General features: G+C 72.6%; 49 protein-coding genes, 3 tRNA genes and 2 pseudogenes (2 of these 54 cut by a window edge). 17 read left to right on the top strand and 37 right to left on the bottom strand.

Annotated elements, in window-relative coordinates:
• The 3 genes from ACIP5W_RS12055 to ACIP5W_RS12065 all read left to right on the top strand — a co-directional run.
• Positions 1 to 31 carry the 3' portion of a peptidoglycan-binding protein gene (locus ACIP5W_RS12055; protein WP_401470603.1) on the top strand. It extends 1,349 nt beyond the left edge of the window, so 31 of the gene's 1,380 nt are visible here — the last part of the coding sequence; its start codon lies off the left edge, out of view; it ends in the stop codon at positions 29 to 31.
• 219 nt (positions 32 to 250) lie between these two features.
• The gene (locus ACIP5W_RS12060) at positions 251 to 1,360 is read left to right on the top strand and encodes an SPFH domain-containing protein (RefSeq protein WP_401470606.1); all 1,110 of its coding nucleotides are present in this window, start codon (positions 251 to 253) and stop codon (positions 1,358 to 1,360) included.
• Between the two features lie 120 nt (positions 1,361 to 1,480).
• Positions 1,481 to 2,086, top strand: a complete 606-nt coding sequence (locus ACIP5W_RS12065; protein WP_401470610.1) for a lytic polysaccharide monooxygenase — start codon at positions 1,481 to 1,483, stop codon at positions 2,084 to 2,086.
• A 162-nt stretch (positions 2,087 to 2,248) separates the two neighbouring features.
• Here ACIP5W_RS12065 and ACIP5W_RS12070 read toward each other — a convergent pair.
• From ACIP5W_RS12070 to ehuB, 6 genes are all read right to left on the bottom strand, one after another.
• A tRNA-Lys gene (locus ACIP5W_RS12070) sits at positions 2,249 to 2,322 on the bottom strand.
• A 220-nt stretch (positions 2,323 to 2,542) separates the two neighbouring features.
• Positions 2,543 to 3,301 carry an IclR family transcriptional regulator gene (locus tag ACIP5W_RS12075; RefSeq protein ID WP_401470612.1) on the bottom strand — a complete coding sequence of 253 codons (759 nt, stop codon included), beginning with the start codon at positions 3,299 to 3,301 and terminating at the stop codon, positions 2,543 to 2,545.
• A gap of 186 nt (positions 3,302 to 3,487) precedes the next feature.
• Positions 3,488 to 4,258: an ectoine/hydroxyectoine ABC transporter ATP-binding protein EhuA gene (gene ehuA / locus ACIP5W_RS12080; protein WP_401471191.1), complete on the bottom strand. Its 771-nt coding sequence runs from the start codon at positions 4,256 to 4,258 to the stop codon at positions 3,488 to 3,490.
• 61 nt (positions 4,259 to 4,319) lie between these two features.
• Complete coding sequence (ehuD, locus tag ACIP5W_RS12085; protein WP_401470614.1) at positions 4,320 to 4,967, bottom strand: ectoine/hydroxyectoine ABC transporter permease subunit EhuD; 648 nt, start codon at positions 4,965 to 4,967, stop codon at positions 4,320 to 4,322.
• Positions 4,964 to 5,704, bottom strand: a complete 741-nt coding sequence (ehuC, locus tag ACIP5W_RS12090; RefSeq protein WP_401470617.1) for an ectoine/hydroxyectoine ABC transporter permease subunit EhuC — start codon at positions 5,702 to 5,704, stop codon at positions 4,964 to 4,966. The genes ehuD and ehuC overlap by 4 nt, the downstream gene beginning before the upstream one ends.
• Complete coding sequence (gene ehuB, locus ACIP5W_RS12095; RefSeq protein WP_401470620.1) at positions 5,704 to 6,630, bottom strand: ectoine/hydroxyectoine ABC transporter substrate-binding protein EhuB; 927 nt, start codon at positions 6,628 to 6,630, stop codon at positions 5,704 to 5,706. The genes ehuC and ehuB overlap by 1 nt, the downstream gene beginning before the upstream one ends.
• A gap of 274 nt (positions 6,631 to 6,904) precedes the next feature.
• Here ehuB and ACIP5W_RS12100 point away from each other — a divergent pair.
• The 3 genes and pseudogenes from ACIP5W_RS12100 to ACIP5W_RS12110 all read left to right on the top strand — a co-directional run.
• Positions 6,905 to 7,062 (top strand): annotated as a pseudogene (locus ACIP5W_RS12100) (decarboxylase); the annotation flags it as partial.
• Positions 7,059 to 7,790, top strand: a complete 732-nt coding sequence (locus ACIP5W_RS12105; RefSeq protein WP_401470623.1) for a decarboxylase — start codon at positions 7,059 to 7,061, stop codon at positions 7,788 to 7,790. The pseudogene ACIP5W_RS12100 and the gene ACIP5W_RS12105, both read left to right, overlap by 4 nt.
• A gap of 172 nt (positions 7,791 to 7,962) precedes the next feature.
• A complete protein-coding gene (locus ACIP5W_RS12110) occupies positions 7,963 to 9,141 on the top strand; it encodes an LLM class flavin-dependent oxidoreductase (protein WP_401470626.1) in 1,179 nt (392 codons plus the stop codon).
• Here ACIP5W_RS12110 and ACIP5W_RS12115 read toward each other — a convergent pair.
• Entirely contained in the window at positions 9,120 to 10,967 is a 1,848-nt protein-coding gene (locus ACIP5W_RS12115; RefSeq protein ID WP_401470629.1) for a putative bifunctional diguanylate cyclase/phosphodiesterase, read from the bottom strand. The genes ACIP5W_RS12110 and ACIP5W_RS12115 overlap by 22 nt on opposite strands.
• A gap of 315 nt (positions 10,968 to 11,282) precedes the next feature.
• On the opposite strand from ACIP5W_RS12115, the gene ACIP5W_RS12120 reads away from it, so the two are divergent.
• The gene (locus ACIP5W_RS12120; protein ID WP_401470632.1) at positions 11,283 to 12,539 is read left to right on the top strand and encodes a M6 family metalloprotease domain-containing protein; all 1,257 of its coding nucleotides are present in this window, start codon (positions 11,283 to 11,285) and stop codon (positions 12,537 to 12,539) included.
• A gap of 105 nt (positions 12,540 to 12,644) precedes the next feature.
• Here the strand turns inward: ACIP5W_RS12120 and ACIP5W_RS12125 are convergent.
• The 7 genes from ACIP5W_RS12125 to ACIP5W_RS12155 all read right to left on the bottom strand — a co-directional run bounded on the left by ACIP5W_RS12125 (position 12,645) and on the right by ACIP5W_RS12155 (position 19,377).
• Positions 12,645 to 12,718, bottom strand: a tRNA-Lys gene (locus tag ACIP5W_RS12125).
• Entirely contained in the window at positions 12,709 to 13,320 is a 612-nt protein-coding gene (locus ACIP5W_RS12130) for a bifunctional DNA primase/polymerase (protein ID WP_401470635.1), read from the bottom strand. Before ACIP5W_RS12130 ends, ACIP5W_RS12125 begins: the two co-directional genes overlap by 10 nt.
• A gap of 150 nt (positions 13,321 to 13,470) precedes the next feature.
• Entirely contained in the window at positions 13,471 to 13,839 is a 369-nt protein-coding gene (locus ACIP5W_RS12135; RefSeq protein WP_366059358.1) for a hypothetical protein, read from the bottom strand.
• A gap of 550 nt (positions 13,840 to 14,389) precedes the next feature.
• Complete coding sequence (locus ACIP5W_RS12140; protein WP_401470638.1) at positions 14,390 to 15,730, bottom strand: AAA domain-containing protein; 1,341 nt, start codon at positions 15,728 to 15,730, stop codon at positions 14,390 to 14,392.
• A complete protein-coding gene (locus ACIP5W_RS12145) occupies positions 15,727 to 17,361 on the bottom strand; it encodes a hypothetical protein (RefSeq protein WP_401470641.1) in 1,635 nt (544 codons plus the stop codon). Before ACIP5W_RS12145 ends, ACIP5W_RS12140 begins: the two co-directional genes overlap by 4 nt.
• Positions 17,352 to 18,473, bottom strand: coding sequence for a hypothetical protein (locus ACIP5W_RS12150; protein ID WP_401470644.1), 1,122 nt, complete (start codon positions 18,471 to 18,473; stop codon positions 17,352 to 17,354). The genes ACIP5W_RS12145 and ACIP5W_RS12150 overlap by 10 nt, the downstream gene beginning before the upstream one ends.
• Positions 18,424 to 19,377 carry a phosphatase PAP2 family protein gene (locus ACIP5W_RS12155; protein WP_401470647.1) on the bottom strand — a complete coding sequence of 318 codons (954 nt, stop codon included), beginning with the start codon at positions 19,375 to 19,377 and terminating at the stop codon, positions 18,424 to 18,426. The genes ACIP5W_RS12150 and ACIP5W_RS12155 overlap by 50 nt, the downstream gene beginning before the upstream one ends.
• A gap of 189 nt (positions 19,378 to 19,566) precedes the next feature.
• Here ACIP5W_RS12155 and ACIP5W_RS12160 point away from each other — a divergent pair, with 189 nt between their 5' ends.
• Positions 19,567 to 20,163 carry a histidine phosphatase family protein gene (locus tag ACIP5W_RS12160; protein ID WP_401470650.1) on the top strand — a complete coding sequence of 199 codons (597 nt, stop codon included), beginning with the start codon at positions 19,567 to 19,569 and terminating at the stop codon, positions 20,161 to 20,163.
• 247 nt (positions 20,164 to 20,410) lie between these two features.
• Here the strand turns inward: ACIP5W_RS12160 and ACIP5W_RS12165 are convergent, their stop codons facing one another.
• Positions 20,411 to 21,826: a hypothetical protein gene (locus ACIP5W_RS12165; protein WP_401470653.1), complete on the bottom strand. Its 1,416-nt coding sequence runs from the start codon at positions 21,824 to 21,826 to the stop codon at positions 20,411 to 20,413.
• Positions 21,827 to 22,056: 230 nt separating this feature from the next.
• Between ACIP5W_RS12165 and ACIP5W_RS12170 the strand changes: the two genes are divergently transcribed.
• Positions 22,057 to 22,479, top strand: a complete 423-nt coding sequence (locus tag ACIP5W_RS12170; protein WP_401470656.1) for a hypothetical protein — start codon at positions 22,057 to 22,059, stop codon at positions 22,477 to 22,479.
• A gap of 113 nt (positions 22,480 to 22,592) precedes the next feature.
• Positions 22,593 to 23,462, top strand: coding sequence for a spermidine synthase (locus ACIP5W_RS12175; protein WP_401470659.1), 870 nt, complete (start codon positions 22,593 to 22,595; stop codon positions 23,460 to 23,462).
• Between the two features lie 14 nt (positions 23,463 to 23,476).
• Here the strand turns inward: ACIP5W_RS12175 and ACIP5W_RS12180 are convergent, their stop codons facing one another.
• Positions 23,477 to 24,019 carry a hypothetical protein gene (locus ACIP5W_RS12180; RefSeq protein WP_401470662.1) on the bottom strand — a complete coding sequence of 181 codons (543 nt, stop codon included), beginning with the start codon at positions 24,017 to 24,019 and terminating at the stop codon, positions 23,477 to 23,479.
• 165 nt (positions 24,020 to 24,184) lie between these two features.
• Between ACIP5W_RS12180 and ACIP5W_RS12185 the strand changes: the two genes are divergently transcribed.
• The 3 genes and pseudogenes from ACIP5W_RS12185 to ACIP5W_RS12195 form a co-directional block, all read left to right on the top strand.
• The gene (locus ACIP5W_RS12185) at positions 24,185 to 24,898 is read left to right on the top strand and encodes a response regulator transcription factor (protein ID WP_401470665.1); all 714 of its coding nucleotides are present in this window, start codon (positions 24,185 to 24,187) and stop codon (positions 24,896 to 24,898) included.
• Complete coding sequence (locus ACIP5W_RS12190; RefSeq protein ID WP_401470668.1) at positions 24,895 to 26,295, top strand: ATP-binding protein; 1,401 nt, start codon at positions 24,895 to 24,897, stop codon at positions 26,293 to 26,295. Before ACIP5W_RS12185 ends, ACIP5W_RS12190 begins: the two co-directional genes overlap by 4 nt.
• 113 nt (positions 26,296 to 26,408) lie before the next feature.
• Positions 26,409 to 26,968, top strand: a pseudogene (locus tag ACIP5W_RS12195) (cellulose binding domain-containing protein); the annotation flags it as partial.
• A 71-nt stretch (positions 26,969 to 27,039) separates the two neighbouring features.
• Here the strand turns inward: ACIP5W_RS12195 and ACIP5W_RS12200 are convergent.
• The 4 genes from ACIP5W_RS12200 to ACIP5W_RS12215 form a co-directional block, all read right to left on the bottom strand.
• The gene (locus ACIP5W_RS12200) at positions 27,040 to 28,476 is read right to left on the bottom strand and encodes a GH1 family beta-glucosidase (protein WP_401470671.1); all 1,437 of its coding nucleotides are present in this window, start codon (positions 28,474 to 28,476) and stop codon (positions 27,040 to 27,042) included.
• Positions 28,477 to 29,230: 754 nt separating this feature from the next.
• On the bottom strand, positions 29,231 to 30,151 hold the full coding sequence (locus ACIP5W_RS12205) for a carbohydrate ABC transporter permease (RefSeq protein ID WP_401470673.1): 921 nt from the start codon (positions 30,149 to 30,151) through the stop codon (positions 29,231 to 29,233).
• A gap of 10 nt (positions 30,152 to 30,161) precedes the next feature.
• On the bottom strand, positions 30,162 to 31,169 hold the full coding sequence (locus tag ACIP5W_RS12210) for a carbohydrate ABC transporter permease (protein WP_401471194.1): 1,008 nt from the start codon (positions 31,167 to 31,169) through the stop codon (positions 30,162 to 30,164).
• A gap of 5 nt (positions 31,170 to 31,174) precedes the next feature.
• The gene (locus ACIP5W_RS12215; RefSeq protein WP_401470676.1) at positions 31,175 to 32,503 is read right to left on the bottom strand and encodes an extracellular solute-binding protein; all 1,329 of its coding nucleotides are present in this window, start codon (positions 32,501 to 32,503) and stop codon (positions 31,175 to 31,177) included.
• Between the two features lie 337 nt (positions 32,504 to 32,840).
• On the opposite strand from ACIP5W_RS12215, the gene ACIP5W_RS12220 reads away from it, so the two are divergent.
• Entirely contained in the window at positions 32,841 to 33,896 is a 1,056-nt protein-coding gene (locus ACIP5W_RS12220; RefSeq protein ID WP_401470679.1) for a LacI family DNA-binding transcriptional regulator, read from the top strand.
• 222 nt (positions 33,897 to 34,118) lie between these two features.
• On the opposite strand, the gene ACIP5W_RS12225 is transcribed toward ACIP5W_RS12220, so the two are convergent.
• From ACIP5W_RS12225 to ACIP5W_RS12240, 4 genes are all read right to left on the bottom strand, one after another.
• A tRNA-His gene (locus ACIP5W_RS12225) sits at positions 34,119 to 34,191 on the bottom strand.
• An 82-nt stretch (positions 34,192 to 34,273) separates the two neighbouring features.
• On the bottom strand, positions 34,274 to 34,876 hold the full coding sequence (orn, locus tag ACIP5W_RS12230; RefSeq protein WP_401470682.1) for an oligoribonuclease: 603 nt from the start codon (positions 34,874 to 34,876) through the stop codon (positions 34,274 to 34,276).
• 139 nt (positions 34,877 to 35,015) lie between these two features.
• Positions 35,016 to 36,284, bottom strand: coding sequence for a helix-turn-helix domain-containing protein (locus tag ACIP5W_RS12235; RefSeq protein ID WP_401470685.1), 1,269 nt, complete (start codon positions 36,282 to 36,284; stop codon positions 35,016 to 35,018).
• A gap of 378 nt (positions 36,285 to 36,662) precedes the next feature.
• Positions 36,663 to 36,992, bottom strand: a complete 330-nt coding sequence (locus ACIP5W_RS12240; RefSeq protein ID WP_401470688.1) for a hypothetical protein — start codon at positions 36,990 to 36,992, stop codon at positions 36,663 to 36,665.
• Positions 36,993 to 37,296: 304 nt separating this feature from the next.
• Between ACIP5W_RS12240 and ACIP5W_RS12245 the strand changes: the two genes are divergently transcribed.
• On the top strand, positions 37,297 to 37,824 hold the full coding sequence (locus tag ACIP5W_RS12245) for a universal stress protein (RefSeq protein ID WP_401470691.1): 528 nt from the start codon (positions 37,297 to 37,299) through the stop codon (positions 37,822 to 37,824).
• 370 nt (positions 37,825 to 38,194) lie between these two features.
• Here ACIP5W_RS12245 and glmS read toward each other — a convergent pair whose 3' ends face one another.
• The 12 genes from glmS to ACIP5W_RS12305 form a co-directional block, all read right to left on the bottom strand.
• Entirely contained in the window at positions 38,195 to 40,012 is a 1,818-nt protein-coding gene (gene glmS, locus ACIP5W_RS12250; protein WP_401470694.1) for a glutamine--fructose-6-phosphate transaminase (isomerizing), read from the bottom strand.
• A gap of 45 nt (positions 40,013 to 40,057) precedes the next feature.
• Complete coding sequence (locus ACIP5W_RS12255) at positions 40,058 to 40,315, bottom strand: hypothetical protein (protein WP_401471197.1); 258 nt, start codon at positions 40,313 to 40,315, stop codon at positions 40,058 to 40,060.
• 374 nt (positions 40,316 to 40,689) lie between these two features.
• Positions 40,690 to 42,477: an IucA/IucC family protein gene (locus ACIP5W_RS12260; RefSeq protein ID WP_401470697.1), complete on the bottom strand. Its 1,788-nt coding sequence runs from the start codon at positions 42,475 to 42,477 to the stop codon at positions 40,690 to 40,692.
• A complete protein-coding gene (locus ACIP5W_RS12265) occupies positions 42,474 to 43,025 on the bottom strand; it encodes a GNAT family N-acetyltransferase (RefSeq protein WP_401470700.1) in 552 nt (183 codons plus the stop codon). The genes ACIP5W_RS12260 and ACIP5W_RS12265 overlap by 4 nt, the downstream gene beginning before the upstream one ends.
• Positions 43,022 to 44,314, bottom strand: coding sequence for a lysine N(6)-hydroxylase/L-ornithine N(5)-oxygenase family protein (locus tag ACIP5W_RS12270; protein WP_401470703.1), 1,293 nt, complete (start codon positions 44,312 to 44,314; stop codon positions 43,022 to 43,024). Before ACIP5W_RS12270 ends, ACIP5W_RS12265 begins: the two co-directional genes overlap by 4 nt.
• Positions 44,298 to 45,740, bottom strand: a complete 1,443-nt coding sequence (gene desA / locus ACIP5W_RS12275; protein ID WP_401470706.1) for a lysine decarboxylase DesA — start codon at positions 45,738 to 45,740, stop codon at positions 44,298 to 44,300. The genes ACIP5W_RS12270 and desA overlap by 17 nt, the downstream gene beginning before the upstream one ends.
• A 174-nt stretch (positions 45,741 to 45,914) precedes the next feature.
• Positions 45,915 to 46,724 (bottom strand): siderophore-interacting protein, encoded by an 810-nt coding sequence (locus ACIP5W_RS12280; RefSeq protein ID WP_401470709.1) that lies wholly within the window; start codon positions 46,722 to 46,724, stop codon positions 45,915 to 45,917.
• Positions 46,725 to 46,824: 100 nt separating this feature from the next.
• On the bottom strand, positions 46,825 to 47,874 hold the full coding sequence (locus ACIP5W_RS12285) for an ABC transporter substrate-binding protein (RefSeq protein ID WP_401470712.1): 1,050 nt from the start codon (positions 47,872 to 47,874) through the stop codon (positions 46,825 to 46,827).
• Positions 47,875 to 48,070: 196 nt separating this feature from the next.
• A complete protein-coding gene (locus ACIP5W_RS12290; RefSeq protein ID WP_401470715.1) occupies positions 48,071 to 49,231 on the bottom strand; it encodes an acyl-CoA dehydrogenase family protein in 1,161 nt (386 codons plus the stop codon).
• A 5-nt stretch (positions 49,232 to 49,236) separates the two neighbouring features.
• On the bottom strand, positions 49,237 to 50,214 hold the full coding sequence (locus ACIP5W_RS12295) for a hydroxymethylglutaryl-CoA lyase (RefSeq protein WP_401470718.1): 978 nt from the start codon (positions 50,212 to 50,214) through the stop codon (positions 49,237 to 49,239).
• Entirely contained in the window at positions 50,211 to 52,154 is a 1,944-nt protein-coding gene (locus ACIP5W_RS12300) for a biotin carboxylase N-terminal domain-containing protein (protein ID WP_401470721.1), read from the bottom strand. The genes ACIP5W_RS12295 and ACIP5W_RS12300 overlap by 4 nt, the downstream gene beginning before the upstream one ends.
• Positions 52,155 to 52,168: 14 nt before the next feature.
• A complete protein-coding gene (locus ACIP5W_RS12305) occupies positions 52,169 to 53,785 on the bottom strand; it encodes a carboxyl transferase domain-containing protein (protein WP_401470724.1) in 1,617 nt (538 codons plus the stop codon).
• Positions 53,786 to 53,882: 97 nt separating this feature from the next.
• Between ACIP5W_RS12305 and ACIP5W_RS12310 the strand changes: the two genes are divergently transcribed.
• Complete coding sequence (locus tag ACIP5W_RS12310) at positions 53,883 to 54,488, top strand: TetR/AcrR family transcriptional regulator (RefSeq protein ID WP_401470727.1); 606 nt, start codon at positions 53,883 to 53,885, stop codon at positions 54,486 to 54,488.
• Between the two features lie 99 nt (positions 54,489 to 54,587).
• On the opposite strand, the gene ACIP5W_RS12315 is transcribed toward ACIP5W_RS12310, so the two are convergent.
• On the bottom strand, positions 54,588 to 55,226 hold the full coding sequence (locus tag ACIP5W_RS12315; RefSeq protein WP_401470730.1) for a TetR/AcrR family transcriptional regulator: 639 nt from the start codon (positions 55,224 to 55,226) through the stop codon (positions 54,588 to 54,590).
• 211 nt (positions 55,227 to 55,437) lie between these two features.
• Between ACIP5W_RS12315 and ACIP5W_RS12320 the strand changes: the two genes are divergently transcribed.
• Positions 55,438 to 55,919, top strand: partial view of an acyl-CoA dehydrogenase family protein gene (locus tag ACIP5W_RS12320; RefSeq protein WP_401470733.1) — the beginning only. Its footprint extends 676 nt past the window's final position; 482 of the gene's 1,158 nt are visible here — the first part of the coding sequence; its start codon is at positions 55,438 to 55,440; its stop codon lies off the right edge, out of view.

Below are 55,919 nucleotides of genomic sequence, written 5' to 3' on the forward strand. Positions count from 1 at the left end.
ACCGGAGACCTGGCGGCGGCTGTTCTCGTAGCCCGGCCGCCCGGCGGCCTCGGCCGTCCGGTGACCTCGGCCGTCCGGACGGGCGCGCGGCGACCCCGGCCGCCCGGACCCACCTGGTCCCCCGGACCTGACCTGGTCACCCGGACTGCCGGGACCGCCCGCAGCGACCCGGGCCGTCGGACCGTACCGGCGACCCCGGTCGTCCCCATCCACTGTCATGGCGTATCTGGCGCGGAGGCTGGAGGCACGCATGAGTACGACCACTTCTCAGACGCCCGAATCGGAGGGGCCGGCACGGCCCGCCCGGCTGATCCAGAACGAGGCGACCACCGAGATCCCCGTCCATCTGCTGTTCCGCGACGACCCCGAGCCGAGGCCGGTGCCGCTCGGGCCCACCGTCGTGGGCAGCCGGGTGGGCACCGGGGAGCAGCCGAGGTTCCGCCGGCCGGTGCCGGTGAAGGCGCGGCCGGTCGCGCAGGTCGACCCCGCGCTCGTCGAGCGGCCCGGCCGCGTGCTGCCCGGCGCGGTCGGGGTGGCCGCCGGGGCGTGCGGGGCGGCGGGCTGCGCGGCCGCCTCGTGGTGGGCGGGCGTGCTGCCGCCGGTGGTGGTGGAGGCGCTCGCGCTGCCCGCGTCGGCCGGTGCCGGGCTCGGCCCCGCGCAGTGGGCGGCGTACGCGGGGGCGGGCGCCCTCGGCCTGTTCGGTTTCGGCGGGCTGGCGCGCGGCAGGACCGGGCGGGCCTGGGTGCTCGGCCTGTTCGGCCGCTACCGGGGGACGGTCCGCCGCACCGGCCTGCTCTGGGTGAACCCGCTGCTGCTGCGCCGCCGGGTCGACGTGCGGCTGCGGCACTGGCGCAGCGAGGAGATGCCCGCGGCCGACGGCAACGGGGTCGCGCTGCGGGTGGTGGCGCTCGTGGTGTGGCGGGTGCGGGACACCGCGCGGGCCACGCTCGGCGTGGAGGACCACGAGACGTATCTGCGCGAGTGCGTCGAGGCGGCGCTGGCCCGCGTCCCGGTGGAGACGCCGGGTGCCGGGCGGGGGGCGGTCGAGGCGTCCGGGGAGGCGCTGACCCGGCGGGTCGCGCGGGACGCGGGCGCGATCGGCCTGGAGGTGTACTCGGTGCAGCCGCTGCGCGTCGAGTACGCCCCCGAGGTGGCCGCCGCGATGAACCGGCGCCGGATTGCCGCGCTGGACGCCCAGCAGCGGGCGACGGTGCTGGGCTCGGTGGTGGACTCGGTGGAGGACACGGTGACCCGGCTGACCATGCGCGGGCTGGTGGAACTCGACGACTACGAGCGCAAGGCGCTGGTGAAGGACCTGACGGTGGCGTTCTGCTCGGGACGGGGGGAGCAGTCGCCCTGACGACCCGTCGGACAAGTCCCCCCATTGGTATGGACATGTTCAACGATCGGCAATAATCTCGAACTTGGTCTAGACCTGCACGCCTCACGGAACCTCCCCACGTTCTCCAGGAGCGGCAGCATGCGCAAAAAGACCAAGTGGTACGCCGCCGCGCTCGGCCTCACCACGGCGGGAGCCTTCGTGCTCACCGCCGGAGGCGCGAGCGGCCACGGCTACACCGACCTCCCCGTCAGCAGGCAGAAGCTCTGCCAGAACGGCACCGTCGCCGGCTGCGGCAACATCCAGTGGGAGCCGCAGAGCGTCGAGGGCCCCAAGGGCTTCCCGGCCGCCGGACCGGCCGACGGCCGGATCTGTTCGGCGAACAACGCCCCGTTCGCCCAGCTCGACAGCCCGAAGGCCCCGTCGGGCGCGGCCTGGCCGACCACCCGGGTGACCGGCGGCCAGTCGTACACCTTCCGCTGGCAGTTCACCGCCATGCACGCCACGACCGACTTCAGGTACTACGTCACCAGGCCGGGCTGGAACCAGAACCACAACCTGGCCCGCTCCGACCTCAACCTGACGCCGTTCCTCACGGTGCCCTACGGCGGCCAGCGCCCGCCGCAGACCCTCTCCCACAGCGGCACCCTGCCGTCCGGGCTGAGCGGGCACCACGTCGTCGTCGCAGTCTGGACGATCGCCGACACGGCCAACGCGTTCTACGCCTGCTCCGACGTCACGTTCTGACCGCCGGAGCGCGGACCCCCGGAGCTCGGACCGCCGGGGCCGCAGACCTCCGGGGCTGTAGACCTCCGGGCCGGGGCGGGACCGCCCGCGCCCGAGGGCCACGGGGCGCCGGCCGCGCACGCCGAAGGGCCCCTCGCGTCTCCACGAGGGGCCCTTCTCCGGTGCGCCGCCAGGGACTCGAACCCCGGACCCGCTGATTAAGAGTCAGCTGCTCTAACCAACTGAGCTAGCGGCGCATGACTCCCGCCTTCCGCTTTCGGCGGCCGGCGACGAAGAAAATACTACCCGGTCCGCGGGGGTGCTCCGGACCAGGTGCCGCCGGTCGCCGGAGGCCGTCCCCACGGCCCCCGGAGGTCGCCCCGCCCGGCCCCCCGGAGGTCGTTCCGCCCGGCCCCCCGGAGGTCGCCCCGCCCGGCCCCCCGGAGGTCGCCCCGCACGGCCCCCGGGACGGGCCGTCTAGATGGCCAGCGAGAGCAGCACCCGGGTCGCGTTCCGGTTCAGGGTGTCGGCGGCCCGGCGCAGGCGGTGGGCGTGTTCGACGGGCAGGGACAGGGCCAGGCAGCCCGCGGTGGAGCCGGCCGTGATCGGGACGGCCGCGCAGACCGTGCCCACGGCGTACTCCTGGAGGTCGAGCACCGGGACCGTGGGCGGCTGCGACGCCAGGCGGGAGAGCAGCAGCTTGTCGCTGGTGATGGTGCGCGAGGTGAGGCGGGCCATCTTGTGCCGGGACAGGTGGTCGCGCCGGCCGTCGTGGTCGAGCTGGCCGAGAAGGCTCTTGCCGAGCGCGGTGGCGTGGGCGCACGAACGGAAGTCGACCCACTCGTTGACCGCGGGCGTGGCCGGGCCGTCGGCGTACTGGATGACGGTGACCTCTCCGTCGACGTAGCGGCTCAGGTAGACGGCGGCGCCGATACAGTCGCGCAGCCGCTCCAGGGTCTGCTGGAGCCGGCCCCTGAGGGCCTCCTCGTGGTGGTGTGCTGATGCCAGGCGGGTCAGGGCGGCGCCGGTGACGTACGCCCCGTCCGTGATCTGCTCGACGTATCCCTCGCGGCGCAGCATCCGCAGGAGCGGGGTCAGTCGCTCCGTGCCGAGGCCGGTCTCGCGGGTCAGTTCGGCGTCGGTGACGCCTGTGGTGTGCCGGGCCACCGTCTCCAGGACGCGCAGGGCGTCCTGGGTCGAGTCGTACGGCGCGGTCGGCTCGTGTTTCAGCGCCACGGTTCCCCCTGCGCTCGCTGTGTCGGCTGCGCTTGCTGTCTGGGCCGTAATCCGGTCGGTGAACCGGTTCCACGATATCCGGCGACGGACCCGTGGAAAGGTGCGTCGAGCGGATTACGGCCCCCTCAGCAGGGGGACTGTTCCGCCGTCATATGCCGGCGGCGTGGCGCGGGCGCCGCCCCGCGCTCACAGCACGGCGCTGAGGAACTCCCGCGTCCGCTCCTGCTCCGGCTCGCTGAAGATCTTCTCCGGCGGGCCCGACTCGACGACGCGACCCGCGTCGAACATCAGCACCTGGTCCGAGATGTCCCGGGCGAAGTTCATCTCGTGGGTCACGCAGAGCATCGTGATGTCGGTGGTGCGGGCGATGTCCCGCAGCACGTCCAGGACGCCGGCCACCAGCTCCGGGTCCAGCGCGGAGGTCACCTCGTCCAGGAGCAGGACCTGCGGCCGCATCGCCAGCGCCCGCGCGATCGCCACCCGCTGCTGCTGGCCGCCGGACAGCTGGGTCGGGTACTTGTCGACGTGCTCGGTCAGACCCACCAGGTCGAGCAGTTCGCGGGCCCGCTGTTCGGCCTCGTCCCTGGACAGGCCGAGGACGGTGACCGGGGCCTCGGTGATGTTGCGCAGCACCTTCATGTTCGGGAACAGGTTGAACTGCTGGAAGACCATCCCGATGTTCTTGCGGACCTCGCGGACGTGTTTCTCGCCGGCCCGGACGAGCCTGCCGCCCCGCTCCTCGTGGGTCAGGTAGTCGCCGCCCACCCTGATCGTGCCCTCGTCGGGCCTGTCCAGGGTCATCAGCAGCCGCAGGATCGTCGTCTTGCCGGAGCCCGACGGGCCGATCAGCGTGACGTGCTTGCCGGAGTCGACGGAGAAGTCGAGCCGGTCGAGGACGGTGTGGTCGCCGAAGCGTTTGGTGACCTCGTCGAAGCGGATCAGCTCGCGGCCGTCCACGGGCGGGTTGGCGAGGGTGCCGGTGTTGTTCCGCACGGCATTGGTGTCGGCGGCATCGGTGTCAGCGGACAAGGCGTCGCTCCAGGGCTCGGATCAGTAGGGAGGCGGGGTAGGCGACGGCGACGAAGGCCACGCCCACGACGGTGAGCGCCTCGGTGGTGAAGGTCTCGTTGCTGAAGGACTGGGCCTCGCCGAGCATGTCGAAGGCGCCGATGGTGGCGATCATCGGCGAGTCCTTGAGCATGGCGACGACGTAGTTGCCCAGCGGCGGGACGACGCGGCGGATCGCCTGCGGAAGGATCACCGCCCGCCAGGTGCGGGCCCTGGGCAGGCTCAGCGCCGTGGCCGCCTCCCACTGGCCGGCGGGGACGCCGTCGATGCCCGCGCGGTAGACCTCGGCGGTGTAGGTGGAGTAGTGCAGTCCGAGGCCGATGATGCCGGTGGTGAGCGGCGACATCGACGGGCCGAAGTCCGGCACCACGTAGAACAGGAAGAACAGCTGCACCAGCAGCGGAGTGTTGCGGACGAACTCCGTGAAGGCGACGACCGGCCGGCGCACCCACACCCGCGCGGACCGCTGGGCCAGCGCCCACACCAGGCCCAGCACGAACGCGATCAGGGTGCCGGCGGCCAGGGCCTGCAGGGTGACCAGTACGCCGTCCCAGAACCGTGGCATGAAGTCTTCCACGACCCTCCAGTCCCAGTTCATCGCACACCTCCCGCGGACCGCGCACCGGCCCGCAGGCTCCCGCCCCGGGCGCCGGGCCTCCCGGTGGGGCCGGCGGACTTCTCCGGCAGCTCACCGATGCCGGCCTTCGCCCTGCGCTCCAGCAGCCGCATGCCGCGGGTGAGGAGGAAGGCGAGGACGAAGTAGAGGACCAGCAGCAGGGTGTAGACCGGGGTGGTCTCGTTGGTGCCCAGCCGGAGCAGATTGCCGGCGAACGTCATGTCGGCCACCGTGATGACCGAGACCAGGGCGGTCCCCTTCAGCAGCTCGATCAGCAGGTTGTTGAACGGCGGCACCATCGCGGGCCACGCCTGGGGCAGTTCGATCAGGCGCAGCCGCTGCCGGCGGGTGAAGTTGAGCGCGATGCCCGCCTCCTTCTGCGCCGGGGCGACGGCGGCCAGGGAACCGCGGACGATCTCCGAGCCGTAGGCGCCGTAGGTCAGGCCGAGTGCGCTGACACCGGCCCACATGGGCACCAGCTGCCAGCCGAAGAGGGGCAGGGCGAAGAACATCCAGAACATCAGCACCAGCGCCGACATGCCGCGGAAGACCTCGAAGTAGGTCCCGGCGAGGAAGCGGACGATCCAGTGCCGCGAACCGCGGGCCAGGCCGATCCCGAACGAGACGGCCGCACCGAGGGCCGCCGCGTACACGGTGACCTGGACGGTGACCCAGATGCCCGGCAGGAACCAGGTGGTGAGGAACTCCGAACTCATCATCAGCCGCACAGCTCCTTCGCCGTGAGGTCCGTCATCTCGTCCATGCCGAAACCGAAGGGGCCGACGATCTCCAGCAGTTCCCTGTAGTCCTGCTGCTTGAGCTTCAGCAGTTCCCCGTTGAAGGCGTCACGGAAGTTCTTCTCGGACAGCCGGAAGGCGAACCCGCCCGCGCCGTAGGCGGGCCTGCCGTCCACCACGGGCTGGAACGGCTCGGTCGCCGACACGCGTCCCCTGCCCTCCACCGCCGCCCTGACCGTGATGCGGGTGCCCGCGAAGGCGTCCACCCGCCCCTGGGCCACCGCGTCCAGGCCGGCCACCTGGTCCGGCAGCACGAGGACGTCGCGGATGCCCGCGGCCCTGGCGTAGTCGATCTGGGCGTAGGCCTTGCCGGAGGCCAGCGTGAGCCCCTTCTTCCTGACGTCCGCGTACGTCCTGATGCCGTGCGGATTGCCCTTCCTGACGATGAAGGAGTCCAGCATCAGGTAGTCCGGGTCGGCGAACAGGACCTGCTCGCACCGGACCGGATTGATGTACATACCGGCGGACACCACGTCGAACTGCCGCGCCTTCAGCCCGGGTATCAGGGCACCGAAGTCCACCGGCACCGGCTTGACCTCGTCGATGCCGAGCCGCTTGAAGACCACCTCCGCGATCGCGGGCGCCTCCCCGGTGGCCCGTCCGTCGTCCCCGACGTATCCGAAGGGCGGCTCGCTGGCGATGCCGATCCTCACGGACCCCTGATCGCGCAGGGTGTCCAGAAGACTGCCTCCCAGGACCCTCCCGTCGTCCGGGACGCGGCTGCAGCCGGCCGTCCCGAGAGTGCCCGCCGCGCCCAGCGACACCGCTCCGACGAGCAGTGAGCGGCGGCCGAGCCCCGAGCGGGATCCGCCGGCGGTTCCTGATCGATGTGCTTGTGGTCGAGCCATGGGCGCGCGGCTACCCAGACCTCATGCGAGTCATGCGGATCACTTCCGGCCCGGCGCCGACGGCCGTGACCTCCTCGGCCGCCGGGGGAGGGGGCCGGGGGAGGGGCCGTGGGACGCACGGCGCGGCAGGTGGCGGTCCGGGGCGGCGGAGGAGCCGCCCAGCCTCGGCCGGACGTGTTCCCGCCCGGACCCGCCGTCGTCAGCACGCCCGGACCCGCCGTCGTCAACACGTCCTTCGGCACGGCCCGTTGCACCGTCCTGCCTCCGGCGGGGGCGGTGCCCCCGCGTCGTCTCGGCCAACCAGGTGACGAAGTGGGCGGCGCTGCGCCGATTGGGTACCCGAGCCGTGGGGCCGTACCAGGCTCTGCTGGACGAGGGGGCGCGGAACCGGCCCCCGCACTGCCGGAAGAACAGCAGGAAGGCTGGACATGACCGCACTCGGATTCCTCTACCCGGGCCACTCCGCCGAGGACGACTACCCGCGCATCGAGCAGCTCCTGGGCAGTGACATCCGGCTGGACCTGGCCCACACGGACACCGGTGAGGACGCCCACCGCGTCGACGCCCTGCGGCAGCTGGGCGCGCCCGAACGCCTGGCGGCCGGCGTCGAGCAGCTGCGGCTGTCCGGCGCCGAGGCGGTCGTGTGGGCCTGCACCAGCGGCGGCTTCGTGCACGGCTGGGAGGGCGCCCACGAGCAGGTGCGCGCACTGGCCCGCGCCGCCGGGATGCCCGCCTCCTCCACGTCTTTCGGCTTCGTCCACGCGGTCAAGGAGATCGGCGCCACGCGGGTCGCGATCGGGGCGACCTACCCCGACGACGTCGCCGGGCTCTTCGCCGGATTCCTGCGGGCGGGCGGCGTCGAGGTGACGGCACTGCACGGCTCCGGACCCGGCACCGCCGCCGAGGTCGGAGCCTGGGGGGAGGCGGAGGTGCTGGCCCTGGCCCGCGAGGCCGACACCCCCGACGCGGACGCGGTCCTCCTCCCCGACACCGCCCTGCACACGGCCGCCCACCTCCCCGCCCTGGAGAAGGAGCTCGGCAAGCCGGTCCTCACCGCCAACCAGGTGACCGTCTGGGAGGCCCTCCGCCTGACCGGCCGCCGGGTCAACGCACCCGGCCTGGGAGCACTGTTCACCCGGGAGCCGATCGTGCAGGCGTGAGCGGCGGAGCACCGACACCCGCGCCCCGCCGACCGCGTGCCGGGCTCGGTGCTCCTGCCCCGCACGGTGTCTGCCGGGGGGCCGGCGGTCCTCGCCCACCCCCCCCTCGCCACCAGCCGGGAATAAGCGGGGACAGCCTCCTGTTAGCGTCCGACGGACAGTGCACGCCGAGATGCAGGAGGAACCCGTGGCGGCAGACGAGACGGCGGCAGCCGGGAACACGGCCCGTGGAGCGGCGGCCGGCGAGGCGGCGGCCGGTGGCGTGCCGGCCGACGGGATCCGCGGCGCGGTGCACGGCAGCGCCCCCGCCCCCCTCTCCGTGCTGGACCTGGTCATCGTAGGTTCCGGGCACACCGCCACCGACGCCCTGCGCACCGGCGTCGACCTCGCCCGGCTCGCCGAGGCCCGCGGCTTCCACCGGTACTGGGTCGCCGAGCACCACTCGATGCCGGGCGTCGCCTCCTCCTCGCCCGCGGTGATCCTGGCCCACCTCGCCGCCCACACCGGCCGCATCCGGCTCGGCTCGGGCGGCGTCATGCTGCCCAACCACGCCCCGCTGGTCATCGCCGAGCAGTTCGGCACCCTGGAGGCCCTCGCCCCTGGACGCGTCGACCTCGGTCTCGGCCGCGCCCCCGGCACCGACGGGGCCACCGCCGCCGCCCTGCGCCGCACCGACAGGCTGCACGAGGGCGCCGACGACTTCCCCGAGCAGCTCGCCGAGCTGACCCGGTTCCTCGACGACGACTTCCCCGACGGGCACCCCTACCGCCGTATCCACGCCGTCCCCGGCCCCGTCCAGGCCACCTCCCCCGGCGGCGTCCAGTCCCGGCACCGCCCGCCGGTGTGGCTGCTCGGCTCCTCCGGGTTCAGTGCCCGGCTGGCCGGCCTGCTGGGCCTGCCGTTCGCCTTCGCGCACCACTTCTCCGCGCAGAACACCGTCCCGGCCCTCGACCTCTACCGGGAGTCCTTCCGGCCGTCCGCGGTCCTCGACGAGCCGTACGCCCTCATCGGCGTCTCGGTGCTCGCCGCCGACGACGAGCGCGAGGCGCGCCGCCAGGTCCTGGCCACCGGCCTGAACATGGTCCGGCTGCGCGGCGGCCGGCCCGGCCTGTTCCCCTCCCCGCAGGAGGCGGAGGCCCACGAATTCACCCCGATGGAGCGGGAGTTCGTCGAATCCTGGACGGCGAACATCATCCACGGCACGGCCGACGAGGTCCGCTCCGGCCTCGACGGCCTGCACAAGCGCACCGGTGCCGACGAGTTGATGCTCACCAGCCACGCCCACCGCGGCGACCTGCGCCTGCGCTCCTACGAACTCGTCGCGGACGCCTACGGGTTGCCGACGGCGTAGGACGCGCCGGCCATCAGCTCGGAGATGCGGTCCGGCGGCACCGGGCGGGAGTAGAGCCACCCCTGTCCGGTGTCGCAGCCGATCCGGCGCAGCCGGCCGGCCTGCGCGGGCGTCTCCACGCACTCCGCGGTCACGGTCAGCCCGAGCCGGTGCGCGAGGGCGATCATCGCCTCGACGACGACCTCGTCCGCCGGATTGGGCGGCGCGCCCGTGCCCTCGTACTGGAAGCCGCGCACGAACGACCCGTCCAGCTTGAGCACCGACACCGGGAGCCGGCTCAGGTACGCCAGGTTGGAGTAGCCGGTGCCGAAGTCGTCGATGGCGATGTTCACGCCCATGTCGCTGAGCGCCTGGAGGGCCTGCAGCGGGCGCCCGGCCGAGCCCATCACCGCGGACTCCGTCAGCTCCAGCTGAAGCAGCGACGGGTCCAGCCGGGTCTCGGCGAGGATCTCCGCCACGTCCGCCACCAGGTCGGAGTCCCACACCTGACGGACCGCCACATTGACGCTCACGAACAGCGGCGGATCGTCCGGACGGGCCAGCTGCCAGGCCCGCGCCTGCCGGCAGGCGGTGGCCAGCACCCAGCGCCCCAGCGGCACGATGGAGCCGTCCTCCTCGGCGAGCGCGACGAACCGGTTCGGCGGCAGCAGGCCGAACCGGGGGTGGTCCCAGCGCACCAGCGCCTCCACCCCCCGCAGCCGTCCGTCCGACATCCCCACCAGCGGCTGGTAGTCGAGCCGGAACTCGCCCCGCTCGATGGCCGGCCGCAGGGTGGAGGCCAGTGCCTGGCGGGTCATCAGATGCGCGTTGCGCTCCGGGTCGAACAGCGTCCAGCGGTCCTTGCCGTCCACCTTCGCCCAGTACAGGGTCGTGTCGGCGGCCTGCATCAGCCCGGTGGCCGTGGTGCCCGCCGCGTGCCGCTCGACGACCCCGATCGACGCGGAGACGTTCAGCCGCTGCCCCGAGAGGTCGAACGGCGCCTGGAGCGCCTTCAGTACGGACTCGGCGAGATCCGCGAGCTGTTCGGTGCCCGTGGAGTCCTCCACCAGCAGGGCGAACTCGTCCCCGCCGAGCCGTGCCACCAGCGGCACGCCCGGCCGGGTCCGGCCGGCCTCCTGCGCGCACGCGGTCAGCCGCTCCGCGACGGCGGCCAGCAGTTGGTCGCCGACCCGGTGGCCGAGCGTGTCGTTGACCGCTTTGAACCCGTCCAGATCGAGGTAGCACAGCCCGATCCGGCCGGTTCCGCCCTGCTCGAACGACTCCGCCTCCAGCGCTCCCGTCACCCGCTCGAAGAACAGGGTGCGGTTGGGCAGCCGGGTCACCGGATCGTGCATCTGGAGGTGGCGCAGCCGGGCCTGCAACTCCCGGTGACCGCTGACGTCGGTGACCGACAGCAGGACGCTGCCCGGACCGCCGTCCAGCGGCGCCACCGTGACCTGGGCCCACAGCGAACGCCCGTCGGACCGTTTCAGCCGCCGTGTGCAGCACAGTTTCGCCTGGCGGCCGCGGAGCACCTCCCGGTAGGCGTGCCGGGCGCGCGCGTCGGAGGCCAGGTCCAGCAGGTCGGCGGCGGACCGCCCGACCAGCCCTGCGGGCCCGCCGCCCAGCAGCGTGCCGAGCGCTTCGTTGGCGTCGGTGACCAGGCCGTCGCGGTCCACGACCGCCATGGCGAGGGGCGCGGCCGCGAAGACGGAACGGTAGGCCGGTGGCCCGCCGTCGGTGTCCTCGGCGGCACCCCTACGAGTAGATGCCTTGATGTCACTCACTGTGACGGCCGACCGGTCGAGGTCTGCCGCGGGCGTCGGCCCTTCGGACGTTCCGCTCACCGCTCGCTCCCGCAGTGCACTCGATCTCTGTCCGCGCAGGAAAGTCTGCCGATCATAGAGGCTGCCCCCGGACGTCCGCAGCCACTGCCCAGTGTCCCGGAACAACCGACGTTTCTGACAGATCGTTTCTGCCCCCGGGTGGACCGGTTCTGCGGGCGGGCGACCGCTTGTGACGTTCCGTGAGTGTTCCGGGGGTGTCGGCATGATGCCCCGTTTCCGCGTCCTCACTCGTCCGGTGTAGACAAACAGGGCGTAATGCGGTGAATTACCCCAGGCTGGGGGGCGGTGTCCCGTGAACCGCTCCCGGAGGTCCCTGTGCCGCGACAGCTCCCGCGCCCCCGACTGCGCAGCATCGCGGCCATGTTCACCACCCTCTCGGCACTCGCCGCGATCTGCCTCATCAGTGCCCCCGCGGCGGAACCCTTCTCGGCCACCCCCTGTGCGCTGAAACGCACGGTCGCCCACCACTCCGAGGGCCTGGACACCTGGAACGCCGCCTATCCACGGCCCGCTCGCGCCCTCGACGCGGTCATGATCTTCCTGTCGTTCCCGGACTGGGCGCCGACGGTCCCTCCGGCCGAACTCGCCGCCGACCACTTCCCGGCCACCAGCCGCTACTTCCGGCAGGCCTCCTACGGCAGGTTCACCCTGCGCGCGCACCCCCTGAAGCGCTGGATCCGGATGCCGAAGCCGTCCACCGCGTACGCCATACAGCGGGACTGGAACGCCGCGCACCGCGGCGCCTACCTGCGCGACGCCCTCGCCGCGGCCGACGGGCAGGTCGACTTCTCCCGCTACGACGTCGTCTACCTCGTCGCCGACCCGGACGCCCCCGGCGTGGACTCCGACGCCACCAAGGTCGTCAACATGGACCACCCGCTGCGCGCCGACGGCACCGACATCCGGCGGATCGTCACCGTCTTCGAGCAGCATCCGCCGGACCGGCTCGTCCTCGCCCACGAGACCGGACACGTGTTCGACCTGCCCGACCTGTATCACCGTCCCACGGACGGCAAGGGCGACTGGGACACGCACGTCGGCGACTGGGACCTGATGGGCAGCCAGTTCGGCCTGGCTCCCGACCTGTTCGCCTGGCACAAGTGGAAGCTGGGCTGGCTGGAGCCGCGCCAGGTCGTGTGCGTGCCCCGCGGGACGCCGACCCGCCTGACCCTGGAGCCGCTGGGCGCCGGGCCGGACGTGCCGGTGAGCCGGGCCTCCGGCTCGCCGGCCTTCGGACTCGGCAACGGCACCAAGCTCGCGGTCGTCCGCACCGGCGCCGACAGCGTGCTCGCCTTCGAGGCCCGCGGCCGCATCGGCAACGACCGCGCGTCCTGCCGCTCGGGCGTGCTCGTCTACCGCGTCCGAAGCGGCGCGGCATCCGGCCGCGGCCCGGTCGAGGTGGTCGACGCCCACCCCGCCACCGACGCCTGCTGGGGCGACTCGGTCTACCCGCCCCTCGCCGACGCCCCGGTCGGCGCCGGCGAGAGCTTCACCGTGCCGGGGGAGGGCGTACGGGTGGAGGTGGAGGGGCGCACCGCGGCGGGAACGTGGACGGTCCGGATCACGGCATAGGGCCTGTCCGGCACGAGCACGATCCGCCGGACAGGCCCCAGGGACGGAGGCCCGGGTACGGGCACGCGAAAGGCCCCCCGCTTGCGCGAGGGGCCTTGCTGTCTGTGCGCCGCCAGGGACTCGAACCCCGGACCCGCTGATTAAGAGTCAGCTGCTCTAACCAACTGAGCTAGCGGCGCCTGCTGACGTCGTAGACCTTAGCATCCGGATCCGAGGCGTGAGAAATCGATATCCGCACGGCGGCACGGGCGGCCCGGACGGCCGCCCAGAGCAGGATCTCCGGGCCCGGCAGCCAGGGGTGGCGGGCGTCAGGGGCGGTGACCCAGCGGGTGGTGGTGCCGCTCGCCTCCGGGGCGAGCGGGGCCGGCACGGTCACCGCGTCCCCGTTGCCGTGGCACAGCAGCGGCGGCACCGCCCCCGCACGTCCGTCCCGGCGGCCTTCGGCGCTCCACTCCTCCCACTCCAGGAGCGAGGGAAGCCGCCGGGCGGTGCCGGGTGCGGCGAACAGCAGCACCCGCCCGCGGAACGCCGCCACCGGCCCGGAACCCGGCCCCTCGTCCCACAGCCGGTCCAGCATCAGCCGCCCGAACATCGCGGGGGCGCTGACGACGTCGAAGACGGAACCGCAGGGCAGCACGACCGGGGCGTGCGGGCGCTCCTCCCACAGGGCCAGGGTGCTGCGGGGGAACGGTGCCGCGGACGCCAGCCAGGCGACGCCGTCCGCGGTGACCCCGCAGCCGTCGCGGCGGCCGGTGTCCGGGACGTTCCATGTGCTGCTCATGCCGACAAGGTCTACCCGGCGTGAGCGGGCGATCTCGCAGGGTTCCGGGAAACCGGGACGAGAGGAGCGGGGAGGGGGTATCTTGCCCGCCTGGCATATGCCTGGGTCCGACGCGGGGCGACCGGCGCGGGTTCCGCGGCCGTCCAGCCGTCACACGGGGTCGGCGTGCCCGCGTCCCTCGACGTCCCCGCTCAGCAGGTCCCGTCCGAACTCGACCATCTTCTTCGCGTAGTCCTCGGTCCACTCGGCCCGGTCGGCGATGTCCGCCGCCGTCAGCCGGTCGAAGCGGCGCGGATCGGCGAGCTGGGCCGCGGCCACGGCCTGGAACTCCATCGCCCGGTCGGCCGCCGCGCGGAAGGCCTGCGTCAGCTCCGTGGCCCGTGTCAGCAGCGCGCCGGGATCGTCTATCGACTCCAGATCGAAGAAGTGCTCCGGATCACCCGCCGCCTCGGCAGGCTCGAAGAGCAGGGGCGCGGGGCGTAGCCGCGGTTCGTTCCGACCCGGCGTGGGCTCCGCCATGTCTTCTCCTCCTCGTACGGTCGGGATGGCACCACCGGTGAGCGGACCACCCTCCATTGTCCCCCGGCGACGCAAGGGGGCCGGGGCCCCGGCCTTCTCAAGCCATCCGCCCCCGGCGATGTTCCCCAGCCACCGGCACTTCCACGCCACCTGGCGCCTGGCCGTCTTCCCCGGCCGCCTCCGGCGGCGTACCGGACCGCGTCCGGGGGCGGTGTGCCGGACTGCGTCCGGGGGTGGGGTGGTCACGGTGTCCAGGGGATCCGGTGTTCGGCGAGGTGTGCCAGTACCGCGTGGTTCGCCTCCCAGCCGTCCGGGCTGTGTTCGTCGGCTGCCTCCGGCGGTGTGCCGGACTGCGTCCGGGGGCGGGGTGCCGGGCTGCGTCCGGGGGTGGGGTGATCACGGTGTCCAGGGGATCCGGTGTTCGGCGAGGTGCGCCAGTACCGCGTGGTTCGCCTCCCAGCCGTCCGGGCTGTGTTCGTCGGCCGCCTCCGGCGGCGTACCGGACCGCGTCCGGGGGCGGGGTGCCGGGCTGCGTCCGGGGGTGGGGTGGTCACGGTGTCCAGGGGATCCGGTGTTCGGCGAGGTGCGCCAGTACCGCGTGGTTCGCCTCCCAGCCGTCCGGGAACTTCACGGTGGTTCCCAGCTGGACCGGTTCCGTCGACGGGTAGGCGTCCAGGAGGTCGGTGACCCCCGCTCGGCAGACGACGACGCAGGCGTGGCGGTGGCGGGAGGCCAGGACGCACAGGCGGCCCGTCTCCAGGTGGAAGGCGGTGGCGTCGGGGCGGCCGGACAGGGGATGCAGGACGACCGTGACGTCGTACTCGCGGCCCTGGAGCCGGTTCGCCGTGTCGACGGTGACGTCCGTGACGCCCAGCTCGGCCAGCGCCGCGCGGACCGCCGCCGCCTGGTCGCGGTGGGCGGTGCCGACGGCGATCCGGTCGGCGGTGAGGGGGGTGGGGGCGGGGGAGCGCTCGGAGACGGCCGCGCCGCCCCGGTCCAGGAGGCGCCGGACGACCGCGGCGACCGCCCGTACCGCCTCCGGGTCGGTGCGGGGCGTGTGCCGGGCGGGCAGCTCCAGCAGGCCCCAGCCGGACTCCGCCGCCTCGTCGATCACCCGGTCGGGACCCGAGCCGTCGGACCGGACGCCGAAGGACAGCTTCCGGTCGCCGTGGCCGGTGCCGCTGCGGAACGGCGTGAACGGGTAGAAGGCGTCCGAGACCAGCGGCGCCGCCGACGCCGGCAGCCGCCAGGACACCGGCAGCCGGTGCTGCGGCAGGCCGGGATTGTGCGCCAGCAGCGTCGACACCGCCGAGGCCGACGGGTCGTACGACAGGCCGGCCCACTGTTCGCTGCCCACGATCGCGAACGGGTCCAGCTGACCCGGGTCGCCCACGAACAGCGCCCGCTCGAACAGCCCGGCCACGGCCAGCAGCCCGTCCGAGCGCATCTGGTAGGCCTCGTCCACGATCGCGTGCGGCCACGGCTCGTCGGCCTTCACGTGCGCCCACTTGGCGGCCGTGGAGATGACGACCGGCAGTCCGGCCAGGTCACCGGCCTTCGCCGACTTCCGTACGTTCGGCAGGTCGTCCAGCGCCTTGTCGTAGGCGTCGGTGTCGCTGCTGTGTAGCCGGCCCACCGGCAGCCCGGAGTTCTTCTCGGCGAGCCGCAGCACCAGGTCGTCGACCTGCGCGTTGGTCTGCGCGACGACCATCAGCGGCCGCCCCGCGTCCGCCAGTTCCAGCGCCGCGCGGACGACGAGCGTCGACTTGCCGGCACCGGGCGGGGAGTCCACGACGACCCCGCGCGCGGTGCCGTGCAGCGTGTCGCGCAGGATCGCGTCGGTGGCGCGGGTGGCGGCGGTACCGGGGTCCTGGACGGCCTCGGTGGTCACAGGACGTCCTCCTCGGTGACGGAATCGGCGGCTTCGGGCACCGGCTCCCCGGGCGGGCCGCCGTGCGTCCACGGGGTGTCCTCCGGGTCGGGCAGCCTGGCGCCGCCGCGCTGCTCGTGCTCGAACAGGGTGAAGCACACCCGGTCGCCCTTCTCGGGCACGGACCCTTCCTCCGGCTCCTTGCCGCGGCCCATCTTGTCGACGATCCGCAGCACCAGCAGACCCTCGTCCTCCGGGCCGTCCGGGTCGTCCGCACCATTCGCACCGTCCGGGCCGGCCCGCCGCACGAACTCCGCCGCCTGCGGCTTCCCGCCCAGCGACCGGTACACCTTGACCCGCTCCCCGAGATGCGGCCGGTCGTCCGTGCGGACGGTGACCAGCGGGCGCGGACTGGGCCGCCTGCCCTCGCCGTACGCCATCACCACGTCGACGACCTCGCCCGCGAACGCCTCCCCGGCCAGCCGCCGTCCCGCCATCACCAGCGGGTCGTCGAGGGCCTCCTGCGCTTCCAGCCTGGCCTGTTCCCGCTCGCGCGTGGCCAGCTTGTTGGCGGCGGTGACCGCGTCGTCGCGGCGCGGCTGCGGCGGCTCGCCCGCCACGACCCGGTCGCGGTGGCCGGTGAACGACCAGCGGTCGCGGGTCCACCGCTCCTCGACGTGCGCCCCCTCGGGCAGCTCCCGCAGCAGGTCGATGCCCTGCCACACCTTCTCCCAGGTGGGCAGGGTCCGGCTCAGCACGAGGTCCCGGACCGCCCGCTCGGCGGCGGTCAGCTCGCCCAGCCGGTCGTCGGCCTGGAGACCGTCCTCGGCGGCGGCCAGGGCGGTCCGCGCGCGGTCGTAGCGCTCGATGGCGGGGGCGAGCAGCTTGTTGTCGAACGCCGGGTCGGTCGCCGGACCGGCCGGCGGACACAGCAGCTGGCCCCCGTCGTCGCGGGCCAGCTCGGCCCGCAGCGCGGCCTCGGCGCCGCTCTCCCCCTCGGGAGGGGCGATCCAGGCGAGCAACGCCCCCAGATGCTGGTCCTCCAGGCTGGACTGCCCGGTCGCCCAGTGCCGCCCCAGCACCTCCGTGAGCGCCAGCAGCAGCGAGGAGCCGGGCACCCGGGACCGCTCCCCGAAGTGCGTCAGCCACCGCCCGAGCAGCGGCACGCGCGGCGGCGCGGGATACGGCGTCTCCGGGTCCTGCTCCGCCGTACGCCTGAAGCGCGTGGAGCGGCCCAGGAGGCGGACGTACTCGACGCCCGCGCGGCTCGGGACGATCAGCTGGGGCGCGTCGGAGCAGAGCTCGACCTCGACCTTGACGCGTTTCCCGGTCTCGGGGTCGGTCTCGCTGCGCTCGGCGGCCTCGACGGCGTCGGCGTGGGAGTCGATGTACGGCAGGACGATGTCGGCCAGCTCGGCGAGGAACGCGAACCGCAGGTCGCGGTCGCGGGGCTGCGGTACGACCAGCAGCCGGGGCGCGTCGCGGTCGGCGCCGACGAGGGCGCCGAGCGGGGCGCCCGCCTCACCGGCGGTGGTCAGCGGCACGAACACCAGCGGCCGCTCGGACAGGTGCCGGTGGCGGACGGTGGCGGCGGGCCTGGCACGGCCGGTGGCGACGGCCTCCAGGCGGGCCAGGGTGGCGATCAGCGACACATCGCCCCCAGGGCCTCGTCGCGCAGCAGGGCGGCCCGGCGCAGGGCCGCCACGGCCGGGTCGTCCGGATCGCCGGCCTCCCCGCGCGCGGCGGCGAGCACGTCCTCGACCGTCGTCAGGCCGCCCAGTTCGGCGCGGACGGGGCGGCCGAGGGTGGTGACCGCGCCGGCCGCGCGGGAGCGGCCCCGGCAGTGGAACGCCAGCTCGCAGGCGGCCAGGCACTCGGGCGCGTACGCCGCCGGGACGGACTCGACGGCCGCCGTGAGCCGGTCGGGCGGCAGCTCCGGCGAGAAGCACGTGCCCTCGGGGAGCGCGTCGGCGATCTCCTCGATACGGGTCAGCCGCGCCAGCTGGCGGTGGGTGACCGCGCGCTGCTTGCGGATGTCCACGGCGGACGCGGTGGGCAGGTTGGAGAAGTCCTTGGGGCAGACCAGCAGGACGCGGTGGCGCACCCGCGGCGCGGGGTCGAGGCGGGCGGCGACCGCCTCCAGCGCCAGCACGTACACCGCGGCCTGCCGGGCGGCCGCGCCGACCTTCGCGGGGTCCGCGGAGCCGTCCAGCAGGGGGAACGACTTGATCTCCACGACCGTCCAGCTGCCGTCGGGGTGCACCACGACGGCGTCCGGCTCCAGGAACGCCGGGGAGCCCGCGACGTCGAGCGCGAGCATCGGGTGGTCGAGCAGGGTCCAGGTGCCGGACGCCGGGCCGGCCTCGCGCAGCGCCAGCGCCGTCCGCGCCGTACGGCCCTCGGGGCCGATCGCCGACAGGTCGGGGACGCTCGCCCCGGTGGGCGGCTCCGCGCGCGGGTCCAGCTTCTCGTGCACCAGGCGCAGCAGGGCGGCGCCGCCGTCGGCCTTCACCTTCGCCTCGAAGGCGTTGCCGCGCGTGAGGGCGAACTGGGACTGGCCGAACGCCGAGGGCGAGCCGAGCGCGTCGGCCAGCGCCGCCTTGTCCACCCCGGCGCCGTCGAGGATCGCGCGCCGGCTGCATCCCGGGTTGGCGGCGAGCGCCGCCAGGGCGCGGGCGTCCAGCGCCTTGGCGGGTACGTCGGGTCCGCGCAGGTCAGCGAGCCGCTGCCGGAGCGCCGTCCCCCGCGTCCGAGGAGGTGGCACCCGGCTCGGCTCCGGGCCCGAACCGTGACTCGCGCTGCCGTGGAATTCGCTCACCCGGGGAAGTCTGGCATCCGCCACTGACAATCGGGGCCTCGGTGCTCCGAGTTGCCACCGGGACGAACGGGAACCGTCCCGCCGCCCAGCCCGCGACCCGGTCCGCCCGGCGTGTCACCAGCGGCGCCAGCAGCAGGCCCGCGCCCATCACGGCCGCGCCCGCGGCCGCGTCGAGGAAGTAGTGGTTCGCGGTGCCCATGACCACGATCGTCGTCACCAGCGGATAGACCACGCCCGCGATCTTCGCCGCGCGGGTGCCGCCGTGCCGCCACAGCATCACCCCGCACCACAGCGCCCAGCCGACGTGCAGGCTCGGCATCGCCGCGTACTGGTTGGTCATGCCGCCCAGGCCGCGCGGGGCGCTCGCCTCGCCGCCCCACCAGCCGTACGAGCTGTACTGGGCCATCGTGTCCACGAAGCCGTGGTCCGCGGAGAGCAGGCGCGGCGGGCAGGTGGGCAGCAGGGTGAAACCGATCAGACCTATGAAGGTCGACGTCATCAGCCAGGTGCGGGCCGCCCGGTAGTGCACCGTGCGGGAGCGGAACAGCCATATCAGGACCGCCGGGGTGACCAGGTAGTGCAGCGACGCGTACCAGAAGTCGGCCGGCACCCCGATCCACGCCTCGGTCCGGAACAGCCGGTTCAGCGGGTGCTCGGCGTTGATGTGCAGGACCTTCTCGATCCGCAGGATCGCCAGGCCGTGGTCGACGGCACTGTTGACGTCGCCCCGCGCGAGCAGCCGGCCCGCGGAGTAGCAGGCGTACACCAGCACGATCAGGGGCAGTTCCGTCCACCACCGCAGCCTGGTCGGCGAGGCCGCCTCGGTGCCTGGTGTCTCGGTCTGCGGCATCCGATCGCCTCCCCCTTCGTGTAGCTGCGGTGCCCGTGGCACGGAGGTGCCACTTTACGGCCTGGGAAGGCGCCCCCCACAGGACGCCCCCGGCCCTCGAAGACGCTGAGATCGCCCACCGGGTTGCCCCTGTTCGGGGTGCGCGATGATGGAAGGGTTCCGCCCCTGATTTCCCCGGAAGGGTTCTCCATGGCACCGCGCATCCTGCTGGCCCGGCACGGACAGACCGAGTGGTCGCTGTCCGGCAAGCACACCGGCAGGACCGACGTGCCCCTGCTGGAGGAGGGCCGGCGCGGCGCCAAGCTGCTCGGCGAGCGGCTGCACCGGGCGCCGTTCGACGGTCTCGCCGACGTCGAGGTCCGCACCAGCCCGCTGACGCGCGCGCGTGAGACGTGCGAACTCGCCGGCTTCGGCGAGCGTGCCACGGCGTGGGACACGCTCATGGAGTTCCACTACGGCGCCTACGAGGGCATGACCCCCGCCGAGATCCAGGCGGCCCGGCCGGGCTGGCTCATCTGGCGCGACGGTGTGCCGGAGGGCGAGACCCTGGCGGAGGTCACCGCGCGCGCGGACGAGGTCGTCGCATGGGCGCGGTCGGCCGACCGGGACGTGCTGGTCTTCGCCCACGGGCACATCCTGCGTTCGATCGGCGCCCGGTGGCTGGGCCTCCCGCTGGACTTCGCGGCCCGCATACGCCTCAACCCGACGTCGCTGTCCATACTCGGCTGGGCCTACGGCGAACCGGCGATCGAGAGCTGGAACGACCTGGGGCACCTGGCGGGCTAGTGCCGTGACCGGGAGGGTTCACCGGCTCGCGACGCCCGGCACGGCTCCCCCCACGCTCGGCTCCGCTCGCGCGGGAGGGGCCCCACCGCCGCGTTGTCGCATCGGCCGAGTACATCCGGTACGCGGGCGATGCTCCGCCTTGCGACGCACCGCACCGGACGCCGCGAGCTTTCCGGCAGACCTTTCCGGCAGACCTTTCCGGCCACAGCACCAGCTGCGACGGCGGTGGCACGGGTGTCCGGGGCGGTCACGCCTTGCGCGGGGCCGTGGCGTGCCGCTCCAGGAACTCCGACACGCCCGGGGCCCGCCGGTGGGGCAGCAGCACCCGCGCCGTCCCCGCGAGCATCGTCCGGATCCGCGACGACTGCACCTCGTCCAGCAGGTCCAGCACGTGCATCCCGGCCGTGGCCGCCTCGTCTGGCCGCCCCCCGCGCGCGAGGTCGTCCGCCAGCTCGGCGGTGTACAGCGCGATGTTCCGCGTGAAGTGGGGGTCCTGGAGCTGTGCCGCCCGCCGCGCGTGCCGGGCCGCCCGCGGCCACGACCCGAGCGTGGACCAGCACTGCGCCTCCAGACCCTCCAGTTCGGCCTCACCGTAGAAGCTCATCCACTCGGGGTCGGCGTCCGAGAGACCGCGCGCGTACAGGGCGTGGGCACGTGCGAGTGCCTGCTCGCAGCCGGTGCGGTCGGCGAGTCCGGCCCAGCCCCCCGCCTCGCGCAGCGCGAGCAGCGACATCAGCCGGGCGGAGCCCAGCGGGCGGGCGGCGCGCTGGGCGGCCTGCGCCGCCCGGACCGCCTCGCGCGGGCGTCCCGCGTCGCGCGCGAGGAACGCCGTGTTGCAGAAGGCGTGCGCCTCCACAGCCTCGTCGCCGGTCATCCGGGCGGTCGCGAGGGCCTCCGCGTAGTGCGAGCGGGCGTCGTCGAACCGGCCCGAGTCGTGCGCCAGCCAGCCCACGGAGATGGCCAGTTCGCCCGCGCCCGAGTGGAGCCGGTCGGCGGTCGCCTGCCGTACCGCTCCGGCGTCCAGCAGCGCGTAGGCGGCGCGCAGCGGTGTCGCCGCGCGCCGGTAGAGCCCGTCGGCGCCGTGCCGGTCGTCCAGCAGCCGGATCCTGCGGACCGCTTCCTCCAGTGCGGTCGCCTCGCCCGTCCCGGGGCGCCGCACGGGGCGTTCGGCCGCCGACGCGTCCAGGGCGAGCCCCAGAGGGCCCATCGAGACGGCGGCCACCGTGGCGCCCCCGCCGGTCATGAATGCGCGACGCAGCACGTCGCTCTCCTCGTCGTTGCGGTGCGTGTCGTACGGGTCCTGCGTGTCATACGGCTCGTGCGCCCCACGCGTCTCACCGGTGCCCGGCACGTCCTCGAGGGGGTGCGCCCCCCGCCCGCGGACGGACGAACGGGGCGCGAACCCCAGATCGGTGAGCGTGCGGCCGGGAAACATGTGCAGGAACACCCGCTCGTACGCGTAGTTGGGGCAGCGGATCTCGCCCGCCTCGACGCGGCCGACATAGCGCGCGTCGCAGCTCACCCGCTCCCCGATCTCATGCGCGGCCCGCCGCACCAACGCGGCGAACTCGGCCGGCGAGCGCTGTCCGCGCAGCCGCCGGAAGGTGGGATTGGGCCGTGCCGGCCGGTCGGGCCGAGGTGGGGTCACCGGTGACGACGCCATGGCCGGGTCCTCTCGTGCGAACCGTCGAACCATGCCGGAACCAGGGCGGGTCGACCGATCCGTCGGCGTGATCCCCCTGTTTCCGGCGGGCATGAACGTACCTTCTGTGATCGGACCGCCACACAGCGTTTGGCCACAAAACCGGATATCTCATCCGCGATCTGCCATGAACTGCCATCCTTTGCGGCGTATTTCCGCGTAGCCGTTGACGGTCCGCCGCGTTGAACCCGATGGACGTGCACAGTGACCGCCGAGGGAGGCCGGGAGTGGGGACCAGTCGAAGGAACGATCCTCTCGTGTCGTCGGGGAGGGCGTGCGATCTCGTGACGGTGCCGACCCGGCAGGGGCTGGAGGCGGTCGACATCCTGCGCCGGGGGGCCGGCGACGCGATGGGGCCCGTGCTCCACTGCGACGGACACGGCACCCTCGCCTTCCTGGTGCCGCCGGGCACCGCCGCCGCCTGGGACGTCCCGGGCAGCACCTGTACGGAGACCGACGGACGGGGGCTGAGACTCGCCCCCGAGCCCCCCGTCGAGGGCTCGGACTGGCTGCTCCCGCCCGGCGAGGCCGACCTCGCGACCGACCCGGCCGTGCTCCAGCGGGCGTTGTGGGAAGCGGCGCGGCTCATCGAGGCGGCGGACAGCTGCCGGTAGCCGGCCCGGCTCCCCGAGGCGGCCGCCGGCGGGCGGCGGCGGGCGGCGCGTCCCACCCGGCGGTGACCGACCGGGGGAGCACGGCACGTTTTGGCCCCTGCGAAAATGCCCGCATGGCAAGGTCCAGGAACTCCCGGCGCGAACGCGACAGCGACGCGACCGTCAGCGAGACCGTCGACGGCGGGCTCGCCCAGCTCCGCCCGGACCGCGACCGGGCGCGGGCCTGGACGCTGTTCATCGACGGGGCACCCCAGTCGCACGTGGACCTCGACGACCCCGGGTACCTCTCCTTCGAGTACCAGCGGCGGCTCGGCCACGTCATCGACCTCGCCGCCCCGCCCTGCAGACCGCTGCACGTCCTCCACCTCGGCGGCGGTGCCTTCACCCTCGCCCGGTACGTCGCCGCCACCCGCCCCCGCTCCACCCAGCAGGTCGTCGAACGGGACGCGGCCCTCGTCCAGCTGGTCCGCCGGGAGCTGCCCCTGGACCCCGGCGCCCGGATCCGGGTGCGGTCCGCCGACGCGCGGGACGGGCTCCGCAAGGTGCCGGACGGATGGGCCGACCTCGTCATCGCCGATGTGTTCAGCGGCGCCCGCACCCCCGCGCACCTGACCTCGACCGAGTTCCTCGACGAGGTCCGCAGGGCCCTGAAGCCCGGTGGTGTCTACGCCGCCAACCTGGCCGACGGCCCCCCGCTCGCGCACCTGCGCGCCCAGATCGCCACCGCCGCCGCCCGCTTCCCGGAACTCGCCCTGGTGGCCGACCCCACCGTGCTGCGCGGCAAGCGGTTCGGCAACGCCGTCCTCGTCGCCTCCGACCTGCCGCTGCCGACCGCCGAACTGACCCGCAGGGCCGCCTCCGACCCGCACCCCGGGCGCGTCGAGCACGGCAAGGGCCTCACCGACTTCACCGGCGGGGCCGTACCGGTCGTCGACGCCTCGGCGGTGGCCTCACCGGCCCCGCCGCCGTCCGTCTTCCGCTGAGGCCCCTCGCCCGCTCAGTAGGTGCCGATCTCCACGCGCGGTGGCCCGTCGTGCCAGGTGCAGAAGACCGACACGCGGTCCGTGCCCGAGGCGAACTCCACCCGGATCCAGGACTCCGTCTTCCACACCTGCATCGACCAGCCCGCGCCCGGCGTGGCCGAGACGAGCGAGGCCGAGGTCCTCCCCAGGTCGAAGACGACCAGCCCGCCGTCGGTGTCGTAGCTCTTGACCTGGCCGGACGGGCTGGGCGAGGCCGCCGGCCGGGAGCGGGAGGGGGCCGCCGCACTTCCGGGGGTCCGGGACGGAGACGGCGTGGCCGCCGGCGTCGCGGACCTCCGGGAGGCGGGCGGGGACGGCGTCGGCGCGGGGCGGCCGGTGGCCGAGGCCGTCGGCGGCTCCGGAGCCCCGGTGGGCACGTCGCCGGCCGTCAGCGGCAGGGCGCGCGGCGGGTCGTAGGCCGTGCCCGCCAAGACCGTGTGGACACCCCACCACGACAGCGTGACCGCCGCGCCCGTGGCGAGCGTCCAGGCCAGTACGTGTACGAGTCCTCTGCGCATCGCGGGCCATCCTGCCTCACCCGCCACAGCCGTGTCGCACGGATGTCCACCACGCGCCCCCTCCGCATGCCCCGCAGGGCCCCGCCTCCCCACCGGTCGTCCACAGGGGCGGAGTTGTGCACAGGCCCCAAGGGAGTCCCGGCCGCATGGCGTAGGTTGCGGCGCATGGCAAGTGTGCTCGTGGTCGAGGACGACCAGTTCGTCCGCTCGGCGCTCATCCGGCACCTCACCGACGCCGCACACACCGTGCGCAGTGTCGGCACGGCACTGGAGGCGCTGCGCGAAGTCGCCCATTTCCGCTTCGACGTGGTCGTGCTGGACCTCGGACTGCCGGACCTGGACGGCTCCGAGGCCCTGAAGATGCTGCGCGGCATCACGGACGTACCCGTCATCATCGCCACCGCCCGCGACGACGAGACGGAGATCGTCCGGCTGCTCAACGCGGGCGCGGACGACTATCTGACGAAGCCGTTCTCGGTGGAGCACCTCTCCGCGCGCATGGCGGCCGTCCTGCGCCGCTCCCGCTCCGGCGCCGGTGAGGCACCGCCGTCCAGCGTGCTGCGCGTCGGCGGGCTGACCGTCGACCCGCTGCGCCGCCAGGCCGAACTGGACGGCGTCCGCCTCGACCTCACCCGCCGCGAGTTCGACCTGCTCGCCTTCCTCGCCGGCCGTCCCGGCGTCGTCGTCCCGCGCCGCGAACTGCTCGCCGAGGTCTGGCAGCAGTCCTACGGTGACGACCAGACCATCGACGTCCATCTGTCCTGGCTGCGCCGCAAGCTGGGCGAGACGGCGGCCCGCCCGCGCTACCTGCACACCCTGCGGGGCGTCGGCGTGAAGCTGGAGCCGCCCGCCGTGCCACCCACCGGGGAGCCGCGATGAGATGGGCCCTCGTCAAGGTCTGCCTGGCGGTCACCACGATGGTCGTGGTCGCCTTCGCCGTGCCGCTCGGGCTGGTCGTCAAGGAGATGGCCCGCGACCGCGCCTTCTCCAACGCCGAGCGGGAGGCCGCCGTCGTGGTCCCCGCGCTGTCCATCACCACCGACCGCGACCAGTTGGAGCGGGTCGTCGCCGCCACGGGCTCCGACGACGGCATGGCCGTGCACATCCCCGCCGGTGACGGCCGGCAGGCCCTCGACCTCGGCCGGCGGCGCGCCACCGCCGCCGACATCGCGGCCGTCCGCGAGCTGGGCCGTGCCTCCACCGCCGAAGTGCCCGGCGGCTCCGCGCTCCTGCAGCCCGTCGCGCTGAGCTTCGGCACGGTCGTCGTCGAGGTCTACGTCCCCGAGTCCGAGGTCAGCAACGGGGTCGGGACCGCCTGGGCGGTGCTGGCCGCGGTCGGCGCCGCACTGGTCGTCGGCTCGGTGGCCGTCGCCGACCGGCTGGGCGTGCGCATGGTGCGGCCCGCCCGGCGGCTGGTCGAGGGCGCGCGCGAACTGGGGGAGGGGAGACTGGGCGCACGCGTGCCGGAGGAGGGGCCGAACGAACTGCGGCTCGCGGCGGTCGCGTTCAACTCCATGGCCGACCAGGTCGTCCAACTCCTGGCCAACGAAAGGGAGCTGGCCGCCGACCTCTCCCACCGGCTGCGCACACCGCTGACCGTGCTGCGGCTCAACGCGGCCTCCCTCGGCGACTCCCCGGCCGCCGAGCAGACCCGCGCCGCGGTCGCCCAGCTGGAGCGGGAGGTCGACACCATCATCCGTACCGCCCGCGAGGCCAAGCCGCAGACCGCGGCCCCCGGACCGGGCGCCGGATGCGACGCCGCCGAGGTCGTCCGGGAGCGGATGGCGTTCTGGTCGGCGCTCGCGGAGGACGAGGGCCGCAAGGTGCGGGTGGCCGGCGCCGACCGGCCGGTGCGCGCACCGGTGGCCCGCAGCGACCTCGTCGCCGCCCTCGACGCCCTGCTCGGCAACGTCTTCCGGCACACCCCCGAGGGCACGGCCTTCGCGGTCGACCTGCACAACGGCGAGGACGCGGTGATCGTCCTCGTCTCGGACGCGGGCCCCGGCATACCCGACCCGGAGGCGGCGATGGCCCGCGGCCGGGGGTCCGGCAACGCCGGGTCGACCGGGCTCGGGCTCGACATCGTGCGCCGGCTCGCGGAGTCGACCGGCGGGGACGTGCGCATCGGCTCGTCCGTGCTGGGCGGCACCGAGGTGCGGATCTGGATCCAGCTCGACGGGCGGGAGCCGGAGCGCAGGGGGCACCGGGGCACGGTGCGCCGCCGCCGGCAGGGCGGACGGACCGCCACCTCCAACCGCTCCCGATCCCTCCCCTGAGCGCGCCCTGAGATCCCCGGACCCCGCCCCGATCAGGCGTTCTGCCCGATCGGGGGACGCTGGCGTGCTGCCGCACCCCACCCCCCCCGTGAGCAGTGAAGGCAGGGCACGCGATGAGCACGCACCGGCGCACCGTCAGAACCAGGAACAAGCTGATCGGGGGTGTGGTCGCCGCGGCCGCCGTGGGCGGGGGCGCCGTGTTCCTCACCGGCACCGCCCAGGCGGCCGGGACCGGAGCCGCGTGCACGAGGACCAGTGACTGGTCGACGGGATACACCGGGCAGTACGTCGTCACCGACAACAGCGGCGGCCCGAAGACCGACTGGACGCCGGAGTTGACCTGCCGGCCGGGTCGCGGACCGGCTCGCTGCGGAACGCCGGGTCGAGCAGGACCGGACGGCACGTCACGGTGAAGCCGGCCGCGTGGGACGAGGACGGCCTGGCCGCCGGCGAGTCCGTCACCGTCGGCTTCGTCGTCAACGGCACCGCCGACCCCGCCGGCTGTCTCATCGACGGGGCCACCTGCTCGGCGGACGGCGGCGCGACCCCCGGGCCGAGCGGCCGCCCGACCGGGACCCCGAAGGCCTCCCCGGCCCCCACCGCGCCCCCGACCGCGACGGCCACCGCCGGTCACCCCGCGCGGAAGGACAGCGGGGCGCGGCACGCCCCCACGGCGTGCCGCGCCCCTTCCCCTGTTTCCCCGTTCCCCCGTTCTCCCGGGATCCCCGTCCCGGGGGTCTTCGGTCAGGCCGTCTCGAGCGCCGGCAGGGTTCCCGTGCGGGCCGCCTGGCCGTACCAGAGGGCACTCGACTTCGGGGTGCGGGCAAGGGTGGCGTAGTCCACGTACACCGCGCCGAACCGCTTCTCGTAGCCGTACGCCCACTCGAAGTTGTCCATCAGCGACCACAGGTAGTAGCCGCGCACGTCCGCGCCCTCGGCGATGGCGCGGCGCACGGCACGCAGGTGGCCGTGCAGGTACGCGATCCGCTCCGGGTCGTGGACGCGGCCGTCGGAGTCGGGCTTGTCGTCGTAGGCCGCGCCGTTCTCCGTGATGTACAGCGGCAGGCCCGGGGCTTCCTTCGTGTACCGCATGATCAGGTCGTGCAGACCCGTCGGGTCGATCGTCCAGCCCATCTCGGTGCGCTCGCCCGGCGTCTGGTGGAAGGCGACGTCGTCCGCGGCCGGCCAGGGGGAGTGCTCGCCGGCGCCGTGGCCGTCCGCCCGCGGTGCCTTCGGGTCGGCGTCCGCCGCGGAGACCAGGGTGGGCGTGTAGTAGTTCAGACCCAGCGCGTCCAGCGGCTGGTTGATGGTGCGCAGATCGCCGTCGAGGACGTACGACCAGTCGGTGAGCGACGAGGTCGCGGCCAGGAGCGTCTCGGGGTAGGCGCCGCGCAGGATCGGGCCGTGGAAGACGCCGTTGGCGAGGTCGTCGATCCGGCGGACCGCGGCCAGGTCGTCGGGGGTCTGCGAGAGCGGCCTGACGACCGAGGAGTTGAGGCTGATCGCCACCGAGTTGCGGGTCGGCATCACCGACCGCAGGGCCTTGGTGCCCAGGCCGTGCGCCAGGTTGAGGTGGTGCGCGGCCCTCAGGGACGCGGCCGGGTCGGTGCGGCCGGGGGCGTGCACTCCGGCGGCGTACCCGAGGAAGGCGCTGCACCACGGCTCGTTGAGCGTGATCCACTGCTCCACCCGGTCGCCGAGGGCCTCCCCGACGATCTGCGCGTACTCGGCGAACCGGTACGCGGTGTCCCGCTCCGGCCAGCCGCCCGCGTCCTCCAGCTCCTGCGGGAGGTCCCAGTGGTAGAGCGTGACGGCCGGCTTGATGCCCTTCGCCAGCAGCTCGTCCACCAGCCGGCGGTAGAAGTCCAGGCCCACCTGGACCGCCGGGCCGCGGCCGGTCGGCTGGACCCGCGACCACGAGATGGAGAAGCGGTACGAGGTCAGGCCCAGCTCGGCCATCAGCGCCACGTCGTCGCGGTAGCGGTGGTAGTGGTCGACAGCGATGTCACCGGTGTCGCCACCGGCGGTCTTGCCGGGCGTATGGCTGAAGGTGTCCCAGATGGAGGGCGTGCGGCCGTCCTCCCGCACCGCCCCCTCGATCTGGTACGCGGACGTCGCCGCGCCCCAGAGGAAGGCCGGGGGAAAGGTCACCGGGTTGGCCGACTGTGCGGACTCAGGCATGGAAGCGCTCCCATGAGTGGTCGTCGAGGTCGTCGAGACCGACGAAGGATGGGGGGAAGAGGTACGGAGGGCCGGGGCGGCGGTGACCCGGCTCCGTCGGACGCGGCACCGGCGGGGCTGTCGGCCCCGCACGGACGCCGGACCGGCTGGTGTCGGACCGGCTGGGTGTCGGCCCGCACGGACAACGGCCCTGCTGGGTGTCGGCCCTGCGCGGACGCCTGCCGACGGGGTGCCGGCCCTGTGCGGATGCCGGGTCGGCGGGGTGTCCGTCCCGCGCCGGCACCGGACCGCTGGGGTGCCGGTCCCGCGCGGACGCCGGTCCGGCGCGGTGTCGGTCCCGTGCGGATTCCGGACCCGCGGGGGGTGTCCGTCCCGCGCGGACCTGGGACCCGCGAGGGTGCCGGCACCGTACGGACGCGGGACCGCGGGGGGCCCCGGCCCTTGCGGACATCGTGATGGCCAGGGTGTCAGGCCCGTGCGGATGCCGGACCGGCGGGGTGCCGGTGCCGCGTCGATGCCGCTCCGGCGGGCTGCCGGGCCGGCGCGGGCGTCCGGTCGGTGAGGACGCCGGTCCCGCGGCGGTGCCGAACCCGCGCGCGAGCCGGATCCGTGGCGGTCCCGGCCCCGCGTGGACGCCGGGCCGACACGCCGGTCAGCCCTGCGCGGTTTCGGTGACCGACGGCGCTGTCGGTCCCGCGCGGCCGCCGGACCGGTGAGGGTCCCGGCCCCGGCACCGCCGCGGAGCGCCCCCGCATCAGCCCTTCACCGCGCCCTGCATGATGCCGCCCACGATCTGCTTGCCGAAGATCGCGAAGACCAGCAGCAGCGGCAGCGTGCCCAGCAGTGCGCCCGCCATGATCAGGGACTGGTCGGGCGTGTACCCGCGGCCGAGGCCCGCGACCGCGACCTGGACGGTCGGGTTGCCGGTCTGGCTCAGCACCAGGAACGGCCACAGGAAGTCGTTCCAGGTCTGGACGAACATCAGCATGCCGAGCACCGCCATCGCGGGGCGCGCCGCGGGGAACACCACGTGCCACACCACGCGCCAGCTGCTCGCGCCGTCCATCCGGGCCGCCTCGATGATCTCGTCGGGCAGCGCCTGGAGCAGGTACTGCCGCATGAAGAACACACCGAACGCGCTGACCAGCGACGGCAGGATCACCGCCTGGAGCTGGTCGGTCCACTCCAGCTTGGCGACCATCATGTACAGCGGGATCACGCTGAGCTGCGGCGGCACCATCATCGTGCCGATCACGATCAGCATCATCGCGCCGCGGCCCTTGAACTTCAGCTTGGCGAAGGCGAATCCGGCGATCGTGGACAGGAACACGATCGTCACGGCCGAGGTGCCCGCCACGATCGTCGTGTTGACGAACGCGGTGCCGAGGTTGGCGTCGTTCCAGGCGATGTCCAGGTTGTGGAAGAGGTTCGACCCGAACCAGAACGGCGGCGGTGTCTGCGCCAGCCGGTTGTTGTCGCGGGAGGCGGCGATCGCCGTCCACACCAGCGGGAACAGCGAGCCGACGGTGAACAGGGCCAGGATCACGTACGCGATCGGCCCCGCGTGCATCTGCCCGCCGGCCCGCGCCGATCTGGGCCGCCGCACACGGCCGGGCTTCTTCACGGCCGTGTCCGGCGGAGAGGGGGGCGGTGTCGTGGAAGTCGTCGTCGTCACGGCCGTACTCCTAACTACTGGCGCGCAGCCGGCGCGAGATGACGTAGTTGACGATGCCGACCACGATCAGGATCAGGAACATGGTCCAGGCGATCGCGGAGGCACGGCCCAGGTGCTGGTTGACCCAGCCCTGCTCGTACAGGTACAGGCCCAGGGTCTGGAACTGGTGCTCGGAACCGCCCGACGCCCCCTTGTTGGCGTCGAACAGCAGCGGCTCGCCGAACACCTGGGTGGCGCCGATCGTCGAGACGACGACCGTGAACAGGATGGTCGGACGCAGCGACGGCAGGGTCACGTGGATGAACTGCTTCCACCGGCTCGCGCCGTCCAGCGCCGCCGACTCGTACAGGTCCTGCGGGATCGCCTGCATCGCCGCCAGGTAGATCAGCGCGTTGTAGCCGGTCCAGCGCCAGATGACGATCGTGGACACCGCGAACTGCGAGGGCCACTTGTCGCTCTGCCAGTCGACCGGATCGATCCCGACGTTGTTCAGAACCCAGTTGATCATGCCGTAGTCGCGCCCGAACAGCAGCACGAAGACGAGCGAGGCGGCCGCGATGGACGTCGCGTACGGGGCGAGCATCGTGACCCGGAAGAACGTCGAGCCGCGCAGCTTGTAGTTGAGGATGTGGGCGAGCCCCATCGCCATCAGCAGCTGCGGCACCGTCGAGATGATGCCGATCGTGAGCGTGTTCTTCGCCGCGTTCCAGAAGAAGTCGTCGTCGAAGATCCGCGTGTAGTTGCGCAGCCCCACCCACTCCATGTCGGTGGGTGCCGTCATCTCCACCTGGTGCAGCGAGGCCCAGCCGGTGTAGATCAGCGGGAACAGGCCGAACGCCAGGAACAGCAGGAAGAACGGCGAGACGAAGGCGTACGGGCTCCAGCGCATGTCCCGCTGCCAGCGGCGGGAGAGCCGGGCGCGGTGCCGCTGCTCGGCCCCGGTGGGGCCGGCGGGCGCTCGGCCCGGGGCCGCGCCCCCCTCCTTGGCGGGGGGCGCGGCGGTGTCGTGGGTGGCCATGCGGGTCACTTGTCCAGGTTGTTGTCGATGGTCTTCGTCGCCGTCTTCCAGGCCTCCTCCGGCGACTTGCCCTTCGTCACGAGGATGACGCCGTTGTCGGTCAGACCCTGCTGGATGATCTGGTCCTTCGGGCCGATCACCTGGACCGGGGCGGCCTTCGCGGCCTCGGCGAAGATGGTGCCGATGTTGAGGTCACCGGTCATCTCGTTCTTGGCGCCGGTCACCTCGGGCATGGTGTACGCGCTGGGCGTGCTGGGGAAGGAGCCCTGCACCTTGAACAGCTTCGCCTGCTGCTCGGGCGCGGTCAGCCAGGCGACCAGCTTCTCGGCCTCCTTCACGTTCTTGCCGCTGGAGGGCACGGACAGGAAGGAACCGCCCCAGTTGCCGGACTTCGGAGCGACCGCGACGGCCCACTTGCCGAGGGACTCCGGCTTCGACTTGCCCTTGAGGGTGCCGAGCATCCACGGCGGGCAGGCGATCGTCGCGAACTTGCTGTTCGCGATCGTGGTGTCCCACGCCGGCTGGAACTGCGTCTGCGCCTGCACCAGGCCCTGCTCGGCGGCCTTGGCGGTCAGGGTGAAGGCCGCCTTGACAGCCGGGTTCGACTTGTAGATGACCTCGCCGGAGGAGTCGTAGAACTTCTCCTTCTCACTGCTGAGAACGGCGTTGAGCAGGCCGCCGGGGGAGTCCATGAAGAAGGTGCCCGCGGGCGCCTTCTTCTTGTACTGCTCGCCGACCGAGACGAACTTGTTCCAGTCGCCCGCCCACAGCTTGCCGACCTCCGCCGGGTCGGTCGGCAGACCGGCCTGCTTGAAGAGGTCCGTGCGGTAGCAGAGGGCCATCGGGCCGACGTCCGTGCCGAGACCGATGGTCTTGCCGTCCTTGGTCGTGGCCTGCGACCACTTCCAGTCGAGCCAGTTGCTCTTGTTCACGCCCGAAACCTTGGACATGTCCTGGAGCTTCGCGCTCTGGGTGGCGGTGACCTCGGCGATGTTGGCGACCTCGACCGCCTGGACGTCCTGGAGACCGCTGTTGGTGGTGAGGTGGTTGACGAGCGCGGGGTAGTAGTTCTCGTTGCGCTCGATCACGTTCTCGGCGATCTTGATGTTCGGGTTGAGCTTCTCGTACTCGGCGTAGAGACCGGCTTCCTTGAAGCCCATCGTGCCGAAGAGTCCCAGGGTGATCGTGGTCTTGCCCTTGCCGTCGCCGGACGACGACCCGTCGGAGGCCTTGTCGCCGCCGTCGTCGGCACAGCCGGCCAGCAGCCCGGCGCCCATGGTGGCGACGGTCGCCAGGACTACCACCCGACGGGAGCTTCGGGTACGTGCTCGCATTACGTCCTCCTGTTGCCCTGACGTGCCGACCCCCCGGCCAACTGCATTGTTGGGCCCGTTAGTTTCTCGCTGCGGCTCGGGCGGGGAACGTGCGGGTTGTGTATGTGTCAGGTACCGTGGGAGCGCTCCCACAGGTGATGTGTTGAAGAGTCGTCGGTTCGGGCGAGGGTGTCAAGGGTGGGGGCGCGCAGAGATGCGTTCAGTTATCCGGCTGTTAGCTAACGCGCCGGGGCGGCGCTTTTCGGACGGGGCGGCAGCCCCCGGGGACGGTGGGGCGGACGGCCGGGACTGTTAGATTCCAGGCCAGTGTGATGATGACGGCGGGAAGGCGGGGTCCATGGCAAGCCACGGTACGCGGGGACGGAGCGGTGGCCGGCCGACCCTCGAAGAGGTGGCGGCACGCGCCGGTGTGGGCCGCGGCACGGTCTCCCGCGTGATCAACGGTTCGCCCCGGGTCAGCGACGCCACCCGGGCCGCCGTCGAGGCCGCGGTCGCCGAGCTGGGCTACGTCCCCAACACCGCGGCCCGCGCGCTCGCCGCCAACCGCACGAACGCGATCGCCCTCGTGGTGCCCGAGCCGGAGACCCGCTTCTTCGCCGAACCGTACTTCTCCGACATCCTGCGCGGAGTGGGCGCGGAACTCGCCGACACGGAGATGCAGCTGCTGCTGATCTTCGCGGGCAGCGACCGGGAGCGGCAGCGCCTCGCCCAGTACCTGGCCGCCCACCGCGTGGACGGCGTCCTCCTCGTCTCCGTGCACGCCGACGACCCGCTGCCCGACCTCATCGCCCAGCTGGAGATCCCGGCCGTGATCAGCGGCCCCCGCTCCGCCGCCGAGACGCTGCCGTCCGTGGACTCCGACAACTACGGCGGCGCCCGCTCCGCCGTCGAGCACCTGCTGGCCCGCGGCTGCCGGCGCATCGGCCACATCACCGGCCGCCTCGACGTGTACGGCGCCCAGCGGCGCGTCGACGGCTACCGCGACGCCCTGCTCGACGCGGGTCACGGGGTGGACGAACTCCTCATCGTGCAGGGTGACTTCACCGAGGAGGGCGGCCAGCGGGCGATGCGTGAGCTGCTGGCCCGCGACCCCGCCCTCGACGCGGTGTTCGCCGGCTCCGACGTGATGGCGGCCGGCGCCCGCCAGGCCCTGCGCGAGGCGGGCCGCCGCATCCCGGACGACGTGGCCCTGGTCGGCTACGACGACTCGGCGATCGCCCGCCACATGGATCCGCCGCTGACCAGCGTGCGCCAGCCCATCGAGGAGATGGGCCGCCGCATGCTCGACCTGCTGCTCACGGAGATCGCGGACGACCGCCCGGCGGTGTCGCGGGGCCTGGAGCGGCGTCAGGTGGTCCTGGCCACGGAGCTGATGGTGCGCGCGTCGGCGTAGTCGGCGTAGCGGTCACCGTCGCCACCACCGCCGCGCCCAGCCGGCGCGTACCCGGCCGTTCCCGTGCCCCGCCGCCCGGCCGGTCTCCGCGGCGAGCCGCCCGTGACGGGCGCGGGGGAGGGGGGAGGGCGCGGGGGAGGGGCGTGATCCCGTCCGTTCCCGAAGGGTCCGGACATGACGAAGGGCTGACCTGTTTCACCAGGTCAGCCCTTGATCATTCAGGGTGAGTGACGGGACTCGAACCCGCGGCATCCTGGACCACAACCAGGTGCTCTACCAGCTGAGCTACACCCACCACGCCCGGCAGTTGACTTTGTGGTCTCCCTACCGGCCGAGAAAAAGTGTACAGGGTCCGAAGGGGTGCTCGCGCACGGCTTTCATCCGGCGGGCAGGACGTGCTTCGCGGCGATCGCCTTCGCGGTGTCGGAGTCCGGTCCGGGCTGCGGCACGAACACGGCCTCGCGGTAGTAGCGCAGCTCCGCGATGGACTCGCGGATGTCGGCGAGGGCGCGGTGGTTGCCGTTCTTCTCCGGGCTGTTGAAGTACGCCCGCGGGTACCAGCGCCGGGCCAGTTCCTTGACGGAGGACACGTCGACGATCCGGTAGTGGAGGTAGCTCTCCAGCGTCGGCATGTCCCGCGCCAGGAAGCCGCGGTCGGTGCCGACGGAGTTCCCGCACAGCGGGGCCTTGCCGGGCTCCTTCACGTGCTCGCGGACGTAGGCGAGGACCCGTTCCTCGGCGTCGGCCAGGGTGGTGCCGCCCGCCAGCTCGTCGAGCAGCCCGGACGCGGTGTGCATCTGACGCACCACCTCCGGCATCGTCTCCAGGGCCGCGTCCGGCGGCCGTACGACGATGTCCACACCGTCGCCGAGGATGTTCAGCTCGGAGTCGGTGACGAGGGCGGCAACCTCGATGAGCGCGTCGTCCGACAGCGAGAGGCCGGTCATCTCGCAGTCGATCCACACCATGCGATCGTTCATGCGTCCACCCTAAGGGTGACGTCCCCCGATCCGATGCCCCGCGTCACGGTGGACGCGACGCCCCGGGGGTGCGGCCCCCGGAGGCGGGAACGGGAAGGGGCGGCGGGGGCGAGGAGACCCGCCCACCACCGCCCGCCTCTCACATCCCGCTGCGCTGCCCCGGCAACCCGCCCCGGGACCCCGCGTACGCGTCCCGCGGATGCTGCTCCGCGGCCAGGGCGCTCGCCGAAGCCGCGGCCGGAGCCGTGCCCAGCGCCCCCGCTCCCGCGGTCCGCCGTATCTGCGGCGGCACCCCCGCGGTCTCCGGGTGCGGAGCGGCGGGCCCGCCCGCACCGCCCGCCGTGACGGCGGACGCCGTCTCATTCTCCGCCGCGGGCACCCGCTCGCTCTGCGGCCGTCGCGCCCGGTACGCCGCCCGGTAGGCCGCCGGCGAGGAGCCGAGCTGCCGCCGGAAGTGTCCGCGCAGCGCGACCGGCGAGCGGAAACCGCACCGTCCGGCCACCTCGTCGACGGAGTAGTCCGACGTCTCCAGCAGCCGCTGCGCCTGAAGCACCCGCTGGGTGATCAGCCATTGCAGCGGCGCGCTGCCGGTCAGCGACCGGAAGCGACGGTCGAACGTCCGTCGGCTCATGTAGGCGCGCGCGGCCAGCGTCTCCACGTCGAACTGTTCGTGGAGGTGTTCCAGCGCCCAGGCGACGACCTCGGCGAGCGGGTCGGCGCCGATCTCCTCCGGTAAAGACCGGTCGAGGTAGCGCTCCTGGCCGCCCGTCCGGCGCGGCGGGACCACGAGCCGGCGGGCCAGCGCACCGGCCGCCTCGTTGCCGTGGTCCGTCCGCACGATGTGGAGACAGAGATCGATTCCGGCCGCCGTCCCCGCCGACGTCAGCACGTCGCCGTCGTCGACGAACAGCTCACGCGGATCGACGTGCACCGACGGGTAGCGTTTGGCCAGCGTCGGTGCGTACATCCAGTGGGTCGTGGCCGGCCTGCCGTCCAGCAGACCCGCGGCCGCCAGCACGAACGCGCCGGTGCACAGGCCCACGATGCGGGCACCCTCCTCGTGCGCCCGGCGCAGTGCGTCGAGCGCGTCGGCCGGTGGCGGCGAGGTGATCGAGCGCCAGGCCGGTACGACGACCGTGCCCGCCCTCGATATCGCCTCCAGGCCATGTGGCGCGGTGAGTTCCAGGCCCCCTGTGGTCCGCAGCGGGCCGTCCTCGCCCGCGCACACCAGGAGGCGGTAGCGAGGCACGCCGGCGTCCTGGCGGTCGATCCCGAACACCGACAGCGGAATGGAACTCTCGAAGATGGGACCGCCGCTGAACAGCAGCACCGCGACGATCTCCTTGCGGCGTCGCCCGGACAGTTTCCGGGCCGCGGCTTCCGGCGCGGCAGTGGAGTCGTGGCTCATCCCTGCTAAGCCCCCCTCGGTGGTCGCGGCTCCTCGGTTGTGTCGCTCCTGCACGTTTCCCCTCGGTCCTGCACGAGTCCCCCGCCGTAGACAGTCAAGATCGAATCTACTGTGTCGCGTGGTGCCGGAGTGGCCAGTTCGTCACCCGGCACATTGTCGACATGGCAACTTGGCGTGAAGCATTCGATCACGAAGCGTTGCACTCGTGGGCCGTGCAGGGAAGTGCGCCTCGTCGCAGTGGCCAATCCACGTAGGGTGCCAGGGCCCCCGGGACGCCTTTTCGTGCAGGTCGGAAGGGGTGAGGAGGGTGGTCGCGGCACGGCATGCGCGGTATCCGGAAGTTGGCTGAAAAGATACGGGCGCGTGCGTGAAAACCGGTCAGCCGACCGGTGTGCTTCCGCCGCTGTGACGACCGCCACGGCGCGACCCGGTTCCGGTGTACCGACGGCCTCCCCGGTGCGGCGCGCGCGACGGGTGTTCCTCCTCGGGGAGCCGGGCCGCGCACCGCTCGGAGCGGCGCAGCAGCAGCCGGCAGGCGGCCGTGACGGCGGCCAGGCCGACGGCGGTGCCCGCGGTTCCGGCCAGGGAGGCGCCGTACCAGAGGAGGACCACCGGGACGAGGACGCAGCTGAAGGCCGCCCAGCGGATCAGCTCCGTCGTCCTGTCGTCGCCGGAGCGGGGCCCGGGGGTCGGGCGGGATGAGGGCATGGGCGGACTCCTCCCTGAGGCGTGGTTCGGGTGGTTCAACGCCTGTTCGACCGGTCGGTCACTCATCGGGCGACCGGCGGGCAGGTGAATCCTGTGCGAACCGCCTGTACGGGGCAGCGACCATTGCGTCACGGGCGGCCCCTCGTGCATGCTCCCTGGAACCCCCGCGGACCGTGGGCGGGACTGGGCCGTGCAGGCGTGGCGCCGTACCCTTGGGGGTATGGGGTGGGGAAGATGATTCCCGGACACGCTCCGCCGCTCACGTTCGTCCCACCCGTAAAAGGATCGATACGCCGAGACAGCCATGGCCGGTCACGAATTCTTCGAACCAGCGGACCGCAAGCGGCCGGTCGCCGATCACACGGCGGCCGAGCCCCTGGCGGCGGAGGAGGTACGCCCCTCCTGTGATCCCGCTTTCAAGCACGGTGTCGTCGTCGGCTTCGACGGATCGACGTCCAGCGAGCGGGCCCTGGCGTACGCCGTCGGCATGGCTCACCGCTCCCGTGCGGGCCTGATCATCGTCCATGTGGCCAACAGGCTGCCCACCACGGTGTGGGCGGGCTGCGAGCCGCCGGTCTTCGTGGACGTGCCGGACCACCGCACCGAGGTGCTCGGCCTGGAACTGGCCTGCGCCGAGTACCTGTCCGAGGTGCCCTGGATCCTGGTCGAGCGCGGCGGCGACATCTGCCACGAACTCGAGGAGGTGGGGCGGGAGTACGCGGCGGACGCGATCGTCGTCGGTTCCACGCACGGCCTCGTCGGGCGGATCTTCGGGTCGGTCGCGGGGCGGCTCGCCAAGCGGGCGAAGCGGCCCGTCGTCGTCATTCCCTGAGCTCCCTGAGTCCCCTGAGCTCCCTGAGTCCCCTGAGTTTCCTGAGCTCCCCGAACTCCCTCGATTCCCCGGCGTTTCCGCCAACTCGCCCTCGCTCCGGGCGCGATGAGCCCCGGTTTCCCCAACTCCCTTTGTGCAAGAGGAAACTACTCGCGCGTAGAGGTGGTTCGTGCCCTGGTGAAGGGCATATACCGTGCACCGCGCGACCGTGGACAGGTGCCGGCCCACGGCGGTCTCGCGACGGGCTGCCCGCCCCGGAGTGACGGCCACGGGCTGAACGGCAGCCGGCGCCGGGGAGTCGGGCTCCCCCGGCGGATGAGCGGACCCCCCGTGCGCGGTGGCGGCACGGGGGGTCCGTCCTCCTGGTCCCCTACTCGACCGTCACCGACTTCGCCAGGTTCCTCGGCTTGTCGATGTCACGGCCGAGGGCCTTGGCTGTGTAGTAGGCGAGGAGCTGGAGGGGGATGCCCATGAGGATGGGGTCGAGCTCGTCCTCGTTCTTGGGGACGACGATCGTCTGGTCGGCCTTCTCCTGCTCCTGGTGAGCCACCGCGAGGATCCGGCCGCTGCGGGCCTTGATCTCCTCCAGGGCGGCGCGGTTCTTCTCCAGCAGGTCGTCGTCGGGGACGATCGCGACCGTCGGCAGGGCGGGCTCGATCAGGGCGAGCGGGCCGTGCTTCAGCTCGGAGGCCGGGTAGGCCTCGGCGTGGATGTAGGAGACCTCCTTGAGCTTCAGGGAGGCCTCACGGGCCACCGGATAGCCCCGGACACGGCCGATGAAGAGCATCGAGCGGGCCTCGGCGAACTCCTCCGCCAGCTTCTTGATCTCCTCCTCGCCCTTGAGGATCTCGGCGATCTGGGCGGGCAGCCGGCGCAGACCCTCGATGATCCGCTTGCCGTCGCGCACCGACAGGTCACGGGTGCGGCCCAGGTGCAGCGCGAGCAGCGCGAAGGCGACGGTGGTGTTGGTGAAGCACTTGGTGGAGACGACGCAGACCTCCGGCCCGGCGTGCACGTAGACGCCGCCGTCGGCCTCGCGGGCGATGGCGGAGCCGACCACGTTCACCACGCCGAGCACCCGCGCGCCCTTGCGCTTCAGCTCCTGGACGGCGGCCAGCACGTCGTAGGTCTCACCGGACTGGGAGACGGCGATGTACAGCGTGTCGGGGTCGACGACCGCGTTGCGGTAGCGGAACTCGGAGGCGGGCTCTGCGTCCGCGGGGATGCGGGCCAGCTCCTCGATCATCTGGGCGCCGATCATGCCCGCGTGGTACGAGGTGCCGCAGCCGAGGATCTTCACGCGGCGGATCTGGCGCGCCTCGCGGGCGTCCAGGTTGAGGCCGCCCAGGTGCACGGTGGAGAAGCGGTCGTCGATGCGGCCGCGCAGCACGCGGTCCACGGCGTCGGCCTGCTCGTGGATCTCCTTGTGCATGTAGGTGTCGTGGCCGCCCATGTCGTAGGAGGCGGCCTCCCACTCCACGGTGGTGGGCTCGGCCGTGGTGCGGGTGCCCTCGGTGGTGTAGGTGCGGAAGTCGTCGGCCTTGAGGGTGGCCATCTCGCCGTCGTCGAGGGTGACGATCTGGCGGGTGTGGGCGACCAGGGCGGCGATGTCCGAGGCGACGAACATCTCCTTCTCGCCGATGCCGAGGACGACCGGGGAGCCGTTGCGGGCGACGACGATCCGGTCGTTGAAGTCGGCGTGCATGACGGCGATGCCGTAGGTGCCCTCGACCACCCGCAGCGCCTCGCGGACCTTGTCCTCGAGCTTCTCGGCCCGGGAGCGGGCGATCAGGTGGACGAGGACCTCGGTGTCGGTCTCGGAGAGGAACTCGACGCCGTCCGCCTCCAGCTTGCGGCGCAGGTCGGAGGCGTTGTCGACGATGCCGTTGTGGACGACGGCGACCTTGAGGTCGGCCGACATGTGCGGGTGGGCGTTCACGTCGGAGGGGGCGCCGTGGGTGGCCCAGCGGGTGTGGGCGATACCGGTGGTGCCCTTGAAGCGGGCCGGGACCTTGGCCTCCAGGTCGCGGACGCGCCCCTTGGCCTTGACCATCTTCAGGCCGGCCGTCTTCGGGGAGGTGACGACGATGCCCGCGGAGTCGTAGCCGCGGTACTCCAGGCGCTGCAGGCCCTCCAGGAGCAGGGGCGCGACGTCACGCTTCCCGATGTATCCGACGATTCCGCACATGTGTAGGCAATCCCTCTGTAGTTCTCGGTCGGTCCGGGCCGGTGATCAGCCGTAGACCATGCGGCGCAGCTGGCGGAGTGTCGGCTCCGGCGGTGCCACCGCCCGGTAGGTCAGGTCCGCCGCGATCCGTTCGAAGATCTCCGCGTTGACCAGGCCCTGGGCCTGGAGCTCGCGGTGGCGGCGACGGACGAATTCCTCGGTCGTCTCGTCGAAGTAGGCGAGAACGTCCTGGATCACCCGCAGGGCCTCACCCCGGTTCAGCGGGGTGGAGCGCGTCAGATGATCAACGAGTTCGTCGTGCACCCGGTAGATCCTGGGGTACCGGCGAGAGTTTCGCAAGATTCCTGCCCGATTCCGGGCAGACCCCTGGTGGGGAGCCGTGGGTGACCTGTGCGTGTGCTGGGCCCTGCCGTCGCCTTCCCGCCCGCCCCGCGACGCCGTGCACGCCTGCCCCGGAGGGGGACCCCCACTCGCCGCACCGGGCCCCGACCCGGGTACGTCCCGTACGAGGCGCCGGGCCCGGCACTCTCCCGGCCTTCGGCCCGGGGCCCCCGGAGCACGCACCTGACGCCGCGGGGCCCGCACCTGAGGCCGCGGGGCCGGGCGCTCCGGGACGTGCCGGTACGACGACGCACGCCCCCGGGGACCGTACTCGGGGGCGTGCGCCTGTCGGCGGGTCAGAGACCGGCGATGGGGTTCTTCAGGGTGCCGACCAGCTGGAGGGCGCCCGACGGGTCCGACAGGTCCACCATCTGCCGGTTGTTCCGCAGCTGGAGCCGGTTGAGGCAGGACAGCGCGAACTCGGGGGCGAACATGTCGTACTGCCGGAACCGGTCGTCGAGTTCGGGGTGCGCCTCCTGGTACTCGCGGGTGACCTCGGCGACCGTGCGCCAGAAGCCGTCCTCCGCCAGGATCCCCTCGGCGGCCAGGCCGGCGGCGAGGAAGCGGAAGAAGCAGTCGAAGACGTCCGTGAAGATCGACAGGAGTTTCGTGTCCTCGGGGACCTCGACCCGGATGCGCCGGACCTCGGGCGGCAGCACCGCGTCCGGGTCCATGACGGCGATCTCCTCGGCGATGTCCTTGTAGACCGCCCGCTGCACGACACCGTCCTTCAGGACCAGGATGGTGTTCTCGCCGTGCGGCATGAAGACCAGGTCGTAGGCGTAGAAGGTGTGCAGGAGGGGGGTGTAGTACGCCCGCAGGTAGTGCTGCAGCCACTCGGCGGGGGCCAGGCCCGACCGCTCGATCAGCGCGCCGGCCACCGACCTGCCCTCGTGGTCCACGTGGACCAGGGCGGCCATCGTGGTGAGGGACTCGCCGTCGCGGAGGGAGGGGACGGGGCTCTCCCGCCACAGCGCGGCCAGCATCTTGCGGTACGGCGAGTGGCGGTCGGTCGCCGCCTCGTACTCCAGGTGCCGGTAGCCGACGGCCGCCCGCTCCCGGATGATCGACAGGCCCGTCGACTTCAGCACCGGGTCGCTGTCGATCAGCCGGTCCAGCCAGTCGTTGATCGCCGGGGTCGCCTCCATGTACGCCGCCGACAGACCGCGCATGAAGCCCATGTTGAGGACGGACAGGGCCGTCTTCACGTAGTGCTTCTCGGGGTGGGTCGCGTTGAAGAACGTCCGGATGGACTGCTGGGCCAGGTACTCGTCGTCGCCCTCGCCGAGGCACACCAGGTTCTGGCGGGCGACCTCGGCGGCGAAGGTGACACTGAGCTTGTTCCACCACTGCCAGGGGTGGACGGGGATCAGGAGGTAGTCGGCCGGGTCGAGGCCCCGTCCGCGCAGTACGCCGTCGAAGCGCTCCACGGTCTCCTCGCCCAGCTCCTGCCGGACGAAGGACTCGTAGTCGATGCCGACGCCCGCCGTGAACGCCGCCCGCGACCGGTGCGCCGCCAGCCACACCAGGCGGACCGCGCTCGCGGTCTCCGGCGCGTACGCCAGGTACTCGTGGACGCCGAAGCCGAGCCGCCCGTTGTTGGCGACGAAGCAGGGGTGGCCCTCGGTCATGCCGCTCTCGACGCCCTGGAAGCCGCTCTCCAGCAGCTCGGCGGCGGTGAGCTGCGGCTTGGCGAGTTTGTAGCAGGTGCCGGAGAGGGTGGAGGAGATCTCCTCCAGGTAGACCGGCAGGATCTCGTCGCTCAGTCCGAGCGTGTGCCGCAACTCGATGAAGAAGTCCAGTGCGGCGAGGGGGAGCGCGGCGCCGTCCCGGGTGCGGGTGATCGAGTCGGCGTCGACCTGCCAGTGGTCCAGGGTGCGGCGCACGGCGGTGAAGCGGTAGGACGTCAGACCGTCGTCGCTGCGCACGACGTACCGCTCGTCCTGCTCGTCCTGCTCGTCCGTGAGTTCGGGTGTGATCAGCCGCTCGTGGGCGAACTCCGCGAGGGCTTTGCGGATCAGCAGGCGGTTGGCCTTCTCCCAGCGTTCGGGGGAGAGGTGGGCCACGGCGTCGGCGAGGCTCATGCGTCCACCCCCGTGGCGGCGGTGAACCGCTCCCGCGTGCAGAAGCTGAGCAGTGCCTTCTTCTCCGGCTTGTCGATCTCGCGTTCGGGGACGAAGCCGACGGCCTCGTTCAGCGCGTGCACGGCCTTGTTGGAGACGTCCGGCTCGACCACCACCCGTTCGGTGGCCGGGTCCTGGAAGAGGCGGGCCATGACGGCGGTGATGACCGCGCGGGTGAAGCCGTGCACGGGCCGGTCGGTGGGGGCGACCAGGAAGTGCATGCCGACGTCGCCGGGCCGCGGCTCGTACAGGCCGACCAGCTCGCGGTGGCGGGGGTCGTAGTGCTCCATCAGGAAGGCCGGTACGCCGTCGTGCAGCCCGAGCAGGGCGTGGTGGTGCTCGTCGGCGGCGATCTCCGCGTAGGCGCGCTCGACGTCGGCCTGCGTGGCGTCCTGCATCATCCAGAAGGCCGCCTTGGGGTGCGTCACCCAGGAGTGCAGCAGCTCGGCGTCCTTCGGGGGGGCGAGGGGGCGGAAGGTGAGACGGCCGACGGCCGCGGTCGTGTTCATGCGCCGAACTCCTGGAACGCGATGGTCTTCTCGACCGGGTAGTACTCGCTGCCGAGCAGCTCGCGGATGATGCAGCTGTTGCGGTAGGGGCCCATGCCGAGGTCGGGGCTGGTGACGCTGTGCGTGTGGACGCCGGCGTTCTGCAGGAAGACGCCCCGGCCGGTGACGTCGATCGCGTAGTCGCGGGTCACGTCGAAACGGCCGTGTGCGTCGAAGCGGAGCCGGTCGCGGATCGGGTCGAGGAAGGCCGGCGGCTCGTAGTGGTAGCCGGTGGCCAGCACCAGGGCCTCGGTGCGGATCTCGAAGTCCTTGTCCTGCTCGTCCTGGTGGAAGCCGAGTGTGTAGCCGCCGTCCTCGTACCGCGCGGAGACGAGCGAGGAGTTGGTGAGCAGCCGGGTGGCAACGCCGCGGCCGGCGCTCTCGACGTTCTTCTGGTACAGCAGGTCGAAGACCGCGTCGATCAGCTCCGAGTTGATGCCCTTGAACAGGCCCTTCTGCTGCTTCTCCAGCCGGTAGCGGGTCTCCTCGGGCAGTGCGCGGAAGTAGTCGATGTAGTCCGGGGAGGTCATCTCCAGGGTCAGCTTGGTGTACTCCAGCGGGAAGAACCGCGGGGAGCGGGTGACCCAGTTGAGCTGGTAGCCGTGGACGTCGATCTCGGAGAGCAGCTCGTGGTAGATCTCGGCGGCGCTCTGCCCGCTGCCGACCACGGTGACCGACTTCTTCTCCCGCAGCTCCGCCTTGCGGTGCATGTACTGCGAGGTGTGCAGGACGCCGTCCTCCAGGCCGCGGCACGCCTCGGGGACGAACGGCACGGTGCCGGTGCCCAGGACCAGGTGGGGGGCGCGGTACTCCTCGCCGTCCGTGGTCCGCACGGCGTACAGCTCGGTGCCCTCGTCGTACGTCACCTCGGCGACCGTCGTCGAGAAGCGCACGCTGCTCAGCTTGCCGGCGGCCCAGCGGCAGTAGTCGTCGTACTCCACGCGCAGCGGGTAGAAGTTCTCGCGGATGTAGAACGAGTACAGCCGGCCCTTCTCCTTCAGGTAGTTGAGGAAGGAGTACGGCGAGGTCGGGTCGGCGAGGGTGACCAGGTCCGACATGAACGGCGTCTGCAGGTGGGCGCCGTCGAGGAACATGCCCGCGTGCCACTCGAAGCCGGGCTTGGACTCCAGGAAGACGCCGTTGAGTGCGTCGATGGGCTCGGTCAGGCAGGCGAGCCCGAGATTGAAGGGGCCGAGCCCGATCCCGACGAAGTCGTGGGTGGCGGCGGGGTTTTCAGGACGCGCGGTCAAGGGACTCTCCCAGGTACTGCTCGGCGTGGCCGGCGATCAGTTCGAGGACGGCGGCCATGTCGTCGACCGTCGTCTCGGGGTTCAGCAGGGTGAACTTCAGGTAGTGGCGGCCGCTCACCTTGGTGCCCGCCACCACCGCGTCGCCCGAGGCGAACAGGGCCTTGCGGGCGTGGAGGTTGGCGCGGTCGATCTCGGCCGGGTCGGTGACGGCCCGCGGGACGTAGCGGAAGACCAGGGTGGACAGCGACGGCTCGACGACGACGTCGAAGCGCGGGTCGGCGGCGAGCAGTTCCCAGCCCCGGGCGGCGAGGTCGCAGACCTCGTCGAACAGCTGGCCGATGCCGTCGGCGCCCATCGTGCGCAGTGTCATCCACAGTTTCAGCGCGTCGAAGCGGCGGGTGGTCTGGAGGGACTTGTCGACCTGGTTGGGGATGCGTTCCTGCACCGTGCGGCGGGGGTTCAGGTACTCGGCGTGGTAGGTGGCGTGGCGCAGCGTGGCCGCGTCCCGGACCAGGACGGCCGAGGAACTCACCGGCTGGAAGAAGGACTTGTGGTAGTCCACGGTGACGGAGTCGGCGCGTTCGATGCCGTCGATGCGGTCGCGGTACTTCACCGAGGCGAGCAGCCCGCAGCCGTAGGCGGCGTCGACGTGCATCCAGGCGCCGTACCGCTCGCACAGCTCGGCGATCTCGGGCAACGGGTCGATGGAGCCGAAGTCGGTGGTGCCGGCGGTGGCGACGACGGCCATGGGGACGAGGCCGGCCTCCTCGCAGCGCCGGAGTTCGCGGGCGAGGGCGAGGGTCTGCATGCGCTTGTCGTGGTCGACGGGGACGGAGACCACCGCGTCCTGGCCCAGGCCCAGCAGTTTCGCCGACTTCTGCACGCTGAAGTGGCTGACGTCGGAGGCGAAGACGCGCAGTTTCTCCAGGGAGCCGGTCTTGGCCTCCTCGCGGGCGAGGAGCAGCGCCTGGAGGTTGGACTGGCTGCCGCCGGAGGTGAACACGCCGTCGGCGGCGGGGCCGAGGCCGATGCGGGCGGCCGTCCAGTCGACCAGTTTCCGCTCGATGAGGGTGCCGCCCGCCGACTGGTCCCAGGTGTCCAGGGAGGAGTTGACGGCGGACAGGACCGCCTCGCCGAGCACGGCCGGGATGACGACCGGGCAGTTGAGGTGGGCGAGGTAGCGGGGGTGGTGGAAGTAGACCGCGTCGCGGAGGTAGACCTCCTCCAGCTCGTCCAGTACCGCCGTCGTGTCGCCCAGGGGCCGGTCGAGGTCGATGTCCTCGATGCGGGGAGCGAGGGCGTCGACCGTGACGCCGGTGAACGGACGGTCGGTGGCGGCGAGTTTGGCGGCCACCCGCTCGACTCCTTCGGTCACGGAGCGGCGGTACCGCTCCGCGTTCGTGTCATTGAGCAGGTGCGAGCGCATCGTGGGGGTCCTCCGGGGATGGGGACGGGTCCGCCGCGGGGCGGACGCGGGAGCGGAGCCTCGATTTTTACTTAGGTTAGCCTAACCTAAGTAATGCGGGTGAAACGCCACCCCGCCGTGACGGTCATCACGTTTGTTTTGCCGGTCAACTTCCTTGACCGGGGCGGTGGTTGGTCACCCGGCCGCGCGCAGCTGCTCCTCCGTCATGCCCTGACGCCAGTACCCGACGAAGGTGACCCGGCGCCTGTCGATGCCGCGCTCCCGCACGAAGTGCCGGCGCAGCGCCTTCACCGAGCCCGACTCGCCCGCGATCCAGGCGTACGGCCGCTCGGCGGGCGGGAGCACGGCCGTGCGCAGGGCGTCGGGACAGGCCCCGCCGGTCAGCCAGGAGATCTCGGCGTCCGCCGCGCTCGCCAGGTGCCGCACGGTCCCGGCGTCGCGCACGTCCAGCCACGCCCGGACGCGCTGTCCGGCGGGCAGCGACGCGAGAATGGACCCGATCGCCGGCAGAGCCGTCTCGTCGCCCCACAGCAGCACCAGGTCGGTGTCGTCCGGCGGCCGGAACCGGATCGCCCGGTTGTCGGCGACGGCGGGGCCGAGCACCACCGCCCGGTCCCCGGCGCGCGCCCGGTCGGCCCACGCGGAGGCGGGCCCGGCCGGGGTGTGCAGCACGAAGTCGACGTCGATCTCGTCGGGGTCCCGGCGCAGCTCCCGCAGCGTGTAAGAACGCATCACCGCCCGTACGTCGTCCGGCAGTTCACGCCAGCCCTGCCACCAGTGGTCCCCCAGCTCCACGGGCACGGCCGGCGCGTCCTGGCCCGGATGCGGCAGGAACAGCGACAGCGACTGGTCCCAGCCGTCGGAGAGGAAGTGCCGCAGGTCCTCCCCGGCGAAACTCACCCGGACCAGGGACGGACCGAGCCGCCTGGTCCGTACGACGTGCAGTGCGAAGAAGCGGAACGGGGCGGCGACGGCCGTGGTCACGCGGGCTCCTGGGGTGGGGGAGGGGCGGCTGACCTTCTTCGGGGGCGGGCCCGTGCCCGAGCGGTTCGACCGCGTGGGCGCGGGCCCCGGGGCGGCCTCGTCAGGCGACCTTCTTCGCCTTCTCGAGGGCCTCGGCGAGGGTCTCCAGCAGCGGCACGCACTTGTCGTACGACAGGATCGGCTCGGGCGAGCGGGCGATGACCTGCCCGGCCTTGACCGCGGGGAGCTGCTTCCACGTCGGCTTGGTGATGTCGGCCGGCTGGATCGTCGAGGAACGGTCGTCCATCATGATGATGTCGGCCTGGTACTTGTCGACGTTCTCCCAGCTCAGCGACTCGTACCAGCCGCCGCCCACGGCCTTGGCGCTCTCCGGCGGCTCGACGAAGTTCACGCCGAGGGCCTTGAAGTACTCCAGGTCGATGGAGAGGTTCGTGCCGGAGACGTAGAACAGCTGGTCGCTCGCGGAACCGGCCATGACCTTGATGTCGGGCTTGGCCTTGGCGGCGGCGCGCAGCCGGGTCGCGGCGGTCTCGAAGCGCTTCTTGGCGTCGGTGACCCCGGCCGCGGTCATGTCCGCGCCGAGGGACTCGGCCAGTTCCCACATGCGCTCCAGGGGAGCGGTGAGCTGCCGGTCGTAGACGGAGACGGCGACGCTCGGGGCCAGCTTGGCGACCTTGTCCTTGGAGGCCTCGGGGACGTACCAGAGGGTGCCGGCGTTGTCGAACATCGTGGAGATGAGCACGTCGGGCGCGAGGGCCGCGTACTTCTCGACGTTGAACTCGTCCCAGACGTTGCCGAGGATCTCGACCTTGCTGATGTCCATGTCGCCGGCCTGGACGTCGGCCTTGCCGTCGGTGGTCCTCGTCGGTCCGAAGACGCCCTTGACCTGGATGCCGTAGTCGTGGAGGGCGGCCGCGACGCCGGTGAACGCGACGATGTTCGCCGGGATCCCGTCCAGCTTCACGGTGGTCCCGCGGTCGTCCTCGAACGTCCAGGGGCCGGACTTGGCGGCAGCGCCCTCCGTCGGCTTCGAGCCGCCGCTCTCCGGGTCGTCGTCCCCGCAGGCTGCGAGCACGGCACCGAGACCGAGGGCGCCACCGGCGGCGAGGATGCCGCGACGGGTGAGGTGAGTGGCTCTGGCGTTGGACATGAGTGTGGCCGCTTTCGAACGGGGCGGATCACCGCCGGACAATTCGAAGGTAGGTTAGCCTAACCTCAGATCTTGTCCAGGGGGCGGTGCCGGACCGAACCGTCCGGCCCCGCCCCGGCGAAGGCATCCGTGCCCGCCGGCTCAGGCCAGAACGCCCACCGGGCAAGCGAGTTGCCAGGAGGGCGACCGGCGGACCTCAGCCCACCAGCCCCAACTCCCGGGCGATCAGCATCCGCTGCACCTCGCTCGTGCCCTCGCCGATCTCCAGGATCTTCGAGTCGCGCCACATGCGGGCCACCGGGTACTCGTTCATGAAGCCGTAGCCGCCGTGGACCTGGGTGGCGTCGCGGGCGTTGTCGACGGCGATTGTCGAGGAGTACAGCTTCGCCAGGGCCGCCTCCTTCTTGAAGGGTTCTCCGGACACCAGGCGCGACGCCGCGTCGCGCCAGGCGAGGCGGGCCGTGTGGGCCTTCATCTCCATGTCGGCGATCTTGAACTGGATCGCCTGGTTGGCGCCGATCGGGCGGCCGAAGGCGCGGCGCTCCCTGGCGTACTTCACCGACTCGTCCACACAGCCCTGGGCCAGGCCCGTCGCCAGGGCCGCGATGGCGATGCGGCCCTCGTCCAGGATGCGCAGGAACTGGGCGTAGCCGCGGCCCTCCTCGCCCAGCAGGTTGGCCGCCGGGACACGGACGTCCGTGAAGGACAGCTCACGGGTGTCCGAGGCGTTCCAGCCGACCTTGGAGTAGGGCGCGGCGACCGTGAAACCGGGGGTGCCGGACGGGACGACGATCGCCGAGATCAGCGGCCTGCCGTCCGGCCTCCGGCCCGTCACCGCGGTGACCGTGACCAGGCCCGTGATGTCCGTGCCCGAGTTGGTGATGAAGCACTTCGTGCCGTTGATCACCCACTCGCCGGTGTCCGGGTCCAGCCGGGCCGTCGTACGCGTCGCGCCCGCGTCGCTGCCGCCGTCCGGCTCGGTCAGGCCGAACGCGCCCAGGATCTCGCCGGAGCACAGCCGCGGCAGCCACTGCCGCTTCTGCTCGTCGGTGCCGAAGAGGTGGACCGGCATCGCGCCCAGCGACACGCCCGCCTCCAGGGTGATCGCCACCGACGAGTCGACGCGGGCCAGTTCCTCCAGCGCGATGCCCAGCGCCAGGTAGTCGCCGCCCATGCCGCCGTACTCCTCGGGGAAGGGCAGCCCGAACAGACCCATGCGGCCCATCTCGCGGACGATCTCGTACGGGAACTCGTGCCGCTCGTAGAAGTCGCCGATCTTCGGCGCGACGACGTCGTGCGCGAACTGCTCGACGGTGCGCCGCAGTTCTTCCAGCTCGGGGGAGAGGCGGTGGTCCATGGCGGTCACTGCTCCTTGTGGGCCTCGCGGCCCTCTTGGCCCTGCGCGTCCTCGTGGGACAGGGCGCGGACGGTGCGGGACGGGCTGGGCCGGCCCAGCCGGCCGGCCATCCAGACGCTGGTGGCGACGAGACGGCCGAGGTCGACCCCGGTGTCGATGCCGAGGCCGGTCAGCATCCACACGAGGTCCTCGGTGGCGAGATTGCCGGTGGCGGACTTCGCGAACGGGCAGCCGCCCAGGCCGCCCGCCGAGGCGTCGACGGTGGTGACGCCGTGCCGGAGCGCGGCCAGGGTGTTGGCGAGGGCCTGGCCGTAGGTGTCGTGGAAGTGCACGCCCAGCGCGCCGACGGGGATGCCCTCCTCGCCGAGCGCGGTCAGCAGCTCCTCGACGTGACCGGGGGTGGCGACCCCGATGGTGTCGCCGAGGCTCAGCTCGTCGCAGCCCATGTCGACCAGGGCCCGGCACACCCGGACGACCTGGGGGACCGGGACCGCGCCCTCCCAGGGGTCGCCGAAGCACATGGAGAGATAGCCGCGCACGTGCACCCCGCCGGCCTTGGCCCGCTCCACCACCGGGTGGAACATGGCCAGCGCCTCGTCCACCGTGCGGTTGAGATTGGCCTTGGCGAAGGCCTCGGTGGCGCTGGCGAACACCGCGACCCGCCGCGCCCCGAGCGCCAGTGCCCGGTCCAGCCCGCGTTCGTTCGGCACGAGCACCGGCAGCTCCACCTGCAGCCCGGCGAGCATCGGGAACAGCTCCTCCGCGTCGGCGAGCTGGGGCACCCACCTGGGGTGGACGAAGCTGGTCGCCTCGATCGTGGTCAGCCCGGCGTCGGCGAGCCGGTGCACGAACTCGGCCTTCACGGCCGTCGGCACGGTCGCCCTCTCGTTCTGCAGGCCGTCGCGGGCGCCGACCTCGTGGATCCTGACCCGCGCGGGCAGGCCCGGCGCGGGCACGGTCATCGGAAGTCCTCGCACGCTCATCCCTCCTCCCCGTGCGGCGCGATCACGGCCAGCACCTGGTCCATGGCGACGGTGGTGCCCGCGCCGACGTCGAGTTCGGTGACCGTGCCGGCGTGCGGGGCGGAGATGACGTGCTCCATCTTCATCGCCTCCACCACCAGCAGGCTCTGCCCGGCCGTCACCTCGTCGCCGACGGCGACCTTCACCACCGTCACCGTGCCCGGCATGGGCGCGGTCAGCGAGTCGGCGCCCGCGTGCGCGGCCCCGGTCAGGGACGCGGCCACCGGGTCGTGGTCGCGCACCTGCCAGGCGTCGCCGTCGCGGCCCAGCCAGTCACCGGCCCGGTGGAAGGTGTGCCGGACGCCGTCGAGGGTGACGCCGACCTCGTCGTCGGTGACCCGGTGCGTGCCGCGCGGCGTGTACTCAACGGGGTCGGTGACCCGCAGCGGGAACGCCGGCGGCCGGTGCTCCCCGCCCAGCCGCCACCCGCTCGGCACCGAGAAGGGGTCCGTCCACCCCGCCCCGGACGGTTTCAGCGCCTCCAGCCGTACGGCCGCGGCGGCCTCGTAGACCTCCTCCGGCACCTCGGTGGGGACCAGGTCGTCCATGACCCGCTCGACCAGGCCGGTGTCCAGCTCGCCCGCCACGACCGCCGGATGGGCGAGCAGCCGGCGCAGGAACCCGGCGTTCGTCGGCACGCCCAGCGTGACCGTGTCCGCGAGGGCGGCCCGGAGCCTGCGCAGTGCCGTGGCCCGGTCGGGGCCGTACGCGATCACCTTGGAGAGCATCGGGTCGTACAGGCTGCCGACCTCGGTTCCCTCGCTCAGCCCCGAGTCGGTGCGCACCCCCTCGCCCTGCGGCTCGCGCAGCCGCACCACGGTGCCACCGGACGGCAGGAAGCCGCGGGCGCCCTCTTTGACGGACACCGTCTCGGCGCACACGCGGGCCTCGACGGCGTGCCCCGTCAGACGGATGTCGTCCTGCGCGTACGGCAGTTGCTCCCCGGCCGCCACGCGCAGCTGCCACTCCACCAGGTCGAGCCCGGTGACCAGCTCGGTGACGGGGTGCTCCACCTGGAGACGGGTGTTCATCTCCATGAAGTAGTACGCCTTCGGGTCCCCGCCGGGCACGATGAACTCCACCGTGCCCGCGCCCCGGTAGCCGCAGGACAGGGCCGCCTGGACCGCCGCCTCGCCCATCCCCGCGCGGGTGGCCTCGTCGAGGAGCACGCTGGGCGCCTCCTCGATCAGCTTCTGGTGCCGGCGCTGGAGGGAGCACTCGCGCTCGCCCAGGTGGATCACCCGGCCGTGGCCGTCGGCCAGGACCTGGATCTCGATGTGCCGGGGCCGGTCGATCCACCGTTCGACGAGCAGCGTGTCGTCCCCGAAGGAGGCACGGGCCTCGCGGCGGGCGGCGGCGATCTCGTCCAGGAGGCCGCCCTCCTCCCGCACCAGCCGCATGCCCTTGCCGCCGCCGCCGGCCGACGGCTTGAGCAGCACCGGCATGCCGATCTCCAGGGCCGCGGCGGCCAGTTCGGCGTCGCCGAGCCCGCTGCCGCTCGACCCCGGGACCACCGGGACGCCCGCCGCGTGCACGGTCTCCTTGGCGCGGATCTTGTCGCCCATGAGGGAGATCGCCTCGGCCGGCGGCCCGATGAACACGAGCCCGGCGTCGGCGCAGGCGCGCGCGAAGCCGGCGTTCTCCGCGAGGAAGCCGTAGCCGGGGTGGACGGCCTGGGCTCCGGTGCGGGCGGCGGCCTCCAGCAGCCGCTCCACCGACAGGTAGCTCTCGGCGGCCGGCGCCGGACCGATCCGGACGGCCGTGTCGGCCTCCCGGACGTGCCGCGCGTCGGCGTCGGCGTCGGAGAAGACGGCCACCGAGCGCACGCCCAGGGAGCGCAGGGTGCGGATCACCCGGACGGCGATCTCGCCCCGGTTGGCCACGAGGACTGTGTCGAACATCGTCTTGAAGCCCCTCACATCCGGAAGACGCCGAACTGGGGGTCGCCCAGCGGCGCGTTGGCACAGGCGGTCAGGGCCAGACCCAGCACCTGGCGGGTCTCCAGCGGGTCGACGACCCCGTCGTCCCAGAGCCGGGCGGTCGCGTAGTAGGCGTTGCCCTGACGCTCGTACTGCTCCCGGACCGGGGCCTTGAACGCCTCTTCCTCCTCGGCGGGCCAGTCCTGGCCGCGCGCCTGGAGCTGGTCGCGCTTGACGGTGGCGAGGACGGAGGCGGCCTGCTCGCCGCCCATCACGGAGATCTTGGCGTTCGGCCACATCCACAGGAAGCGGGGGGAGTAGGCCCGGCCGCACATCGAGTAGTTCCCCGCGCCGTACGACCCGCCGACCACGACCGTCAGCTTGGGCACGCGCGTGCAGGCCACCGCGGTGACCATCTTGGCGCCGTGCTTGGCGATGCCGCCTGCCTCGTAGTCCTTGCCGACCATGAAGCCGGAGATGTTCTGGAGGAACAGCAGCGGGATGCCGCGCTGGTCGCACAGCTCGATGAAGTGGGCGCCCTTCTGGGCGGACTCGGAGAACAGGATGCCGTTGTTGGCGACGATGCCGACCGGGTGCCCGTGGATGCGGGCGAAGCCGGTGACCAGGGTCTGCCCGAACTCGGACTTGAACTCGGCGAACCGGGAGCCGTCCGTGATGCGGGCGATGATCTCCCGTACGTCGTAGGGGGTACGGGAGTCGACCGGCACCGCGCCGTACAGCCCGTGGGGGTCGACCTTGGGCTCGACCGCGGGCCGCACCTCCCAGGGCAGCGGGCGGCGGGCCGGGAGGGTGGAGACGATGGTCCGCACGATGCGCAGGGCGTGCGCGTCGTCCTCGGCGAGGTGGTCGGTGACTCCCGACACCCGCGCGTGGACCTCGCCGCCGCCCAGCTCCTCCGCGGTGACGACCTCGCCGGTGGCGGCCTTCACCAGCGGCGGGCCGCCGAGGAAGATCGTGCCCTGGCCGCGCACGATGACGGCCTCGTCGCTCATCGCCGGGACGTACGCCCCGCCGGCCGTGCACGAGCCGAGCACGGCGGCGATCTGCGGGATGCCGGCCCCGGACATGCGGGCCTGGTTGTAGAAGATCCGCCCGAAGTGCTCACGGTCGGGGAAGACCTCGTCCTGCATGGGCAGGAAGGCGCCGCCGGAGTCCACCAGGTACAGGCACGGCAGGCGGTTCTCGAGGGCGACCTCCTGGGCCCGCAGGTGCTTCTTCACCGTCATCGGGTAGTACGTCCCGCCCTTGACGGTGGCGTCGTTGGCGACGATCACGCACTCCCGGCCGCTGACCCGGCCGATCCCGGCGATCACGCCGGCCGCGGGGGCCTGCCCGTCGTACAGCCCGTCGGCGGCGAGGGGGGCCAGCTCCAGGAACGGGGAGCCGGGGTCGAGGAGGGTGTCCACCCGGTCCCTCGGCAGCAGCTTCCCGCGCGCGGTGTGCCGGGCCCGCGCCTTCTCCCCGCCGCCCAGCCGGGCCGCGGCGAGCTTGCCGCGCAGTTCCTCGACGAGTGCGAGATGGGCCCTCTCGTTGGCCCGCCAGGCCTCCGACGCGGGATCCGCCGCGCTGGTCAGCTCCGGTGCCTGCTCCATACCTTGCGGTCCCCTCACCCAGTGGTCGACTGTTAATGAGCGTTAACCATTTCCGTCAGGTTAACGAGCGCTAACCTCGTTGTCTAGAATTGTTCTCATGGCCACCAGAACCGACGCCCCCACCCGCCGCGAGCAGATCCTCAAGGAAGCCGCGCGGCTGTTCGCCGAACGCGGGTTCCACGGCGTCGGTGTGGACGAGATAGGAGCCGCGGTCGGCATCAGCGGCCCCGGCCTCTACCGGCACTTCCCCGGCAAGGACGCGATGCTCGCCGAGCTGCTGGTCGGGATCAGCGGCCGGCTGCTGACCGGTGCGCGGCGCCGGGTGCAGGAGGCCGACGGGGCCGGCGCCGGGACGGTCCTCGACTCGCTCATCGAGGGGCACATCGACTTCGCGCTCGACGACCGTCCCCTGATCACCCTGCACGACCGGGAGCTGGACCGCCTCCGCGACAGCGACCGCAAGCTGGTGCGGCAGTTGCAGCGGCAGTACGTCGAGCTGTGGGTGGAGGTCGTCCGCGAGGCCTATCCGGCGCTGACGGAGCCGACGGCCCGGTCCGCGGTGCACTCGGTGTTCGGACTGCTCAACTCCACCCCGCACCTGGGGAGGGCGGGCGGGCTCCCCGGCCGGGACGCCACGGCGGACCTGCTGCACCGGATGGCGCGGGGCGCCTTCGGCTCGGCGGTGGAGGGGGAGCGGGAGTAGGCGTGGTCGGCCGCCGGGGCCGTGGGCGGTCGGCGGCTCGGGCCGTCGGGTGTGGCGGCGGAGGTGCGCGGGGCGGGCGGCCGCCGGGGCCGTGGGCGGTCAGTCGCTCAGGCCGGCCACCTCGGCGGCGTAGAGCAGGGCGGGATCGAAGCCCATTCCGGTGAAGTGGCCCGCCAGTTCCAGCGACAGCACGCCGTGCAGCCGGGTCCAGAAGGCCAGCGCCCGGCGTGGGGCCGGGGTGGGCGCGGGGTGGCCGTCCGTCCATTCCCGGTGCTCGTCCAGGTGTGTGTCCAGCGGCGTCCGCGGGCCGCTCGCGGGCAGCTCGGCGCAGGCGTCCAGCAGGCGCGCCATGATCTCGGACGCGATGGCGGTGATGTCGTCGGGCGCGTGATAGCCCGGCACGGGCGTGCCGTAGACGAGGAAGTACCGGTGCGGATCGGCCAGTGCCCAGGTGCGCAGGGCGCCCGCCAGCGAGGCGACGTCACCGTCGGCGGCCCGGACGGCGTCGGCGAGGCTGCGGTACGCGTCCCTGATCAGCTCGGTGATCAGCTCGTCCCGGCCGGCGAAGTAGCGGTACAGCGCGGGCCCGCTCATCCCCAGCTGCTTGGCGATGGCGTTGAGCGACAGCGCGGACGCCCCGGCGGAGGCGATCTGTTCCCACGCCCGTTCCTTGACCTCGGCCCGCACCTGGGCGCGGTACCGCTCCCGGGGGGTCTCGGCGCCACCGGTCCCGGCCATGGAGTGCCCCTTCCGCAGGTGGGCGGCTAGAGCCGCAAGAGTTAGTTAGAGGTTATCACGAAAGTCGAGTGGGCCGGGAGGCGGGCCGAGCGGGCGGGCCGGGAGGGCGTGACGAGCGTTACCCCGCACTCACCCTGGACGCACCCCGTACTCGCCGGTACGGTGATATGAGCAAGCGCTTAGACAGGCCGAGGTACGTGGAGGTGGCGGCGTGCGCCGTACGGTGTTCAACGAGGATCACGAGGCGTTCCGGGAGACCCTTCGCGCCTTCATCGAGGCCGAGGTCGTACCCGTCTACGACGAGTGGTTCGCCGCCGGCCAGGCCCCGCGGGAGTTCTACTACAAGCTCGGCGAGCTGGGCATCTTCGGGATCAACGTCCCCGAGGAGTTCGGCGGCGCGGGCCTGGACAGCCACAAGTTCGAGGCCGTCCTGTACGAGGAGACCGCTCGCGCCGGCGTCCAGTTCGGCGGTTCCGGCGTGCACGTGCTGCTCGCCCTGCCGTACATCAAGATGCTCGCCACCGAGGAGCAGAAGAAGCGCTACCTGCCGAAGTTCGTCAGCGGCGAGGAGATGTGGGCCATCGCGATGACGGAGCCGGGCACCGGTTCCGACCTCGCGGGCATGAAGTCCACCGCCAGGCTGAGCGAGGACGGCACGCACTACGTCCTCAACGGCGCCAAGACCTTCATCAC

This window comes from Streptomyces sp. NPDC088766, from assembly GCF_044750845.1.
Taxonomy (GTDB): Bacteria; Actinomycetota; Actinomycetes; order Streptomycetales; family Streptomycetaceae; genus Streptomyces.

Coding starts and splice junctions, on each gene's coding strand:
- ACIP5W_RS12060 (WP_401470606.1), top strand. CDS start 251: ATGAGTACGACCACTTCTCAGACGCCCGAATCGGAGGGGCCGGCACGG.
- glmS (WP_401470694.1), bottom strand. CDS start 40,012: ATGTGCGGAATCGTCGGATACATCGGGAAGCGTGACGTCGCGCCCCTG.
- ACIP5W_RS12235 (WP_401470685.1), bottom strand. CDS start 36,284: ATGAGCCACGACTCCACTGCCGCGCCGGAAGCCGCGGCCCGGAAACTG.
- ACIP5W_RS12170 (WP_401470656.1), top strand. CDS start 22,057: ATGGACGTGCACAGTGACCGCCGAGGGAGGCCGGGAGTGGGGACCAGT.
- ACIP5W_RS12295 (WP_401470718.1), bottom strand. CDS start 50,214: ATGAGCGTGCGAGGACTTCCGATGACCGTGCCCGCGCCGGGCCTGCCC.
- ACIP5W_RS12315 (WP_401470730.1), bottom strand. CDS start 55,226: ATGGCCGGGACCGGTGGCGCCGAGACCCCCCGGGAGCGGTACCGCGCC.
- desA (WP_401470706.1), bottom strand. CDS start 45,740: ATGCGCTCGCACCTGCTCAATGACACGAACGCGGAGCGGTACCGCCGC.
- ehuD (WP_401470614.1), bottom strand. CDS start 4,967: ATGAACTGGGACTGGAGGGTCGTGGAAGACTTCATGCCACGGTTCTGG.
- ACIP5W_RS12245 (WP_401470691.1), top strand. CDS start 37,297: ATGGCCGGTCACGAATTCTTCGAACCAGCGGACCGCAAGCGGCCGGTC.
- ACIP5W_RS12240 (WP_401470688.1), bottom strand. CDS start 36,992: ATGCCCTCATCCCGCCCGACCCCCGGGCCCCGCTCCGGCGACGACAGG.
- ACIP5W_RS12105 (WP_401470623.1), top strand. CDS start 7,059: ATGACCGCACTCGGATTCCTCTACCCGGGCCACTCCGCCGAGGACGAC.
- ACIP5W_RS12135 (WP_366059358.1), bottom strand. CDS start 13,839: ATGGCGGAGCCCACGCCGGGTCGGAACGAACCGCGGCTACGCCCCGCG.
- ehuB (WP_401470620.1), bottom strand. CDS start 6,630: ATGGCTCGACCACAAGCACATCGATCAGGAACCGCCGGCGGATCCCGC.
- ACIP5W_RS12190 (WP_401470668.1), top strand. CDS start 24,895: ATGAGATGGGCCCTCGTCAAGGTCTGCCTGGCGGTCACCACGATGGTC.
- ACIP5W_RS12185 (WP_401470665.1), top strand. CDS start 24,185: ATGGCAAGTGTGCTCGTGGTCGAGGACGACCAGTTCGTCCGCTCGGCG.
- ACIP5W_RS12215 (WP_401470676.1), bottom strand. CDS start 32,503: ATGCGAGCACGTACCCGAAGCTCCCGTCGGGTGGTAGTCCTGGCGACC.
- ACIP5W_RS12260 (WP_401470697.1), bottom strand. CDS start 42,477: ATGAGCCTCGCCGACGCCGTGGCCCACCTCTCCCCCGAACGCTGGGAG.
- ACIP5W_RS12160 (WP_401470650.1), top strand. CDS start 19,567: ATGGCACCGCGCATCCTGCTGGCCCGGCACGGACAGACCGAGTGGTCG.
- ACIP5W_RS12110 (WP_401470626.1), top strand. CDS start 7,963: ATGCAGGAGGAACCCGTGGCGGCAGACGAGACGGCGGCAGCCGGGAAC.
- ehuC (WP_401470617.1), bottom strand. CDS start 5,704: ATGATGAGTTCGGAGTTCCTCACCACCTGGTTCCTGCCGGGCATCTGG.
- ACIP5W_RS12130 (WP_401470635.1), bottom strand. CDS start 13,320: ATGAGCAGCACATGGAACGTCCCGGACACCGGCCGCCGCGACGGCTGC.
- ACIP5W_RS12065 (WP_401470610.1), top strand. CDS start 1,481: ATGCGCAAAAAGACCAAGTGGTACGCCGCCGCGCTCGGCCTCACCACG.
- orn (WP_401470682.1), bottom strand. CDS start 34,876: ATGAACGATCGCATGGTGTGGATCGACTGCGAGATGACCGGCCTCTCG.
- ACIP5W_RS12310 (WP_401470727.1), top strand. CDS start 53,883: ATGGCCACCAGAACCGACGCCCCCACCCGCCGCGAGCAGATCCTCAAG.
- ACIP5W_RS12180 (WP_401470662.1), bottom strand. CDS start 24,019: ATGCGCAGAGGACTCGTACACGTACTGGCCTGGACGCTCGCCACGGGC.
- ACIP5W_RS12155 (WP_401470647.1), bottom strand. CDS start 19,377: ATGCCGCAGACCGAGACACCAGGCACCGAGGCGGCCTCGCCGACCAGG.
- ACIP5W_RS12220 (WP_401470679.1), top strand. CDS start 32,841: ATGGCAAGCCACGGTACGCGGGGACGGAGCGGTGGCCGGCCGACCCTC.
- ACIP5W_RS12175 (WP_401470659.1), top strand. CDS start 22,593: ATGGCAAGGTCCAGGAACTCCCGGCGCGAACGCGACAGCGACGCGACC.
- ACIP5W_RS12210 (WP_401471194.1), bottom strand. CDS start 31,169: ATGGCCACCCACGACACCGCCGCGCCCCCCGCCAAGGAGGGGGGCGCG.
- ACIP5W_RS12265 (WP_401470700.1), bottom strand. CDS start 43,025: ATGAACACGACCGCGGCCGTCGGCCGTCTCACCTTCCGCCCCCTCGCC.
- ACIP5W_RS12285 (WP_401470712.1), bottom strand. CDS start 47,874: ATGTCCAACGCCAGAGCCACTCACCTCACCCGTCGCGGCATCCTCGCC.
- ACIP5W_RS12165 (WP_401470653.1), bottom strand. CDS start 21,826: ATGGCGTCGTCACCGGTGACCCCACCTCGGCCCGACCGGCCGGCACGG.
- ACIP5W_RS12290 (WP_401470715.1), bottom strand. CDS start 49,231: ATGGACCACCGCCTCTCCCCCGAGCTGGAAGAACTGCGGCGCACCGTC.
- ACIP5W_RS12200 (WP_401470671.1), bottom strand. CDS start 28,476: ATGCCTGAGTCCGCACAGTCGGCCAACCCGGTGACCTTTCCCCCGGCC.
- ACIP5W_RS12300 (WP_401470721.1), bottom strand. CDS start 52,154: ATGTTCGACACAGTCCTCGTGGCCAACCGGGGCGAGATCGCCGTCCGG.
- ACIP5W_RS12305 (WP_401470724.1), bottom strand. CDS start 53,785: ATGGAGCAGGCACCGGAGCTGACCAGCGCGGCGGATCCCGCGTCGGAG.